Source organism: Limosilactobacillus reuteri subsp. simiae, from assembly GCF_020784875.1.
Taxonomy (GTDB): Bacteria; Bacillota; Bacilli; order Lactobacillales; family Lactobacillaceae; genus Limosilactobacillus; species Limosilactobacillus reuteri_H.
This window is the reverse complement of sequence record NZ_JAJGUI010000102.1, coordinates 1-57671: the sequence shown is the minus strand read 5'-3', so window position 1 is coordinate 57671 and position 57671 is coordinate 1. Positions and strand designations below refer to the sequence as shown.

Annotated in this window: 51 protein-coding genes and 1 other annotated feature (1 of these 52 running past the window's edge); of the genes, 42 read left to right on the top strand and 9 right to left on the bottom strand. The window is 39.2% G+C overall.

Features of this window, described 5'->3' with window-relative positions; genetic code table 11:
* The 6 genes from LMC10_RS05660 to tsaD form a co-directional block, all read left to right on the top strand.
* A protein-coding gene (locus tag LMC10_RS05660) for an RNA degradosome polyphosphate kinase (protein ID WP_216577686.1) crosses the window boundary here: on the top strand, positions 1 to 1557 show its 3' portion. The gene continues 687 nt to the left of window position 1, outside the view; 1557 of the gene's 2244 nt are visible here — the last part of the coding sequence; the start codon falls outside the window, past its left edge; its stop codon occupies positions 1555 to 1557.
* A gap of 3 nt (positions 1558 to 1560) precedes the next feature.
* Positions 1561 to 2532 carry a Ppx/GppA family phosphatase gene (locus tag LMC10_RS05655; RefSeq protein ID WP_229269161.1) on the top strand — a complete coding sequence of 324 codons (972 nt, stop codon included), beginning with the start codon at positions 1561 to 1563 and terminating at the stop codon, positions 2530 to 2532.
* Positions 2533 to 2642: 110 nt separating this feature from the next.
* Entirely contained in the window at positions 2643 to 3638 is a 996-nt protein-coding gene (gene galE, locus LMC10_RS05650; RefSeq protein WP_003670504.1) for a UDP-glucose 4-epimerase GalE, read from the top strand.
* A 145-nt stretch (positions 3639 to 3783) separates the two neighbouring features.
* A complete protein-coding gene (tsaB, locus tag LMC10_RS05645) occupies positions 3784 to 4509 on the top strand; it encodes a tRNA (adenosine(37)-N6)-threonylcarbamoyltransferase complex dimerization subunit type 1 TsaB (RefSeq protein ID WP_229269160.1) in 726 nt (241 codons plus the stop codon).
* A complete protein-coding gene (rimI, locus tag LMC10_RS05640) occupies positions 4493 to 5047 on the top strand; it encodes a ribosomal protein S18-alanine N-acetyltransferase (RefSeq protein WP_169472717.1) in 555 nt (184 codons plus the stop codon). The genes tsaB and rimI overlap by 17 nt, the downstream gene beginning before the upstream one ends.
* 18 nt (positions 5048 to 5065) lie before the next feature.
* Positions 5066 to 6097, top strand: a complete 1032-nt coding sequence (gene tsaD / locus LMC10_RS05635) for a tRNA (adenosine(37)-N6)-threonylcarbamoyltransferase complex transferase subunit TsaD (RefSeq protein ID WP_229269159.1) — start codon at positions 5066 to 5068, stop codon at positions 6095 to 6097.
* Positions 6098 to 6212: 115 nt separating this feature from the next.
* Here tsaD and proC read toward each other — a convergent pair whose 3' ends face one another.
* Genes proC through proB form a run of 3 tightly spaced genes read right to left on the bottom strand, consistent with a single transcriptional unit; the run spans position 6213 to position 9048 of the window.
* The gene (gene proC / locus LMC10_RS05630) at positions 6213 to 6986 is read right to left on the bottom strand and encodes a pyrroline-5-carboxylate reductase (protein ID WP_229269158.1); all 774 of its coding nucleotides are present in this window, start codon (positions 6984 to 6986) and stop codon (positions 6213 to 6215) included.
* A gap of 17 nt (positions 6987 to 7003) precedes the next feature.
* Entirely contained in the window at positions 7004 to 8248 is a 1245-nt protein-coding gene (locus LMC10_RS05625; RefSeq protein ID WP_229269157.1) for a glutamate-5-semialdehyde dehydrogenase, read from the bottom strand.
* An 11-nt stretch (positions 8249 to 8259) separates the two neighbouring features.
* Positions 8260 to 9048, bottom strand: coding sequence for a glutamate 5-kinase (gene proB / locus LMC10_RS05620; RefSeq protein ID WP_229269156.1), 789 nt, complete (start codon positions 9046 to 9048; stop codon positions 8260 to 8262).
* 309 nt (positions 9049 to 9357) lie between these two features.
* Positions 9358 to 9600: a binding site (T-box leader), on the top strand.
* A gap of 38 nt (positions 9601 to 9638) precedes the next feature.
* Here proB and LMC10_RS05615 point away from each other — a divergent pair.
* Genes LMC10_RS05615 through LMC10_RS05605 form a run of 3 tightly spaced genes read left to right on the top strand, consistent with a single transcriptional unit; the run spans position 9639 to position 12595 of the window.
* On the top strand, positions 9639 to 10424 hold the full coding sequence (locus tag LMC10_RS05615; RefSeq protein WP_229269155.1) for a carbon-nitrogen family hydrolase: 786 nt from the start codon (positions 9639 to 9641) through the stop codon (positions 10422 to 10424).
* 13 nt (positions 10425 to 10437) lie between these two features.
* Positions 10438 to 11616: a pyridoxal phosphate-dependent aminotransferase gene (locus LMC10_RS05610; protein ID WP_229269154.1), complete on the top strand. Its 1179-nt coding sequence runs from the start codon at positions 10438 to 10440 to the stop codon at positions 11614 to 11616.
* A 13-nt stretch (positions 11617 to 11629) separates the two neighbouring features.
* The gene (locus LMC10_RS05605) at positions 11630 to 12595 is read left to right on the top strand and encodes a ketopantoate reductase family protein (RefSeq protein ID WP_229269153.1); all 966 of its coding nucleotides are present in this window, start codon (positions 11630 to 11632) and stop codon (positions 12593 to 12595) included.
* Positions 12596 to 12748: 153 nt separating this feature from the next.
* Here LMC10_RS05605 and LMC10_RS05600 read toward each other — a convergent pair whose 3' ends face one another.
* Complete coding sequence (locus LMC10_RS05600) at positions 12749 to 14686, bottom strand: ABC-F family ATP-binding cassette domain-containing protein (protein ID WP_229269152.1); 1938 nt, start codon at positions 14684 to 14686, stop codon at positions 12749 to 12751.
* Between the two features lie 240 nt (positions 14687 to 14926).
* On the opposite strand from LMC10_RS05600, the gene LMC10_RS05595 reads away from it, so the two are divergent.
* The 9 genes from LMC10_RS05595 (at position 14927) to LMC10_RS05555 (ending at position 24331) form a co-directional block, all read left to right on the top strand.
* Positions 14927 to 15571 carry a redox-sensing transcriptional repressor Rex gene (locus tag LMC10_RS05595; protein WP_003666366.1) on the top strand — a complete coding sequence of 215 codons (645 nt, stop codon included), beginning with the start codon at positions 14927 to 14929 and terminating at the stop codon, positions 15569 to 15571.
* Positions 15572 to 15805: 234 nt separating this feature from the next.
* Complete coding sequence (groES, locus tag LMC10_RS05590; protein WP_003666368.1) at positions 15806 to 16090, top strand: co-chaperone GroES; 285 nt, start codon at positions 15806 to 15808, stop codon at positions 16088 to 16090.
* A 91-nt stretch (positions 16091 to 16181) separates the two neighbouring features.
* Complete coding sequence (gene groL / locus LMC10_RS05585; RefSeq protein WP_003667426.1) at positions 16182 to 17810, top strand: chaperonin GroEL; 1629 nt, start codon at positions 16182 to 16184, stop codon at positions 17808 to 17810.
* Between the two features lie 93 nt (positions 17811 to 17903).
* On the top strand, positions 17904 to 18392 hold the full coding sequence (locus LMC10_RS05580) for a prolyl-tRNA synthetase associated domain-containing protein (protein ID WP_229269151.1): 489 nt from the start codon (positions 17904 to 17906) through the stop codon (positions 18390 to 18392).
* 81 nt (positions 18393 to 18473) lie between these two features.
* Complete coding sequence (locus LMC10_RS05575; RefSeq protein WP_102815988.1) at positions 18474 to 20084, top strand: APC family permease; 1611 nt, start codon at positions 18474 to 18476, stop codon at positions 20082 to 20084.
* Between the two features lie 84 nt (positions 20085 to 20168).
* On the top strand, positions 20169 to 22007 hold the full coding sequence (locus LMC10_RS05570) for a potassium transporter KimA (RefSeq protein WP_072575130.1): 1839 nt from the start codon (positions 20169 to 20171) through the stop codon (positions 22005 to 22007).
* Between the two features lie 26 nt (positions 22008 to 22033).
* The gene (locus LMC10_RS05565) at positions 22034 to 22294 is read left to right on the top strand and encodes a hypothetical protein (protein ID WP_153703589.1); all 261 of its coding nucleotides are present in this window, start codon (positions 22034 to 22036) and stop codon (positions 22292 to 22294) included.
* Positions 22295 to 22535: 241 nt separating this feature from the next.
* Positions 22536 to 22946 (top strand): MarR family winged helix-turn-helix transcriptional regulator, encoded by a 411-nt coding sequence (locus LMC10_RS05560; protein WP_016497065.1) that lies wholly within the window; start codon positions 22536 to 22538, stop codon positions 22944 to 22946.
* The gene (locus LMC10_RS05555; protein WP_229269150.1) at positions 22946 to 24331 is read left to right on the top strand and encodes an MFS transporter; all 1386 of its coding nucleotides are present in this window, start codon (positions 22946 to 22948) and stop codon (positions 24329 to 24331) included. Before LMC10_RS05560 ends, LMC10_RS05555 begins: the two co-directional genes overlap by 1 nt.
* A gap of 167 nt (positions 24332 to 24498) precedes the next feature.
* On the opposite strand, the gene LMC10_RS05550 is transcribed toward LMC10_RS05555, so the two are convergent.
* Positions 24499 to 25131, bottom strand: a complete 633-nt coding sequence (locus LMC10_RS05550) for a YigZ family protein (protein WP_229269149.1) — start codon at positions 25129 to 25131, stop codon at positions 24499 to 24501.
* 61 nt (positions 25132 to 25192) lie between these two features.
* On the opposite strand from LMC10_RS05550, the gene LMC10_RS05545 reads away from it, so the two are divergent.
* From LMC10_RS05545 to galU, 11 genes are all read left to right on the top strand, one after another.
* Positions 25193 to 26524 carry an ATP-dependent helicase ComFA gene (locus LMC10_RS05545; protein ID WP_229269148.1) on the top strand — a complete coding sequence of 444 codons (1332 nt, stop codon included), beginning with the start codon at positions 25193 to 25195 and terminating at the stop codon, positions 26522 to 26524.
* A gap of 250 nt (positions 26525 to 26774) precedes the next feature.
* Entirely contained in the window at positions 26775 to 27185 is a 411-nt protein-coding gene (locus LMC10_RS05540; protein WP_229269147.1) for a ComF family protein, read from the top strand.
* A 131-nt stretch (positions 27186 to 27316) separates the two neighbouring features.
* Positions 27317 to 27865, top strand: a complete 549-nt coding sequence (hpf, locus tag LMC10_RS05535) for a ribosome hibernation-promoting factor, HPF/YfiA family (RefSeq protein ID WP_003667436.1) — start codon at positions 27317 to 27319, stop codon at positions 27863 to 27865.
* A 210-nt stretch (positions 27866 to 28075) separates the two neighbouring features.
* Positions 28076 to 30439, top strand: coding sequence for a preprotein translocase subunit SecA (gene secA / locus LMC10_RS05530; protein ID WP_003666386.1), 2364 nt, complete (start codon positions 28076 to 28078; stop codon positions 30437 to 30439).
* A gap of 81 nt (positions 30440 to 30520) precedes the next feature.
* Positions 30521 to 31637, top strand: a protein-coding gene (prfB, locus tag LMC10_RS05525) for a peptide chain release factor 2 (protein ID WP_411377811.1) whose coding sequence is annotated in 2 segments (ribosomal slippage) — positions 30521 to 30592 and positions 30594 to 31637 — 1116 coding nt in all. Because the reading frame shifts where the segments join, the coding sequence is not laid out codon by codon here.
* Between the two features lie 29 nt (positions 31638 to 31666).
* Positions 31667 to 32002 (top strand): PspC domain-containing protein, encoded by a 336-nt coding sequence (locus tag LMC10_RS05520; protein ID WP_003673186.1) that lies wholly within the window; start codon positions 31667 to 31669, stop codon positions 32000 to 32002.
* Complete coding sequence (locus LMC10_RS05515; protein ID WP_003670462.1) at positions 32002 to 32358, top strand: phage holin family protein; 357 nt, start codon at positions 32002 to 32004, stop codon at positions 32356 to 32358. Before LMC10_RS05520 ends, LMC10_RS05515 begins: the two co-directional genes overlap by 1 nt.
* A 13-nt stretch (positions 32359 to 32371) precedes the next feature.
* Positions 32372 to 33334, top strand: a complete 963-nt coding sequence (gene hprK, locus LMC10_RS05510; protein ID WP_003666394.1) for an HPr(Ser) kinase/phosphatase — start codon at positions 32372 to 32374, stop codon at positions 33332 to 33334.
* Positions 33335 to 34162 carry a prolipoprotein diacylglyceryl transferase gene (lgt, locus tag LMC10_RS05505; RefSeq protein ID WP_229269145.1) on the top strand — a complete coding sequence of 276 codons (828 nt, stop codon included), beginning with the start codon at positions 33335 to 33337 and terminating at the stop codon, positions 34160 to 34162.
* Between the two features lie 25 nt (positions 34163 to 34187).
* Positions 34188 to 35204, top strand: coding sequence for an NAD(P)H-dependent glycerol-3-phosphate dehydrogenase (locus tag LMC10_RS05500; protein WP_122480761.1), 1017 nt, complete (start codon positions 34188 to 34190; stop codon positions 35202 to 35204).
* A 64-nt stretch (positions 35205 to 35268) separates the two neighbouring features.
* Positions 35269 to 36183, top strand: coding sequence for a UTP--glucose-1-phosphate uridylyltransferase GalU (gene galU, locus LMC10_RS05495; protein ID WP_003666398.1), 915 nt, complete (start codon positions 35269 to 35271; stop codon positions 36181 to 36183).
* A 66-nt stretch (positions 36184 to 36249) separates the two neighbouring features.
* Here galU and LMC10_RS05490 read toward each other — a convergent pair whose 3' ends face one another.
* Genes LMC10_RS05490 through LMC10_RS05480 form a run of 3 tightly spaced genes read right to left on the bottom strand, consistent with a single transcriptional unit; the run spans position 36250 to position 39268 of the window.
* Positions 36250 to 36984, bottom strand: coding sequence for a LutC/YkgG family protein (locus LMC10_RS05490; protein WP_229269144.1), 735 nt, complete (start codon positions 36982 to 36984; stop codon positions 36250 to 36252).
* Positions 36977 to 38464 (bottom strand): LutB/LldF family L-lactate oxidation iron-sulfur protein, encoded by a 1488-nt coding sequence (locus LMC10_RS05485; protein WP_229269143.1) that lies wholly within the window; start codon positions 38462 to 38464, stop codon positions 36977 to 36979. Before LMC10_RS05485 ends, LMC10_RS05490 begins: the two co-directional genes overlap by 8 nt.
* Positions 38465 to 39268, bottom strand: coding sequence for a (Fe-S)-binding protein (locus LMC10_RS05480; protein ID WP_172468032.1), 804 nt, complete (start codon positions 39266 to 39268; stop codon positions 38465 to 38467).
* 260 nt (positions 39269 to 39528) lie between these two features.
* Between LMC10_RS05480 and trxB the strand changes: the two genes are divergently transcribed.
* The 13 genes from trxB to whiA all read left to right on the top strand — a co-directional run bounded on the left by trxB (position 39529) and on the right by whiA (position 56189).
* A complete protein-coding gene (trxB, locus tag LMC10_RS05475) occupies positions 39529 to 40461 on the top strand; it encodes a thioredoxin-disulfide reductase (RefSeq protein ID WP_134988613.1) in 933 nt (310 codons plus the stop codon).
* A 93-nt stretch (positions 40462 to 40554) separates the two neighbouring features.
* Entirely contained in the window at positions 40555 to 41724 is a 1170-nt protein-coding gene (locus tag LMC10_RS05470; RefSeq protein ID WP_229269142.1) for an ArgE/DapE family deacylase, read from the top strand.
* 258 nt (positions 41725 to 41982) lie between these two features.
* The gene (locus LMC10_RS05465; RefSeq protein WP_229269141.1) at positions 41983 to 42867 is read left to right on the top strand and encodes an amino acid ABC transporter substrate-binding protein; all 885 of its coding nucleotides are present in this window, start codon (positions 41983 to 41985) and stop codon (positions 42865 to 42867) included.
* Positions 42868 to 42912: 45 nt separating this feature from the next.
* Complete coding sequence (locus LMC10_RS05460) at positions 42913 to 43419, top strand: acyl-CoA thioesterase (RefSeq protein ID WP_003670450.1); 507 nt, start codon at positions 42913 to 42915, stop codon at positions 43417 to 43419.
* An 89-nt stretch (positions 43420 to 43508) separates the two neighbouring features.
* Positions 43509 to 45233 (top strand): phospho-sugar mutase, encoded by a 1725-nt coding sequence (locus LMC10_RS05455; protein ID WP_229269140.1) that lies wholly within the window; start codon positions 43509 to 43511, stop codon positions 45231 to 45233.
* 280 nt (positions 45234 to 45513) lie between these two features.
* Entirely contained in the window at positions 45514 to 46152 is a 639-nt protein-coding gene (locus tag LMC10_RS05450; RefSeq protein ID WP_065532660.1) for a YfbR-like 5'-deoxynucleotidase, read from the top strand.
* 105 nt (positions 46153 to 46257) lie between these two features.
* Complete coding sequence (locus LMC10_RS05445; protein ID WP_003670446.1) at positions 46258 to 46530, top strand: hypothetical protein; 273 nt, start codon at positions 46258 to 46260, stop codon at positions 46528 to 46530.
* Between the two features lie 221 nt (positions 46531 to 46751).
* The gene (uvrB, locus tag LMC10_RS05440; protein WP_324294080.1) at positions 46752 to 48767 is read left to right on the top strand and encodes an excinuclease ABC subunit UvrB; all 2016 of its coding nucleotides are present in this window, start codon (positions 46752 to 46754) and stop codon (positions 48765 to 48767) included.
* A 15-nt stretch (positions 48768 to 48782) separates the two neighbouring features.
* Positions 48783 to 51647, top strand: a complete 2865-nt coding sequence (uvrA, locus tag LMC10_RS05435; protein WP_229269138.1) for an excinuclease ABC subunit UvrA — start codon at positions 48783 to 48785, stop codon at positions 51645 to 51647.
* 267 nt (positions 51648 to 51914) lie between these two features.
* Entirely contained in the window at positions 51915 to 53246 is a 1332-nt protein-coding gene (locus LMC10_RS05430; protein ID WP_229269137.1) for an APC family permease, read from the top strand.
* A gap of 108 nt (positions 53247 to 53354) precedes the next feature.
* Positions 53355 to 54227 (top strand): RNase adapter RapZ, encoded by an 873-nt coding sequence (gene rapZ, locus LMC10_RS05425; protein WP_324294054.1) that lies wholly within the window; start codon positions 53355 to 53357, stop codon positions 54225 to 54227.
* A gap of 15 nt (positions 54228 to 54242) precedes the next feature.
* Entirely contained in the window at positions 54243 to 55229 is a 987-nt protein-coding gene (locus LMC10_RS05420) for a gluconeogenesis morphogenetic factor MgfK (RefSeq protein ID WP_229269135.1), read from the top strand.
* An 18-nt stretch (positions 55230 to 55247) separates the two neighbouring features.
* Positions 55248 to 56189 (top strand): DNA-binding protein WhiA, encoded by a 942-nt coding sequence (gene whiA / locus LMC10_RS05415; RefSeq protein WP_065867871.1) that lies wholly within the window; start codon positions 55248 to 55250, stop codon positions 56187 to 56189.
* Between the two features lie 69 nt (positions 56190 to 56258).
* Here whiA and LMC10_RS05410 read toward each other — a convergent pair whose 3' ends face one another.
* Positions 56259 to 57590 carry an ISL3 family transposase gene (locus LMC10_RS05410; RefSeq protein WP_229268889.1) on the bottom strand — a complete coding sequence of 444 codons (1332 nt, stop codon included), beginning with the start codon at positions 57588 to 57590 and terminating at the stop codon, positions 56259 to 56261.
* Between the last annotated feature and the right edge of the window lie 81 nt (positions 57591 to 57671).

Sequence of the window (57671 nt, the reverse complement as noted above, 5' to 3'; positions counted from 1 at the left end):
TTGATTGATGAAATCATTACTGAATTTCTGAGCGCGCTTTTTCCAGGATACGAGATCTTAGCTACAGCGTCATATCGAGTTATGCGGGATATGGACTTAGATGTGGCTGAAGAAGATACGTCTGATTTGCTCCGGGCAGTCAAACGGCAATTGCGGGAACGAGAGCATGGACAGGTGATGCGCCTAGAAGTGCCTGCTTCAATCGATGAATGGTTAAAGGATCAGTTAATTGATAATCTGCATGTAAGTGAACGGTCACTGTATGAAGTAGATGGTCCCGTCGATTTAACTTTCTTGAAAAAATTATCGGGGATGGTTGATGGTCATGATGACTTGCGCTATCCGCCATATAAGCCATACCTCAATCCAGCGTTAGATATGGACCATAATATTTTTTCTTCAATTCGCCAAAAGGACTACTTAATGCAGCATCCTTATGATAATTTTCAAGCCGTGGTTAACTTTATCCATCAAGCAGCCATTGATCCAGATGTTTTAGCAATCAAGATGACTCTTTATCGGGTCTCTGGTAATTCACCGATTATTAAGTATCTCGGAATGGCCGCGCAACAGGGTAAGCAAGTAACGGTTTTAGTTGAAGTTAAAGCGCGGTTTGATGAACAAAATAATGTTCGATGGGCACAACGGCTTGAACAAATGGGATGTCACGTTATTTACGGTTTAGTTGGCCTTAAAACGCACTGTAAAGTTGCCTTGGTTATCCGTCGTGATGAAGATGGGTTGCGGCGTTATATGCACCTAGGAACTGGTAATTATAATGACGTAACAGCTCATTTTTACACCGATATGGGATTGTTTACTTGTGACCATGAGCTGGGAATTGATATGACGAACCTGTTTAATATGCTGTCAGGTTTTGCACGACCAGCTTATTTCAATGAATTACGGGTATCTCCTGATGGAATCCGGACATTTATTAATGCAAAAATTGATGAGCAAATTGAAAATGCCAAAAATGGTAATCCTGCGTTAATTCGGATGAAGATGAATTCCTTGTCGGACAAGCAAATCATTGCTCGCCTATACGCAGCCGCTGCTAGTGGAGTTAAGGTTGAGTTATTAATTCGAGGCATTACCTGTTTAAGGAACGATCTGCCAGAACTGCATGGGAATATTGAGGTTCATTCGATTATTGGGCGGTTCCTTGAACACTCCCGGATCTACTACTTTAAGAGTAATGGTCATGAGGAAGTCTACCTCGCAAGTGCCGATATGATGACGAGAAATCTTAATCGGCGAGTTGAAGAATTGTACCCCGTTACCCAGCCAGACACAAAAGCTCATGCAATTCATATTTTTGACGTTATGTGGAAAGATAATGTCAAGGCTCGACGGTTAGTAGGAGATCATTACGAACGGATTGATCGTGGTGATGCCGCACCATTCAGTTCACAAGAATACTTTGTTAAACAAGCAATGAAATTGAATGCGCGTGAGAAAAAGGAGAAGAAAGCAAAAAAACATTTTTCTTCTGTTTTTGAAACTTTAACTCGCCATGTTCCCAATCTTCATTTAGATGAGCGAAAGGATGAGTAATTTATGAGCAATGAGCAGTACCTTGCAATTCTTGATTTAGGTTCAAATTCAGTTCGGCTTAAAATAACAAAAATTCAAGATAACGGGAGCTTTGAAACGGTTCAATATGAAAAAAGATATGTTCGCCTCGCTTCTAATATGGGGCCAGAAAAAATGTTGAAGTCAGCTCCTGTAAAGCGGACTATTGATGCCCTAAAAGAATTTCGAACAATTTGTGATCGATACCGTAATAAGAAATTGACAATTATTGCGGTGGCGACTGCTGCGGTTCGTCAAGCACAAAATCAACTGCAATTTCTTGAGAAGGTCAAGCAAGAAACAGGCTTTGAAATTCATGTAATTAGTGGAGAACGAGAAGCATATCTTGACTATGTTGGTGTTAATCAGACTCTTCCGATTGATAAGGGAATAATTGTTGATACTGGAGGAGCAAGTATGGAATTAATCTCGGTAAATAATGGGGAAGCAGAAGAAGCGATTAGTATTCCGATCGGTTCAGTTAGCATTTCGCAAACCTACCACCTTGAAGATCAAATTAATCCAGCTGATTTATTTGATGCCATGATTAAAATTGATGAAGTTCTTTCTCAACAATTATGGCTAAATCGGATGCGGGAAACAAAAATTGTGGCACTCGGGGGATGTAACCGTGCATTAGCAAAGGTATATCGGTGGCAACAAGCTCTTAATCCTGATGAAGTCAGACCAGTTCATGGGCTAACAATGCGTTCAGAAGAAGCCTTTTTGATTATGCGGCAGCTATTAGAAGCGGATCGCCAGACGCGGGCAGGAATCCGTGGAATTACGAAAGTGCGAGCAGATGTAATTGTTGGAGGACTTCTCCCCCTTATCTCTCTTGTCCGACAGTTATCAATTAATGAGATTTGCTTTAGCAATAGTGGATTAAGAGAAGGTTTATTATTTAAGTACCTTGAGCAGCAAATTAATTTTGATCAATTAAAATCCTCACTATAAAATTATCCGCTAAAAATTTTACTTATTTTTACTAAATTTTACTAATTGGAAACAGTAAAATTGTGCTACAATCACTATGAAAGCTTTAGTTGGAGCAAGGAGGAAACAAGATGTCAATTTTAGTTGCTGGTGGTGCCGGATATATCGGTTCCCATATGGTAAAAGATCTTATTGAAAATGGTGAAGATGTAGTAGTTGCTGATAACTTATCGACAGGTCACCGGGATGCGATTAATCCCAAGGCTAAGTTTTATGAGGGTGACATTCGTGATCGTCAATTCTTAGATAAGATTTTTGACAATGAAGATATTACTGCAGTTGTTCACTTTGCTGCTTTCTCAATTGTACCTGAATCAATGAGTAAGCCATTGAAGTACTTTGATAACAATACTGGCGGAATGATTACTTTGCTTGAAGCAATGCATGATCATGATATTAAGTATATTGTCTTCAGTTCAACCGCTGCTACTTATGGGGTTCCAGAACACATGCCAATTAAGGAAACGGACCCACAAAATCCAATTAACCCATATGGCTTGAGTAAGTTAATGATGGAAGAAATGATGGCTTGGGCTGATAAAGCTTACGGTATTAAGTTTGTTGCCCTTCGTTACTTCAATGTTGCCGGGGCAGCCCCAGATGGTACGATCGGTGAAGATCACGGTCCAGAAACGCACTTAGTTCCAATTATTCTTCAAGTTGCGCAAGGCAAGCGTGATGAATTGAGTATCTTTGGGGATGACTACAACACACCAGATGGTACCAATGTTCGTGACTATGTCCATGTTATGGATTTAGCAGATGCTCATATTCTTGCTATTAAGTACCTTAAGGAAGGTAACAAGAGTAATGCCTTTAACCTTGGTTCATCCACTGGCTTCTCTAACAAGCAAATGCTAGAAGCAGCTCGAGAAGTTACTGGTAAACCTATTCCAGCTAAAATGGCACCACGCCGTCCAGGAGATCCAGATTCATTAGTTGCTGCTAGTGATAAGGCTCGGAATGTTCTTGGATGGAGTCCTAAGTATGATGATGTTCACGACATTATTGCAACTGCTTGGAAGTGGCATTCAACCCATCCAAAGGGTTATGATGATCGCGACTAATAATCGGCTTTAAAATAACAAACAGGCTCTCAGTAAAAATTTTGCTGGGGCCTGTTTTGTCGTAAATAAACAAAAGAAATTAAAAGAGAAGTCAAAGCGGATCCAGTGTGATAAGATGTAAGATGATTGAAAGGATTGATAAAAGATGAAGATTCTAGCCATCGATACATCCAACCACCCAATGAGCGTAGCGTTGGTTGAAGATGAGCAATTGTTGGCAACGACGACCCTTAATATGGTTCGCAATCATAGTATTTATTTAATGCCGGCAATTAGTAAGTTATTTGAGTTAGTTCAGTGGCAGCCAACAGATATTGATCGGGTAGTGGTTGCACAGGGACCAGGATCTTATACGGGAGTACGAATTGCAGTTACAACAGCTAAAGTATTGGCTGATACAGAAAAAATTGACTTAGTTGGCGTATCAAGCCTAGCAGTATTAGCACGTAATGTAGTTCCAACATCATCAGCAATTATTGTTCCTTTCTTTGATGCACGACGAGGAAATGTATTTACTGGTGCTTACCAGTGGGAAAATGGCGAGTTAGTAAATAAAATAGAAGATCAACATCTAGGGATTGATGTTTTGCTTAATCAACTTGCAAAATTAGATCAACAAGTTGTTTTGGTAGGTCATATGACCGATAAAATTCAAGCCAAATATGATCAATTACCAGCTAATGTGACCCTTTTGCCACGATCTTATAGTATTCCGTCAACTTATCAATTAGCTCTTGCAGGTAAAATGAAGGAACCGGTTAAAGAGATTAACCCCTTTGTTCCGCATTATTTACGAATTACTGAAGCAGAGGCTAATTGGCAAAAACTTCATCCTGGAGAAAAAAGAAAAAATTATGTTCGAGAAGTTTAAAGAATGGTTTATCAATACGACCAATCCTACTAAACGACCGATCCTTGACTTTACACGACGAATAGTAATGATATCTGGTCATCAATACATGGTCCGGATGGCAAAGGAACAAGATATTCAAACCTTGGTAGAAATTGAAGAAAGAATCTATGGAAAAGCACCATGGAGTTATGCTGCTTTCCGCATTGAACTCCAACGGCCGTGTGATCGACTATATTTAGTTGTTGAGGATGACCAGCAGATTGTTGGCTTTATGGGAACGGCAATTGATTGGTATCATTATGATTTGCATATTACGAATATTGGCATTACACCAAGTTACCAAAATAAAGGAATTGGAACGTATCTTATTTCAACTGCCAAAAACTATGCCCGGCACTTAAAATTACATTCGCTGAGTTTAGAAGTACGAGTGCATAACGTATCAGCTCGTCGCTTATATGAAAGTTTAGGCTTTCGCAATCAGCATATTAAACCACGTTATTACTTAGATAATCACGAAGATGCCGTGGATATGCAAGCAAACTTACTTAGGTAGAGGTGAAAGTATTTTATTATGACAGAACGCACATTAACCTTAGCGTTTGAATCAAGCTGTGATGAAACAAGTGTTGCCGTAATTGAAAATGGAACTAAAATCCTTTCCAATATTGTTGCAACGCAAATCGATAGCCATCAACGTTTTGGTGGAGTAGTACCAGAAGTAGCTAGTCGACATCATATTGAACAAATTACCAAGTGTACAAATGAAGCTTTAGAGCAAGCGGATGTAGGCTATGATGACCTAGATGCTGTTGCAGTAACATACGGTCCAGGATTAGTCGGGTCATTATTAATTGGTGTGACAGCAGCAAAGACCATCGCATGGGCTCATAACCTGCCGTTAGTTCCGGTTAACCACATGGCAGGTCATATTTATGCCGCACGCTATGTTGGGGAATTCAAATATCCACAAATGGCATTGTTAGTTTCCGGTGGACATACGGAATTAGTTTATATGCCATCTGAACATGAATACCAAATTATTGGTGAAACACGGGATGATGCTGCCGGTGAAGCTTATGATAAAATTGGTCGCGTGTTGGGAGTCAATTACCCGGCAGGAAAAACGATTGATGAATGGGCAGCTAAGGGTAACGATACTTTTGATTTCCCACGAGCAATGGAAAAAGAAGATAATTATGACTTTAGCTTTAGTGGGCTGAAGAGCGCCTTCATCAATACAGTTCATAATGCAGACCAACGTGGGGAAAAATTAGATAAATATGATCTTGCAGCCAGTTTCCAACAAAGTGTCATTGATGTGCTTGCCGAAAAAACAATGCGGGCGTTAGATGATTACCCAGTAAAGCAACTGATTTTAGCTGGTGGGGTCGCTGCAAATCATGGTCTCCGTGCTCGTTTAGATCATGACATGAAGAAATTTCATCCTGATGTACCGATGTTGCAAGCACCATTGAAATTATGTGGTGACAATGCTGCAATGATTGGGGCCGCTGGTTATGTTAACTACAAGCATGGCGACCGTGCAGGATTAGATTTAAATGCAGTACCGGGATTGATGTTTGATCGAATTCAGAATAAATAATAACCATAACTAAACAGTCATGGCCTCCAGTGTTCGGTAAAACCGGACGCTGGAGGCCATTATTATACTGCGCTCTTCATCTCTTATGAACGTAACTGCAGCTCTCTTTTACGGTTTATGCTTCACCATTTGCTTTATCAACGGCATCCATCATGGCGTAACGGAAACCATTTTTCTCCAATGCTTCCACGCCTTTGATTGTTGTACCTGCTGGTGATGTTACTTGATCACGTAATAATGCTGGAGCAAGCTTGCTATCATAGGCTAGTGTTCCCGTACCTTTTACCATACTAGCAATAACTTCATATGCAGTTTGACGATCGAGGCCATGCTTGACGGCGGCATCGCTCATTGCGTCCATCATCACATCAACAAATGCAGGACCACAGCCACCGATAACACCAATTATATCTAGTTGTCGTTCTGGAACTTCGATGACATCGCCAAGACTATCTAAAACATTCATTACTTTTGAAATTGCTTCAGCAGAAATTCCGGTTGGTAAGGCAAGACCAATTGTGCCAGCATTAACTTCAACTGGTGTGTTGGGAATAATATTAACAATTTCTTTATTTGGAAGCACTTTTGCTAAGTCTTCGTGAGTAATTCCAGCAGCGGCAGAGATAAAAATAGTGTGATCGTTAAGGACGGCTAATTCTTTAGCGACTACGGTTGTAATAGGGGCCGGGGTGGTCAAAATTACGATATCGGGCGTAAGGTTAACTACTTCACTATTTGTATTAACGAGTTTAAACTCGAGCTTCTCGGCAAGGCTTGTAACACGCGGATTAACAGGGTTCATCGCACTGAGGGTAAAATTTTGCGTACGGCTTAATCCCTTCATAATTGCGCTTCCCATATTTCCGACACCAATAATTGTAATTTTCATCTAAAAAACCTCCTAAATTATTTCCGAATTTGCCCATTACCGGTAATTTCATATTTGATTGTTGTTAATTGTTGTAATCCCATTGGTCCCCGAGCATGAAGCTTTTGGGTACTAATACCAATTTCAGCACCAAAGCCAAATTCTCCTCCATCAGTAAATCGCGTGGAGGCATTAACGTAAACACAGGCAGAATTAATAGCTTGTTGGAAATAGCGTCCCCGGGTAATGTTGTTTGTAATGATTGATTCTGAATGATGAGTACTGTAGTGGTTAATATGGCTAATTGCATCATCGAGGGAATCAACAATTTTTACGGCCATGATTAGATCGTTATATTCTGTATCCCAATCTTCATCGGTAACGGGGCGGATAGTTGATACTAGTTGGCAAGCCGTTTCGTCACCGCGTAATTGGACGCCATGTTCCATTAAAGCTTTGGCGATAACAGGAAGAAATTCAGCGGCAATATCGTGGTGGATAAGTAATTTTTCAGCGGCATTGCATACAGAAGGCCGTTGTACTTTTGCGTTTACAGTAATATTGGTCGCCATTGTTAGGTCGGCATCCTTATCAATGTAAATGTGGCAATTGCCAGCACCGGTTTCGATAACTGGGACCGTAGCTGTTGTTACAACCCGCTGAATAAGGGCCCGGCCGCCCCGTGGAATCAAGACATCAATGTAGTCAGTGAGATTCATCATTTCATCAGCAATCGCATGACTAGTGTCGGTAATAAGCTGAACCGCATCGACTGGTAAATGTTGACTTTGCAATGATTCGCGAAGAATTTTTACTAAGGCAGTATTAGTCTGGATAGCTTCCTTTCCGCCCCGTAGAATAACTGCATTGCCACTCTTAAACGTGAGGCCGGTCGCGTCTACAGTTACGTTTGGTCGTGCTTCAAAGATAATGCCAATTACCCCTAATGGTACGCGCCGTTGCAGAATTTGCAACCCATCCTTGGTAATCCACCCCTTATCGATTTGGGAAGTGGGATCGTTCAAGTCGGCGATTGTCCGGAGACCATTAGCCATGTCCGCGATACGTTGGGAATTGACCATCAAACGATCCGTAAATTTAGTTGGCATCTGGGTAGCAGCGGCCAAATCTTGTTGGTTGGCAGCGATAATTTGTTTTTTATTTTTGATCAAATCATCTGCTAATTGAAGCAATGCCTTATTTTTGGTAGCAGTGTTCATTAAAGCTAGTTTATTTGCAGCATTTTGAGCTCTTTTTCCAATTGCGATTAAGTCTTGGTTCATTATCATCACTCCTATTTTCCAAAATGAGTACCAATAGTATGACCATCAAAAATATCAAAAAGAATTTTAGGGTCACGACCATTGCATAAAATCATTTGTTTGCCTGCTTGCATCATTGTGGCAGCTGCCCGTAATTTAGTTACCATTCCGCCTGTTCCAAACCTAGTGCTGCTACCGCTTGCGACGTTTTCTATTTCCGGCGTTAGGAATGGAACTTCTTTAATGATTTGTGCGTCAGGAAATTTATGCGGATCTTTGTCATAAAGGGCATCGATATCCGAAAGAATGATTAGTTCGTCAGCGTCAATGGCAATAGCTACCTGGGAAGAGAGTTCATCATTGTCACTGAAAGTAGTGTAATGATCAAGCTCATCAACTGACACGGGGTCATTTTCGTTAACGATTGGAATCACATTTTGCTGAAGTAAAGTATTAATTGTATTAAGCGTATGCTGGCGACTGACAGGATAAGTGAGCACATCACGGGTAAGGAGAAGTTGGGCGACGTGCGTTTGATAGTCTAAAAATCGTTGCGAATAGATCCGCATTAAAGCAGCCTGACCGATAGATGCTAAGGCTTGCTGTTGTGCTATTTCGGCGGGACGATCTGTTAATCCCAAACTTGCAAGACCAACGCCGATTGCTCCCGAGGAAACAAGAATAAGTTGGTATCCTTGATTGTTTAATGTAGCGAGAACAAATGAGAGTTGGTCGATTGTTCGTAAATTGATTTTTCCATTAGGGAGAACAAGGCTACTCGTGCCAATCTTAACAACTACTTTTTGTATTTTATGAGTCATAGAAAATCCTTTCAGAAAACAAAAAGCGCCCTTAACCGAGACACCAATTATGGCGGTACCATTCTCGTTTAAAGACGCACTTTACACTTTTAAATTATTTTATTATTAGAATATATTAAAGTTGTAGCAGGGCTTCGGTACTGGCGATAGCTTGCAGTCGATGGCTATCGTTCCTGGACTGACCTACTTTTATCTACAATTAAAATTTTAATTGGAAGACTAAGCTTTTGTCAAGACTAATTATTTTTGAATATTGATTAGAAAAAGATTGACAAATAATTAAAAATAAATTAGAATACGGGCAACAATTAAATATTAGTCGTTTAAGAAGAGTAAAAGCAATGTAGTATTAAGAGAGTTTTCGGGTGGTGGAAGAAAATTACAAATTGCTTTGAAGATGGTCTTAAAAAATACAATAAGTGTGAGGAAAAACTAAGCGCTTGTCGGCTGATATCCGTTATCAAGTATCGAAGTTTATTATGAACTTCCTGAGGCTATTCATGTGAGTGGATAGTAAATTAAGGTGGCACCACGAAAATACTCGTCCTTATTTAAGTTAAGGACGGGTATTTTTTATGGAGGTGAAAGTGATGAGACGCAAAGTTGCATTAGCTCAACTTGATATTCAATTAGGAAATCCTGCCGAAAATTATCAAAAAGCTAAACAAGCAATTGAAGAAGCCGCTAGTCACCATGCAGATATCGTTGTCTTACCGGAGATGTGGAATACTGGCTATGCCTTAGATAAATTAGCAGACTTGGCAGATGAAAACGGTCAAAAGACACAAAAATTTCTTAGTGAGTTAGCGTTAGAAAATCAAATTAACATTGTCGGTGGTTCAGTAGCGGTGAGATGTGGACAATCTTTTTTTAATACAACCTATGTTTATGATCAAAAGGGAAATCTAATTAGCAGTTACGATAAGGTGCATTTATTTGGACTAATGAATGAAGACCGATATCTAAAAGCCGGGCAAAAAGAAAATCACTTTAAATTAGCTGGGGTTCCGAGTGCAAGTTTTATTTGTTATGATCTGCGATTCCCTGAATGGATTAGAACAGTCGCTCGTTATGGAACTGATATCTTATATTTTCCGGCAGAATGGCCAAGCAAACGGATTAAACAATGGAAAATAATGCTTCAGTCACGGGCAATTGAAAATCAAGCCTTTGTAGTCGCGGTCAATCGTGTTGGGACGGATTTAGCGAATAGCTTTAATGGTCATTCGTTAGTAATTGATCCGCTTGGGCAGGTCATTCATGATGCAGGAGAAGTTGAACAAGTAAGTTATGCAGAAATTGACTTAGCACAGTTAGCACAGGTTCGGGGGCCGATTCCGGTGTTTAAGGATCGCCGACCAAGTCTTTATCATTAAGGGGATGGAAAAGATGAATTTTGAACAATCTAAGTTATTAGACACTTTACCGAAACAATTTTTTGCCAATTTAGTTGCCAAGGTTAATAAAAAAATAGGAGAAGGAGTTGATGTTATTAATCTTGGCCAAGGAAATCCTGATAAGCCAACGCCAGCTTATATTGTTAAGAGCGCGCAAAAATGGGTAGCAGATCCGCAAACTCATAAGTATTCACTATTTCGAGGGTTGCCAGCGTTTAAGGAAGCGGCAGCAAATTTTTACCAAGAAAAGTATGGAGCTGATTTTGATCCAGAAAAAGAAGTAGCAATTTTGGGTGGTTCCAAGATTGGGCTTGTAGAATTGCCATGGGCATTGATGAATCCCGGTGACACTTTCCTGCTTCCTGATCCTGGCTATCCAGATTACTTATCAGGAGCAGCGTTAGGAGAAGTTAATTTTGAAACAGTGCCATTATTAGCAGAAAATAACTTCTTGCCAGACTTAGAGGCAATTCCTGAAGAGGTGGCGCAACGTGCTAAATTCTTCTATCTTAACTATCCTAATAATCCTACCGGCGCTGTAGCTACTCCTGAGTTTTATCGAAAATTAGTGGCGTGGGCCAAGAAGTACCATGTGGGAATTATTAGTGACTTTGCCTATGGCGCAATTGGCTTTGATGGTCAAGCTCCAGTTAGCTTTATGGAAACACCAGGCGCTAAAGATGTGGGGATTGAATTTTATACCTTTTCTAAGACGTTCAACATGGCAGGATGGCGAATCGCATTTGCAGTTGGTAATGCAGATATTATTGAAGCCTTAAACTTAATTCAAGACCATTTATTTGTTAGCCTTTTTCCCGCCTTACAGGAAGCTGCTATTGATGCCTTGACGCTACCGCAGCGTGATGAGGCAATTACAGAAATTGTTGGTCGTTATGAAGAAAGACGGAATGCCTTTATTAATGCGGCGGAAAAAATTGGCTGGCATGCATTTACTCCCCAGGGTACTTTCTATGCTTGGATGCCGGTTCCAAAGGGTTATACCAGTGAAAGTTTTGCAGACTTATTATTAGACAAAGCCGGCGTGGCAGTAGCACCCGGCAATGGCTTTGGTAAACATGGTGAAGGTTATGTGCGGATTGGCCTTTTGATTGAGCCAGCACGATTAACGGAAGCCGTTGAGCGGATTGCTAAATTGAATTTATTTAATTAAGGAGGAAAAGATTATGGCTTTGAAATATACGGTTTTAGGTGCAGGGGCAATGGGTCTGCGATTTGGCGTATTGCTTCAAGAACTGGCTGGCGCTAAGGTTGATTTTGTTGATAACTGGGCTCCCCAAGTTGAAACCATTAAACAACAGGGTGGGGTTTATGTTTCTCGGGACCATGAAAATCGTCACCTTGTCCCGATTAATATTTACTCACCAGAAGAATATGATGGTGATCCAGATGTGTTTATCATTTTTGCCAAACAGATGACGCTTAGTGATTTGTTACAACGCAGTGCCCATTTCTTCCGTCCTGACCATCAATATGTCTTTTCCGGGATGAATGGCATGGGACATATTGAAAAAATTAACCAATATTTTCCTAAAGAACATGTCGTGGCCGGAACTTGTTTAATTGGCACGGTCCTTAATAAGGCGGGGGATGTGGACTTTATTGGTAAACCTGGTGCTGGTTCGATCAACTTAGCTCCTCAAGTCGGCGAACCTGACGAGCGGGTAAAACAAATTGTTGAGGACTTTACCACGGCGAATATTAATCCTCATCTTAATGATAATTTTTATGGTACTCTCCTAACAAAAGTAGTTTTTAATTCTGTTATTAATACGATCTGCACGCTTTTTGAGATTCAAATGGGGCAATTTATCGATTATGATGGTGCAGAAAAGCTTGGTAAACAGTTAATTAATGAAGCATTCGATGTTGCCGAACGGGCTGGTATTCAGCTCTTAAGCACCCGTGGAGAGGAGTGGCAAACGATTAAATATGTTAGTGAAGTTACCAACCCGCTTCATTATCCATCGATGTACCAAGATATGAGTAAAAATCGACCAACAGAAGTAGATTACATTAATGGATATATTTATGATTTAGGTAAAAAGTATAACTATGAGGCATCTACTCATGACTTCTTACGTAATTTAGTTCACCTTGCAGAAAATACTCGTAAATTCCGACAAAACTAAAGGGACTGTGACATAAGTTAAGTTACTTTCATAAAAAGCGAATACGCAGTACAACAATGGCCTTCAACGTCCGGCAAAACCGAACGCTGAAGGCCTATTGTTGCTTGCGGGGGCTCGAAAACGAAGTCACAAGTGACTTCTGTCTCGCTCCCTTTAGTTTTCTTGATCAAATTCTTCCAGTTTTTCTGCTGCTTCTGTCCATGCAAGTTCAACTTCTTCAGATTTAGCTGATAATTCATCAAGCTCTTTTTGAAGATCGGTTAATTTTCCAATATCCGTAGCGATCTCTGGTTGACTCATTTGTTCTTGAATTGCGGTTTGCTTTTCTTCTAATTCCCCCATCTGTTGTTCTAGCTCATCGACTTGTCGCTGAATTTTTCGGCGAGCACGCTGCTGTTCTTTGCTTTGCTGATAGGATTGTTTACCAGCTGGTGCTTTAGTAATGGTGGTGGAATTATGTGAAGTAGCTTCAGATGAACTTTCTTTTTCCTTAGCAATTAGGTAGTCATCATAATTGCCTTCGTAATGTTTAATTCCGTCGTGTTCCATTGCTAAGATATCGGTTGCAACCTGATTAATAAAGTAACGGTCGTGAGAAATAAAGAGAACGGTTCCGCTAAATTCGTTAATTGCGTTTTCGAGCACTTCTCGACTATCGATATCTAAGTGGTTAGTCGGTTCATCAAGGATAAGAAAATTAATTGGTTTAAATGAGAGTTTAGTTAACTCCAATCGTGCCTTTTCACCACCAGATAGGTCATGAACGACTTTATAAACATCATCACCAACGAATAAGAAACTACCTAATAATGAGCGAATATCTTTTTCAGGTACTTCTGGATGGTCATCCCATACTTCTTCTAAAACGGTTTTATTTGGGTGCAATTGTTGTTGTTCCTGGTCATAGTAACCGATATCGAGGTTAGCACCGAGTTTAATTGTTCCACTAATTAACGGAATTTTATGGAGAATAGATTTAAGTAAAGTTGATTTTCCGATTCCATTTGGTCCGATAATCCCAACGCGCTGCGGCTTGCGGACATTAAACGAAAGCGGCCCAGCAAGGATCTGTTCATCGTAGCCAACTTTTGCCTGCTCCACATCAAGAACTTCATTTCCGCTATCTTTTTCAGAATGGAATTGGAAATGGATTGATTTATCATCAGTTTCTGGACGCTCAAGCCGCTCCATTTTTTCTAATTGCTTTCGCCGCGCCTGAGCACGTTTAGTTGTTGAGGCACGAACAATATTTCGATTAACAAAGTCTTCTAGCTTAGCAATCTTTTTTTGTTGTTGGTCATAGTGTTTCCACTCTGCTTGTAATCGTTCTTGCTTGTGTTTAACAAATTGCGTGTAGTTACCAGTATAGTGGGTGAGTGTTTTATTATCGAGATCATAAACATCGCTGACAACACGATCTAAGAAGTAACGGTCGTGAGAGACGATAAGCAATGCGCCTTGATAACTTTTAAGATAATCTTCCAACCATGAAAGAACGTTCATGTCGAGGTGGTTAGTCGGTTCATCTAGAATCAAAAGCCCCGGTGCTTGCAGAAGAATCTTTGCTAAGGCGAGTTTAGTTTTTTGCCCTCCTGAAAGGGAATTAATTGGCGTATCATAACTATCTTCGCCAAAACCAAATCCATGTAGAATTCCTCGCATACGTGATTCGTATTCGAAACCACCCTGTTTCTTAAAGGCAGTTTGTAAATTATCGTATGTTGAAAGAATTTGTTGATAATTGCTATCGGAACTATCAAGGTCAGCAAGTTGTTGTTCAAGATCATGGATTTGCGTTTCCATTTTGTGGAGAGGGGTAAAAACAGTATCTAGTTCAGTCCAAATGCTATTTTGACTATCGAGTCCTTGATCCTGGGCCAAGTACCCAATTGTCAAATCTTTAACCTTCGTAATTGTTCCTTCATCTGGTTCGGTGATTCCAGCAATCATTTTTAACAAGGTCGTTTTACCAGCACCATTACGCCCAACAAGCGCAGTACGGCCATGCTCTTGGATTTGCATGTTCATATTGTGAAATAAAACGTCCGCGCCAAATCGACGCACAACGTCATTTGTCTGTAAAAGTAACATATTGAAACCTCATTTAATTCGTTGATTTAATATGGTTTTATTTTAGCAGATTTTTAATTTTAAATAAAAAGTTGAAAATATTTTTGTATTTTAGTTCACAAAAAAGGGTTTAATTGCTAGAATATACACAGACTCAAATTTCACAAAGTAAAAATTATTAATATTATCCTTGTCAAAAACTTAGTAATTTGTTGGCAAACTAGGTTGAGAAGGGCTTATTTTAGGAGGAACAAAAGTAGAATGGCTAATAAAAAGATTCCACGCGCGACTGCGAAACGGTTGCCAATATATTTCCGTTATTTAAATGTATTGAAAGACGCAAACAAGCAACGGGTGTCATCAACTGAGCTTTCGGAGGCTGTGCAAGTTGATTCGGCAACGATTCGTCGTGACTTTTCATATTTTGGTGAATTAGGTAAGCGGGGATACGGTTATGACGTTGAAAGTTTATTAAAGTTTTTTAAAGGAATCTTGCATCAAGACTCATTAGTTAGTGTTGCCTTAGTCGGGGTTGGTAGTTTGGGAAGTGCCTTGTTAAACTTTAATTTTCACCAGGATACCAATTTACGGATCAGTGCGGCATTTGATACTAAGCCAGAATATGCCAATACAGTCAAAAGTGGTATTCCAATTTACCCATCCGAGGATATGGTAAAGCAGTTAAAAGAGCAACAAATTGATGTTGTTATTCTAACCGTTCCAGGAATCAAGGCCCAACACGTTGCGGACCAATTAGTTGAAGCTGGTGTAAAGGGAATTCTTAACTTTACTCCTGTTCGTTTATCTGTGCCCAAAAATGTTCAAGTTCAAAATATTGACTTAACAAACGAACTTCAAACATTAATTTACTTCATTAAAAATTATACTGAAGATTCAATTGAATAAATTAGGAGAGCATTGGTTTAATGAAAGCGTTCAACCAATGCTTTTTGTTTACTAAATTATTAATAAAAGTCATTGGTTGTAGGTATGATCTCTTAAGCTTTGAAAAATGGTCAAAAAAAGTCAAAGTGTTTTTGTTGCATTTTAAAGAGAACATGTTATATTTAAACATGTGGTTAGCACTTGAAGAGTTTGAGTGCTAAAAATAAAATTTATTAACAAGATGGAGGGATTAACGTGTTAAAACCATTAGGAGATCGCGTTGTTCTAAAAGCTGAAACTGAAGAAGAAAAGACAGTTGGTGGAATTGTCCTTGCTTCCAATGTGAAGGAAAAGCCAACTACTGGAAAGGTTATTGCCGTTGGAGAAGGTCGTACTTTAGAAAACGGACAAAAGCTTGCTCCAGCTGTTAAGGAAGGCGATCGCGTATTATTTGATAAGTACGCAGGCAACGAAGTAGAATACAACGGTGAAAAGTTCTTAGTTGTTCATGCTAAAGACTTAGTAGCAATCGTTGAATAGTTAAATAAGCGAATTAAGAGCAGGAGACAGAAAGAATAAAATTCCTTCACCGTCTCTTTTAAATAATGAATTTAATTTTGAGGTGACATAAATGGCAAAAGAAATTAAGTTTTCTGAAGATGCACGGAGCGCTATGCTCAGTGGTGTTGATAAATTAGCTGATACTGTTAAGACAACAATGGGTCCAAAGGGACGGAATGTTGTTTTGGAACAAAGCTATGGCACACCAACTATTACTAATGATGGTGTAACTATTGCTAAGAGCATTGAACTTGAAAACCAATTTGAAAATATGGGTGCAAAGTTAGTAGCCGAAGTTGCTTCAAAGACTAACGATATTGCCGGTGATGGTACTACAACTGCTACTGTTTTAACCCAAGCAATTGTTAATGCTGGTATGAAGAACGTTACCTCTGGTGCAAACCCAGTTGGTATTCGTCGTGGTATTGACAAGGCTACCGAAGTTGCTGTTGAAGCTTTGAAGAAGATGTCACACGATGTGAAGACAAAGGATGATATCGAACAAATTGCTTCTATTTCAGCTGCTAATCCAGAAGTTGGTAAGTTAATTGCTGATGCAATGGAAAAGGTTGGCCATGATGGTGTAATTACTATCGAAGATTCTCGTGGTGTTGACACTAGTGTTGATGTTGTTGAAGGAATGAGCTTTGATCGTGGTTACATGTCACAATACATGGTAACTGATAACGACAAGATGGAAGCAGACCTTGACAACCCATATATTTTGATTACTGACAAGAAGATTAGTAATATCCAAGACATTTTGCCATTGCTTCAATCAGTTGTTCAAGAAGGCCGTGCTCTCTTGATCATTGCCGATGACATTACTGGTGAAGCATTACCAACTCTTGTATTGAACAAGATTCGTGGTACCTTTAATGTTGTTTCTGTTAAGGCTCCTGGCTTTGGTGACCGTCGTAAGGCTCAACTTCAAGATATTGCTGTTTTGACTGGTGGTACAGTTATTTCTGACGACCTTGGGATGAGTCTAAAGGACGCTACTGTTGATCAATTAGGTCAAGCAAACAAGGTTACAGTTACAAAGGATACTACTACTATCGTTGATGGTGCTGGTTCAAAGGAAGCTATCCAAGAACGTGTTGACCAAATTAAGCAAGAAATTGCTAAGTCAACTTCCGACTTCGACAAGGAAAAGCTTCAAGAACGTCTTGCAAAGCTTTCAGGTGGGGTTGCCGTTGTTAAGGTTGGTGCCGCAACTGAAACTGAATTGAAGGAAAAGAAGTACCGGATTGAAGATGCCTTGAACGCTACTCGTGCTGCTGTTCAAGAAGGATTTGTTCCTGGTGGTGGAACTGCTTTAATTAACGTAATTCCTGCTCTTGACAAGATTGAAGCCGATGGTGATGAATTAACTGGTATCAATATTGTTAAGGCTGCCCTTGAAGCACCAGTTCGTCAAATTGCTGAAAACGCTGGTGTTGAAGGCTCTGTTATTGTTAATGAATTAAAGAATGAAAAAGAAGGCATTGGTTACAACGCTGCAGATGGCAAGTTTGAAGATATGATCAAGGCTGGTATTGTTGACCCAACAATGGTTACCCGTTCTGCTCTTCAAAACGCTGCTTCCGTATCAGCATTGCTTCTTACTACTGAAGCGGTTGTTGCTGATAAGCCAGATCCAAATGCTAATAACCAAGCTCCTGCTGCTCCACAAGGCGGCATGGGCGGTATGATGTAATACCATTTGACTAAAATTTAATTTTGTGGGCAGAAAAGATTCTAATGTTTGTTTTTTCAAATGTTGGGATCTTTTTTTGTTGGAGGAAAATCAATGACGAAAAATGCGACCAGTGTCTATAAATATTTAGACAACGAAAAAATAAACTATCAAATTGTTACTCATCCCCCAGTCTATACAGCGGAACAAGCAGACAAGTATGTTCAAGAATATCAATTTGCTCGCACGAAAAACCTTTTTCTAAAAAATAAAGCTGGCTATTATTTAGTTACACTCTTAGAAAATAAGCGTCTCAATATGAAAAAATTGAAAGAGAATCTATCGACTAGTCGGTTTTCATTTGCCGGTCCAGAAGAATTAGCTATGAAGTTAGGAATAACAAGTGGGGCTGTTTCACCTTTTAACTTGTTTAATGATAAACAACATCAGGTTACCTTTATTATTGATGCTGATATCTTTAAGAACGAGGATTTAATAGGTTGTCACCCAAACATTAATACGGCCACTGTGATTTTAGGAATAAAAGATTTGCTTCAAATAATAAAGCAGAATGGTAATCCGGTTAAGGCGGTTCAACTATAAAGTTAATCTAAAAATCTTAAATTGTGGTAAAGTAAATTAGTATTAATTTTTAACCAAACTATAACTGAAAGGAACTAAGAAATGGAAAAAATGAAGTTCCAGAAGATAACGTTATTTTCTGGTGTAATGCTTGCCTTAAATTCCTTAATTGGTTCAGGGTGGTTGTTTGGTGCCGGAACTGCTGCAAAGGTTGCGGGACCAGCTGCTATTTTGTCGTGGATCTTAGGGGCAATAATCATTATTAGCATTGCCCTTACTTATGTTGAATTAGGGGCAATGTTTCCAGAAAGTGGAGGGATGAGTCGTTATGCTCAGTATAGCCACGGTCCGTTTTTAGGCTTTATTGCTGCATGGGCAAATTGGATTTCATTAATCACGTTAGTCCCAATGGAAGCGGTGGCCTCGGTTCAATATATGAGCTCGTGGCCGTGGGCATGGGCAAATTGGACCCACCACTTTATGAAGAACGGTAATATTACGACTCCTGGATTGTTAGTTGTATTTGGCTTTATGCTGGTTTTTACTTTGATCAATTTCTGGTCGGTAAAATTGATGACTCGCTTTACTAATCTAATATCAATTTTTAAGATTTTATTACCAACATTAACAATTGTGATGCTTATTGCAGCGGGTTTTCATCCTAGCAATTTTGGTCATAGCGTAACTACTTTTATGCCATATGGTAGCCGGTCAATCTTTGAAGCAGCTGCTATTTCTGGAATTATTATGTCTTATGATGCCTTTCAAACGGTAATCAACATGGGAGGAGAAATGATTAATCCTCATAAAAATATCGTGCGAGGCGTATTGATTTCAATGATTATTACCGCTGTGATCTATGTCATGTTACAAGTTGCTTTTATTGGAGCGATTGATCCGAACTTATTAGCGCAAAAAGGATGGCATGGGATTAACTATACGTCTCCATTTGCTGATATTGCGATCCTGCTGGGGATGAATTGGCTTGCAATTTTACTATATATGGATGCTTTTGTTTCACCATTTGGAACAGGGGTTGCGTTCGTGGCGACTGCCTCACGAGCATTAGCAGCAATGACTCATACCGGACATTTGCCCCAATGGTTGGGACGGCTAGAACGGCGCTACATGATTCCGCGGTTTGCAATGGTTGTGGATCTGATTTTAGCAGTGGTAATGGTTAGTCTCTTTAGAAATTGGAGTTTGTTAGCCACTGTAATTACTGGTTCAACTTTAATTGCTTATCTTACTGGGCCGGTTACTGTAATGTCGCTTCGTAAAATGGATGCTAATTTAAAGCGGCCGTTTCATCCACATTTTATGTCCTGGTTAGCGCCATTTGCATTTGTCTTGACGAGTCTTTCAATTTATTGGACAATGTGGCCAACAACTGTCCAGGTAATTGGGGTTATCTTATTAGGCTTACCAATTTATCTTTATTATGAAGTTAAGTATCGTCACGCATCAGGGCTACGTGACTTACGCAATAGTTATTGGATGTTGGCTTATCTTGTTTTTATCTCAATAGTTTCTTACATTGGGAGTGAAGGATTTGGCGGCAAGGACTGGTTGAAGTACCCATGGGATTTTGTTGTTATTATCATCTGCTCGCTAGGATTTTACCGGTGGGCTGTGGCTAGCCGGATGAAAAAAATCGATCCTGCGGCAGAAAAGGTTAATGCCAAGGTAAAGATGCCAGAAAAAGATCAATAGATATATTTGTAGGTTGCAAAATTAAAAAATAAATTGTAGTATTGTCACCTACTTAAAAAGTGTAAAAATCAAAGGAGAAATAGTATGTGGCGCTATTTGAAACGTGTTTTAATCGGGAAACCGTTAAAAACCCTTGATGAAGGGCAAACACACTTAACTAAATTTAAAGCATTAGCCATGCTTTCTTCTGACGCAATATCGTCAGTAGCATATGGACCAGAGCAAATTACAACTGTTCTGGTAACTTTATCTGCAGCAGCAATCTGGTATTCAATCCCGATTGCGGCAGTTGTGTTGGTCCTTTTGTTAGCTATCACGTTATCATACCAACAAATCATTCATGCCTATCCTAGTGGTGGTGGTGCTTATGTCGTTGCCACACGGAATTGGGGGAGTAATGGGGGATTATTTGCTGGAGGATCATTACTAGTTGACTATATGTTAACGGTGGCCGTTTCAACGACATCTGGAGTTGAAGCGATTACTTCGGCAGTTCCTGCTTTATATAAATTTTCAATTCCAATCGGGATCGTTATCGTTCTTTTAATCATGTTTATGAATTTACGGGGAATGAGTGAAAGTGCAAACTTCCTCACAATTCCGGTATATTTCTTTGTTATTATGATGATTGTGATGGTAGTGTGGGGTGGCTATAATATTGCCACTGGTCATATTCATTACCGGGCAATTGTCGATTATGGAACACCGGTATCGGGAATGTCATTTGTTTTGCTTATTCGGGCATTCTCGGCTGGTTCGTCATCCTTAACTGGGGTGGAAGCCGTAAGTAATGCTGTTCCTAACTTTAATAAGCCTAAAGAAAAGAATGCATCAACTACCCTGGCAATTATGAGTGCTATTTTAGCGTTCTTCTTTATTGCCGTTATCTTCTTTAGCTTTTACCTGGGAGTAGTTCCTAATTCACGGACAACAATCCTCTCCCAAATGGCAGCGCAAATCTTTGGTGGGCATGGGTTAGGTTTTTACCTCTTGCAACTTTCAACTGCAATGATTTTAGCAGTCGCCGCCAATACTGGTTTCTCTGCCTTTCCAATTCTTGCTTTTAATATGGCCAAAGATAAATATATGCCGCACGCCTTCATGGATCGTGGTGATCGGTTAGGTTACTCCAACGGAATTATTTCCTTGGCAATTGGAGCAATTATTTTGATCTTAATCTTCCATGGTCAGACTAATATGTTAATTCCACTTTATGCAGTGGGTGTATTTGTTCCATTTACTTTATCGCAATCTGGGATGATTATTCACTGGTTTAGAGAACGGGAAGGCTTCTGGCTAGGAAAAGCCTTTATTAACTTAGTAGGGGCTTTGATCTCATTTATCCTTGTTATTTGCTTGTTCTGGCAACACTTTGCAAATGTTTGGCCATACTTGATTATCATGCCGCTGCTTTTATGGATGTTCCATTCGATTCACCGGCACTATGTAAAAGTTGCTGCTCAATTGCGGGTTGCTGAAAAGACGAAAGTCCAATTACATGATTACGATGGCGCAACGGTGATTGTTTTAGTTGGTAATGTAACACGGGTAACTCGTGGTGCAATTAACTATGCTCGGTCGATTGGTGATTATGTTATTGCCATGCATGTTTCATTTGATGAAAATCCAGGCAAAGAGCATAAAACAGCAAATGAATTTAAAGCTGAATATCCAGATGTCCGTTTTGTTGATATTCATTCTTCGTACCGTTCAATCGCTAAACCAACGTTACGTTTCGTTGATGTGATTGCAAAACGAGCAGAAGCAAGAAATTATTCGACGACTGTTCTTGTTCCGCAATTTATTCCTAAACATCCATGGCAATTGGCCTTACATAATCAGACCAGTGTTCGTTTACGGGCGTTATTGAATTCCCGAGAAAATATTATTGTTGCTAGTTATAACTACCACCTTCAAGAATAGTTTATTAGAGAGAAAGTATTGATTTAATGAATAAAAAGCAACTATTATGGGGACTTTTGTTTGCAATTGGCCTATTTATGGCAGCGAGTTATACCATTGATAATCGTGGCTTTCATTCTGGAATATACGGTATCATTGGCTGTGCTTTGATCTTAGTTGCGTATGCAGGAATGAATTGGGAAAAACTGCAATCAAAAGATCAACATACGAGAAAAATTTTAGTGCTTTTAAGCAGTATTTTAGGGATTATCATTGTCCTTGATATTGCTGAAATGATTTTAGGATAATTAAATAAAACTTATTGAGGGAGCGAGACAGAAGTCACTTGTGACTTCGTTTTCGAGCCCCCGCAAGCAACAGTAGGCCTCCAATGTTCGGCTTTGTCGGACGTTGGAGGCCATTGTTGTACTGCGTATTTGCTTTTTATGAAAGTAACTTAACTTATGTCACAGTCCTTTTTATATTGACTAATAAGCTAAATCATATTATTCTTTTTGTTAGTCGACTAACAAAAAGGAGAGATGAAAATTGCTAATAGGTCGTTTAGTAAAACAAGCTAACAATGCGATGAATCAAGAAATGAATGCATTTGCGCAGCAGTATGGATTGACAGGGACGCAAATGTCGATTATTGATTTTTTAACGCATTTCCCGGGAAATAGTTGTGATCAACACCAGATTGAAAATGAATTTGGAATAAAGAGATCAACTACTACTGTATTGCTTCAACGAATGGCAAAGAAAAATTTAATTGAACGTTATCCGTCACCTGAAGATCGCCGTCAAAAAATCGTTACGCTTACTGCAGAAGGCCAAAAATTATCTTCAGATGTAAGTGCGTACATTACACAATACGAAGAGAAATTAAAAGCAGATTTTAGTGAACAGGACATTTCGAAAATAAAACGATTCTTATCAACGATGATCGAGGAGAAATAATGAGTACGAATACTGAAAAAATTCCGGCAAAAGTTGTTGCAGCGATTGTGGCAACCGGATTGATGTCATTTTGTGGGGTAATTGTAGAGACAGCGATGAATGTGACTTTTCCGATCCTGATGCGTGAATTTTCGATTACTACTAATCAGGTTCAATGGATGACTTCCATTTATTTGCTCTTGGTTGCAATCGTTGTTCCCTTATCGGCAATTTTGAAAAGCTCTTACCGAACAAAGATGCTTTTTACAGTTGCAAACTTGCTTTTTATCGGTGGAATAATTATTGATGCACTGGCGCCATCATTTGGGGTACTTTTAGTTGGTCGTGCAATTCAGGGAATAGGAACTGGGATTGCATTACCATTGATGTTTAATATTATTATGGAGCAAGTTCCAACAAGCAGAATTGGCTTTATGATGGGGATTGGAAATCTTATTACTGGAGTTGCCCCAGCGATTGGTCCTACTTTTGGTGGAATCGTTGCCAGCAAGCTTAATTGGCGGTGGGTATTTTATTCATTAATTCCGCTTTTAATTATTTCGTTTGTGCTTGGTGAATGGGGAATTACCCAAAAATCACCGATTAAAAAGCAACAAATTGATCTTTTTAGCATGTTAATGATTGTATTCATGTTCTGTGGTTTTGTAACAGGATTTAGTAACCTGGGAAGCCAAGCCTTCATGACCTTTTCAGTTGGTGGTGCATTGTTAATCGGAATCTTAGGAATGGGACTTTTTGCTTGGCGCTCATTAACCCTAAAAGAACCAATTTTACAATTACGATTATTTAGAAACAAAAAATTTTCTGGGCATGTTCTTGGCTTCTTTTTAACCCAACTTATTTCATTAGGTTTTGCATTTCTTTTACCAAACTATATTCAATTGGTAAATGGTAATAGTGCAATGACAGCTGGCTTGATTGTCCTTCCAGCTGGTTTTGTGGGTGCGATATTTGCCCCATTGGGAGGACGGATTTTAGATAAATTTGGCGCTCGCAAGCCTATTCTGATTGGGACTTCATTGTGCTTAATTGCGCTTATTGCTTTTACAGTTTCTGGACGGCATTTAACAAATATATTTATTGCGCTTGTTTATATTCTCTATATGGGTGGAATGGGAATGTGCATGGGTTGCGTAATGACAAGTGCATTAACTGTTGTTGGTAAAGCAAAGCAATCACAAGGAAATGCAATCCTTAATACTTTGCAGCAATTTGCCGGGGCAATTGGGACATCATTAGTAGCGATGATTGTAGCTGCTAATCAATCGCACTTAAATGTTGTTCGTCGGGTCTCAACGGCAATTGGTACTCAAGAAGCCTTTGGTATGTTAACGGTTTTTTGTATTATAATTTGGATAAGTTACTATCGAAGTGTGAAAAAATAAAATATTAAAAAGGAGTTGTGACATAAGTTAGGTCACTTCCATAAAATACGAACAGCGCAGTACAACAATGGCCATCAGCGTCCGGCAAAGTCGAACACTGATGGCCTATTGTTGCTTGCGGGGGCTCGAAAACGAAGTCACTCGTGACTTCGTTTTCGAGCCCCCTTTTAATATGGAATTTCGTTAAATCGCTGATCGCCTTCAGTTATTTGAAGCTGATCGTTAAAACGATTAATGAGCTTTTCTTTGACATCTTTTAAGTCCGTTTCGTTTACATAAATACTTGTTTCAACGTTAACCCCATACTCTTCACCGGCCACCTCAAGATTGTTTTCCTTGAAATAGTAAAGAAGGGGATCGTGAAGAGCATAGGTAACAGTGATTTTTAGAATTGCTTGCTTGATCCGTTGAACGAGACCAGCTTGGTGGATTGCTTCAGTAGTTGTATTGCTATATGCCCGGATGAGACCACCTGCGCCTAGCTTAATCCCACCGAAATAACGGGTAACCACTGCTACGACATTGTGGATCTTTGAAAGTTTAAGCGATTCAAGGATCGGAATTCCCGCAGTTCCACTTGGCTCGCCATTATCACTTTCTCGCTGGATCTGGTCGTTGTCACCAATCATGTATGCAAAACAATTGTGAGTAGCTTTTTTATTAGCTGCTTGAATGCTGGCAATAAACTGTTGAGCTTCTTCTTCTGAGGAGACACGGGCAATGGAACAAATAAATCGTGATTTTTTAATCGTTTGCTCATAAGTAGTGTTTTTGGCAATTGTTAAATATGGTTCTGTCATTTTTAAACTTCCTTCGTGCTATTTTAATTAGTTTACGTATATATAAAGTAGGAGGTGAATAATGGATCTAGAAAATTATTATGGGAGACGAGTCTTGGTTTCGCGTCACGAGGTGATACAATCAGGAATTCAAGAACTCCCAACAATCAGAATTGACGCTGGTAATATCAGATGCTATCGCTGCAATCATGTCACGGCAAAATCGCTGGGTGCTTTGCCACAAGGCGAGTTCTATTGTCCGCATTGCATTAATCTTGGACGTGTTTCAACGTTAACTAAATTTTATCATGTTCCAGAGCCAAATCAATTTACGGTTACTGAACCGGTATTAACCTGGAAAGGGAAATTGTCGCCTCTTCAGCAACAAGCTTCAGAAAAAATTTCCCAGGGAATGGTTGCTCATGTTCAGCAATTATTATGGGCAGTTACGGGTGCCGGAAAGACTGAGATGATGTTTGCAGGTATTGCGGCAGCAATTAAACGCGGTGAAAGAATTGGAATAGCTTCTCCACGAGTAGATGTTTGTTTAGAATTATTTCCTCGTTTAGAAGCTGCCTTTGCTAATTGTGATATTGCTCTTTTGCATGGTCGGCAAGAATTACCTTATCATTATGCCCAACTGACTATTTGCACAACCCATCAATTGCTTCGTTTCTATCATGCTTTTGATAATTTAATTATTGATGAAGTAGATGCCTTTCCGTATGCTGCGAATGCTTCGTTATTATATGCAACAAGGCAAGCAATAAAAAAGAACGGAGGGTGTCTTTATTTAACCGCGACTCCAGGAGATACTTTGCTCCGAGAAATTAAAAGTAAACGATTAGTTGTTAATTATTTACCTCTTCGCTATCATGGACATTTACTTCCACAAATAAAAGTTAGACTAGCTTTTGGATGGCGGCGACGATTAGAACGCAAGCAATTACCCCCACAAATTATTCAACAGCTACAAGAAACGCTAAAGGAAGGTCATCGTTTTTTGCTATTTGTTCCTCATATTGCAGATTTAGTATTGGTTGAAGCTGCATTGCGACATTCTTTTACAACTTTCCGCTTTGCTACTGTTCATGCAAGTGATCCAGAACGATTAGAAAAAGTCCAAAAAATGCGTGATGGTGATTACGACTTTTTAGTCACAACTTCTATTCTTGAACGGGGAGTTACTTTTCCAGAAATTGATGTTTATGTTTTAGGTGCTGATGATCCAGTCTTTTCTTCATCAGCATTAGTGCAAATTGCTGGTCGAGCTGGACGCGCACAAAGTCGGCCAACTGGACGGGTTGTTTTTTGGATTAATTGTAATTGTCGACAAGTTAATCAAGCTATTTCCCAGGTGAAGTACTTGAATCGGAAAGGTCAAAGGTTGATAGATGGAGTGCCTTTTGTGTAATAAAAGAATATCTTTCCAGCTAAGTTTGAGAGATATTTTTAGCTTTCGCGAAATTATCACGCCTGTACTCTGTACTAAATGTAAGGAAAGTTTTGTACGCTGGAACGATCGCGGATGTGCAGGATGCGGTAAAGAAAATATTAATAAAAATGGTTTCTTATGTGCAGACTGTCAGACATGGGAAAAGCTTTATGGTTGGCACTTGCATCATCGAGGATTATATCGATATAACGAAGCAATGAAAGAGTATATGCAACGTTATAAATTTAATGGCGATTATCGTTTACGAGTGATATTTCAGCGTGAACTTAGCAAAGTAGTTAATGAACAGAAAGCAGATTTAATTGTCCCAATTCCAGTAACGTCGACAACGATGCAAACGCGTGGCTTTAATCAAGTTATTGGTCTATTACGAGAAGTACCTTACCAATCAATCTTAGGAACTAGGGCGAGTTCAAAAGTAGCGCAATCAAGCAAGACAAAAGAAGAACGACTTACAACTAAGCAACCATTTATACTTAAATCTCCAGAAGAAGTAATTAATAAACGGATCCTTTTAGTTGATGATGTCTATACTACAGGTAGGACGTTGTACCATGCAGCAGTACTTTTTAAACAAGCTGGCTGTAAAGAGATTGGTAGCGTTTCACTAGCACGTTAAATTCTTCTTAAGATGCATTAATAAAGTTTGTTAATTAATACAAACTAATCTATAATAAAAATAGGATATGAGAAGAGTGGTCCTTCTGATATCAGATCAAGCAATTGCTTGGCTGAAAGGAGAGAAGTACAATGTTAAAGTTCAATATTCGTGGTGAAAATGTCGAAGTTACTGAGTCAATTCGTGATTACGTTGTAAAGCGAATCAGCAAGCTTCAAAAGTTCTTTGAAGATAGTGTTGAGGCTACCGCCCACGTGAACTTAAAAGTTTATCCAAACCGGACGTATAAGGTTGAAGTAACAATTCCACTTCCATACCTAACGTTGCGGGCAGAAGAGACTTCTAATGATATGTATGGAAGTATTGACCTAGTTACTGATAAGCTTGAACGGCAAATCCGGAAGTACAAGACGAAGGTTAACCGTAAGTCACGTGAAAAGGGCTTAAAGAACCTTGAATTCATCCCATCTGATAATGATGGAACAGATGGACAAGATGATGAATTAAAGATTGTACGGACGAAGCAAGTTTCATTAAAGCCAATGGATCCTGAAGAAGCTGTCCTTCAAATGGATATGCTTGGACACAATTTCTTTATCTTCCAAGATGCTGAAACTAATGGTACAAGCATTGTTTACCGTCGTAATGATGGTCGTTATGGCTTGATTGAAGCTGAATAGTCAATGCCAATATGAAGAGCGCGGATGAGAAATCATTGGCGCTTTTTGTATCTTATAACTTATAGCCACCTTGTAATATCCATACTAATAATTTTTATTTATACCATGAACGTGGTAAAATATTATGGTTAGAGTAAAAAATATAATTGGCTTGAGTAGTACTTTTTTATTGATTTTGGACTTAAGCCAGAAAGTAGGAAGGACGCTTTTATGGCCAATATTCTAAAAAAATGGATTGAAAGCGATCGTCGTGAATTACGGCGAATTAACAAAATAGCAAATAAAGTCGAGAGTTATGCTAAACAAATGTCTGAACTAACTGATGAACAGCTTCAGGCAAAAACTGATGAATTTCGGGAACGTTATAAAAAAGGTGAATCCTTGGATCATATGTTGCCAGAAGCATTCGCAGTTTCTCGTGAAGGTGCTAAGCGGGTCTTAGGACTATATCCATTCCATGTCCAGATCATGGGGGGGATTGTTCTCCACGAAGGTAATATTGCAGAAATGCGGACTGGTGAAGGTAAGACATTAACTGCTACAATGCCGGTTTATCTTAATGCGATTTCCGGAAAAGGTGTTCATGTTATTACAGTTAATGAATACTTGTCAAAGCGTGATGCTACCGAAATGGGACAGCTTTATAATTGGCTTGGATGTTCCGTTGGTATTAACAACTCAGAAATGAGTCCTGACCAAAAACGAGAAGCATACAAAGCTGATATCATGTATTCTACTAATAGTGAAATTGGGTTTGATTACCTTCGTGATAACATGGCTGTTTACAAAGAAGACCAAGTCCAACGTGGTTTAAACTATGCTTTAGTTGATGAAGTGGATTCAATTTTAATTGATGAAGCGCGGACACCATTAATCATTTCAGGTCCAGGAACGGGCACTTCTAAGTTGTACAAGCAAACTGACCGGTTTGTTAAGCAGTTAAAGAAGGATGTTGATTACAAGATTGATCTTGAATCAAAGACGGTTTCATTAACTGATGAAGGAATTAAAAAGGCTGAAAAATACTTCAACTTAAAGAATCTATATGATCCGGAAAATACTGCGCTGACCCACCACTTGGATCAGGCGTTGCGTGCTAACTACATCATGCTTTTAGATAAGGATTATGTGGTTCAAGATGGTGAAGTATTAATTGTTGATTCCTTTACTGGACGTGTGATGGAAGGTCGCCGTTTCTCTGATGGTCTTCACCAAGCTATTGAAGCCAAAGAAGGCGTAGAGATTCAAGAAGAAAACAAGACAATGGCTAACATTACGTACCAGAACTTATTCCGGATGTATAACAAACTGGCGGGGATGACTGGTACTGCTAAAACTGAACAAGAAGAATTCCGTGAAATTTACAACATGGAAACTATTACTATTCCAACTAACCGTCCCGTTCAGCGGAAAGACGAGCCCGATTTGCTTTATCCAACATTACAAAGTAAGTTTGCAGCTGTTGTCGATCGGATTAAAAAACTTCATGCTAAAGGGCAACCAATCCTAGTTGGGACAGTCGCCGTTGAAACCTCTGAATACTTATCCCAACTGCTTGATAAAGAGAATATTCCGCATGTTGTCTTAAACGCTAAGAATCACGCTAAGGAAGCGGAAATTGTTAAAAATGCCGGTCAAAAAGGTGCAGTAACTATCGCTACCAACATGGCGGGACGGGGAACAGATATTAAGTTAGGCCCTGGCGTTCGTGAAATTGGCGGACTGGCAGTTATTGGTACTGAACGACATGAATCACGGCGGATTGATAATCAGCTTCGTGGACGTTCTGGACGACAGGGTGATCCGGGATTATCACAATTCTACCTATCGCTTGAAGATGATTTAATGAAGCGATTTGGTGGAGACCGGATCAAAGCCTTCTTAGAACGGATGAAAGTTAATGATGAAGATGCTGTCATTAAAAGTCGTTTCTTGACTCACCAGGTTGAATCAGCTCAAAAGCGAGTTGAAGGTAACAACTACGATTCACGGAAGAATGTTCTTCAATATGATGATGTTATGCGTGAACAGCGTGAAATCATCTATAAAGAGCGGCAACAAATTATCACTGAAGATAAGTCGCTGAAGTGGGTCCTTATGCCAATGTTTAGACGGACAATCCAGCGTGAAGTTGATCAACATACACTTGGTGACAAGAAGGATTGGGATTTACAAGGAATTGTTGACTTTGCAGAAGAAGTTTTAATCAAACCTGATACGATCACAGTTAAGGATCTGGAAGGTAAATCACCTCAAGAAATGGTAGATTACTTGATGACATTTGCCCAGGGAGTTTATAAGGAAAAACAAAAGCAACTTTATGATCCAGCACAGATGCTTGAATTTGAAAAGGTTGTTATTTTGCGGGTGGTTGACTCACACTGGACTGATCATATTGATATTATGGACCAATTCCGGCAGTCAGTTGGATTACGTGGATATGGACAGTTAAATCCATTGGTTGAATACCAAACTGCTGGTTACCATATGTTTGAACAAATGATTGCTGATATTGAGTATGAAACTACTCGACTCTTCATGAAGTCAGAAATTCGGCAAAATGTAACACGTTAATTGTTAATTACTACTAGGTACGGCAGTAAGGTAACCCATGGCGGTACCGCTGCCGTATTGTTGTATAACGGAGGTTTGAGTGTGGAATTAAATGAAGCAAAAAAACAAGTAGAAGCAATGCAAAAAGAAGTTACGCACTTCGGGAGGTCTCTTTGACTTAGATGCACTAGATGAGCGCATTGCAGAAATTGAACAAGAGATGGCTCAGCCAGACTTTTGGAATAATAATGAGCAGGCACAAAAGGTCATTGCGGAAAATAATATTTTAAAAGAAAAACGGGATACCTTTGTGAATTTACGTGATCAAATTAGCGATCTTGAAACTTCGCTTGAATTGCTCGCGGTTGAACCGGACGATGATTTACAAAAAGATTTCGAAGCATCCTTTACAAAAACACAAAAGGCTTTAGAACAGTATCGATTAACGCAACTTCTTGATGGGGAATACGACGCTAAAAATGCTATCTTAGAAATTCATCCGGGAGCAGGTGGTACTGAAGCCCAAGATTGGGGTGAAATGCTTCTGCGGATGTATGTTCGTTGGGGTGAACAGCATGGTTTCTCTGTTGAAACAGCAAGCTATGAAGCCGGTGATGAAGCTGGTATCAAGAGTGTTACGCTGCTAATTAAGGGGCATAATGCGTTCGGTTATCTTCGTAGTGAAAAAGGGGTCCATCGCCTTGTCCGAATTTCCCCATTTGATGCGGCTGGTCGGCGTCATACATCATTTGCTTCGGTTGATGTAATGCCAGAGTTAGATGATAGTGTTGAAGTTGATATTGATCCATCAGATTTACGAGTTGATACATTCCGGTCTAGTGGTGCTGGTGGTCAGCATATTAACAAAACAGAATCTGCTGTTCGGATTACGCATATTCCAACCGGGATTGTAACCTCTTCTCAAGCTGAAAGATCCCAACTTCAAAACCGAGTTACTGCAATGAATATGTTAAAATCAAAGTTGTATGAACTGGAAGAAGAAAAGAAAGCTAAAAAGCGGGCGGAAATTGAGGGTGAACAACTTGATATCGGTTGGGGTTCTCAAATTCGTTCATATGTTTTTCACCCATACACCTTAGTCAAGGATAATCGAACAGGTTATGAAACCCATAATGGACAAGCTGTAATGGACGGGGACCTTGATCCATTTATTGATGCTTTCCTACAGTGGAAACTTAGTCAAAAGAATCCTCAATAAGTTATTTAGTTTGGAAGGAAGTGAGTAAAGTGCGCGAAAGTCAACATAAAAGATTAACTCGCTCAGGATCAGATCGAATGATAGCTGGTGTATTTGGCGGAATTGGCCAGTACTTTAAGATTCAGCCAAATATTTTACGTATTTTATATGTTTTACTGACTATTTTTACCGGTTTTGTTCCAGGCATTATTATCTATATTATTTTGATAATAATAATGCCTGCTGATCCGCAAAATCCCGATTTACTAGGATTCCTAAAGTCCTTCAGTGAATCACAAAAAACATCTCAACAGCCTCACCAACGTTCTCGGCGGACTTTAACGAATGTCGAGGAAAAAGACATTAAAAGAAATGGAAGATCATGATGGAATTTTGGAAACGAGTATTGATTGATACAATCCTTTTTATTGCCCTTGCTGGTTTATTTGCCGGAACAGGGATGTTTTATATCACAAGTGCTTGGATTGCACCATTGGCAAGCTTTGTTTTAGCAATTTTGAACGTTGCTATTAAGCCAATTTTAGTAATTTTATCGTTGCCGATTAATATTTTGACCCTAGGCCTTTTTAGTGTTGTAATTAATGGAATAATGTTACAACTAACGTCGATGCTTGTCGGGTCGGCAAACTTTCATTTTTCGTCATTTGGCTCTGCAATGTTGATTGCGATTATTATGGCAATTTTCAATGCAGTTATTACAAGTCACGAGGATAGATTGTAAAGGAGTGGAGAAAATGCCAAACAATGTAACGGTGCAAGAATTAGTTGATAAGGTCCGGTTGAAAGTCTTACAAGGAGAAGATTACCTCCAACGTAAGATAACAACCAGTGATATTTCACGGCCAGCACTTGAATTTGCGGGATATTTCAAGCATTACCCCGCAGCACGGATTCAGCTGTTAGGAATCACCGAAACCTCATTTGCTAAAGACTTAACTCATGAGCAACGTGAGGAGTACATGACAAAGATGTGTATGCCACAAACACCATGTTTTGTTATCTCAACTAATCTGCCAATTCCTAAGGAGCTAAAGAAGGCGGCGGAAGATGCGAAAATTCCAATCTTAGGAACGCATTTAACCTCTTCCCAAATATTAAGTAACATGACTTCTTACTTGCTTGAACGTTTGGCACCACGAAAATCTCTCCACGGTGTATTAGTTGATATAAGTGGGGTTGGAGTGCTTATTACCGGTGATTCGGGAGTAGGTAAGAGTGAAACCGCGTTGGAACTTGTTCGTCGTGGGCACCGACTGATTGCTGATGACCGGGTAGAAGTTTACGCTCGTGACGAGCAGACTTTGGTAGGGACTGCTCCGCAAATTTTAAAACACTTAATGGAAATTCGTGGGATTGGGATTATTGATGTCTCTACGCTTTATGGAACAGGAGCAATTATGCCTTCTGATCAAATCAGTTTAATTGTACATCTTGAAACGTGGACTCCAGATGTACAGTTTGATCGTCTTGGTGACCGTGGAGATACTCAAACAATTCAAGGCGTTATTGTGCCTAAAGTTTCTGTCCCGGTTAAAACTGGTCGTAATTTAGCGATTATTATTGAATCAGCCGCAATGAATTATCGGGCCGAGACAATGGGCTATGATGCTACCGAAACATTTGATCGAAACCTTAACCAGTTGATTAAGCAGAATTCAGAACGTGATAGTAAAAATAACAAGGGGTCGGCAAACTAGATGATTAATCCAGGAATAAAAGCCGCTTTAAACCCAATTGCTTTCCAAGGTGGTCCGTTTACTATCCACTGGTATGGCGTAATTATTGCTAGCGGGGTAGTTTTGGCTCTTTTGTTAGCCGTTCGCGAAGGAAAGCGAGAGGGAATTCCTGAAGATGATTTTTATGATTATCTTTTATGGGCGCTCCCGATTGCGATAATTTGCGCGCGAATTTACTATGTAGTATTTCAGTGGAGCTACTACTCCCAGCATCCAAGTGAGATTATTGCTATCTGGGATGGTGGAATTGCGATATATGGAGCGATTTTAGGAGGCTTTATTGTTTTACTTGTCTTTTGCCATTACCGTCATTTATCTAGTTGGCTGATGATGGATATCATTGCCCCAACCCTTATTATGGCTCAAGGAATTGGCCGTTGGGGTAACTTTATGAATCAAGAGGCATTTGGTGATATTACGACACGGGCGCATTTAATGGCTCAGCATATTCCGAATTGGATAATAAACCAAATGTATATTGGTGGTCACTATCGAATTCCAACATTCTTATATGAGTCATTATGGGATTTAACTGGCTTTGCATTATTAATGTTACTTCGCCATCGCAAACATCTATTTCGTCGCGGTGAAATTTTCTTAACTTATGTAATGTGGTATGCGTTTGGACGCTTCTTTATTGAAGGAATGCGGACCGATAGTTTAATGCTCGGAAATATCCGCATTTCGCAATTACTTTCGATAGTGTTTTTTGTCAGTGCATTAGTAATACTAATAATTCGACGTCATAAAAATATTCCGTGGTATGATAACGGAATAAACAAAAATTAATTGAATTAGAGAAGGAGAAAAAATTATGGCAGAAAAAATTGCTGTTTTAGGTGCTGGTTCGTGGGGCAGTGTTTTAGCAAACATGCTTACAGAAAATGGCCACGATGTAACATTATGGTCTCGTAATGAGGAACAAGTTAAGCAATTAAATACTGAACATACAAATCCTCGCTATATGAAAGATTTTGTTTATTCTACTAACTTAACAGCAACAACGGACATGAAAGAAGCTGTTAAGGGTGCCAGTGTGATACTGATTGTAATTCCAACAAAGGGTCTTCGTGAAGTTGCTAAGCAATTAAATGCAATTTTGACAGAATTACATCAAAAACCGTTAATTATTCACGCAACAAAAGGCCTAGAACAAAATACATATAAGCGGCCATCAGAAATGCTTAGCGAAGATATTTCTCCTGAAAACCGTCAGGCAATTGTTGTTTTATCAGGTCCGAGTCATGCTGAAGATGTGGCAATTAAAGATATGACAGCTGTAACCGCTGCTTGTGAGGACCTGGCCAGTGCTGAAAAGGCACAGAAGCTATTTAGTAATTCTTATTTCCGTGTTTACACTAATGACGATGTGATTGGTGCGGAATTTGGAGCAGCCTTAAAGAATATTATTGCAATTGGTGCTGGAGCTATCCAAGGCCTTGGCTACCATGATAATGCACGAGCAGCTTTGATTACTCGTGGGCTTGCAGAAATTCGTCGGCTGGGGGTTGCTTTTGGTGCTAACCCAATGACTTTTATTGGTCTTTCTGGTGTTGGTGACCTTGTTGTTACTGCTACCAGTAAAAATTCTCGAAATTGGCGTGCTGGCTATCAATTGGGGCAAGGAAAAAAACTTCAAGATGTAATTGATAATATGGGAATGGTTATCGAGGGGGTCTATACCACCAAGGCCGCTTATGAATTAAGTCGTAAACGGCAAGTACAGATGCCAATTACTGAAGCTCTTTACCGTGTTTTGTATGAAGGTGAAGATATCAAAACTGCAATTTCTCAGTTAATGGACCGAGATCTTACTTCAGAAAACGAATAAATATGGTAAAATGCTAGAGGATGGATATTGAGAGAAATTGAAACATGGAAAGGGTTTTACAAGTATGAAACGTGTTAGAAAAGCCATTATTCCTGCTGCTGGTTTAGGAACTCGTTTTCTTCCTGCAACAAAGGCATTGGCAAAGGAAATGTTACCAATTGTTGATAAGCCAACAATTCAATTTATCGTTGAAGAAGCGCGCAAATCAGGAATTGAAGATATTGTTGTTGTTGACGGAAAGAATAAGCGGTCTATTGAAGACCACTTTGACTCTAATCCAGAGTTGGAAGATAATCTTCGTTCAAAGCACAAGGACGAGATGTTAAAGATGGTTGAAGAAACAACTGATGTTAATATTTACTTCATTCGTCAATCTCACCCACGTGGTTTAGGGGACGCTGTTTTAACTGCTCGTGATTTTATCGGGGATGAACCGTTTGTTGTTATGCTTGGTGATGACCTTAATAACATTAACAACAAGAATGAAGCTTTAACGAAGCAATTAATTGAAAGTTATAACCAAACTGGCGCATCTACTCTTGCGGTTATGCGGGTTCCGCATGAAGATACTGCAAAGTATGGTGTAATTAACCCTAGCAAGGAAGTTACGCCAGGGCTTTATAACGTAACTAGCTTTGTTGAAAAGCCAGCTCCTAAAGACGCACCAAGTGATTTAGCAATTATTGGTCGGTATGTCTTTACTCCAGAAATCTTTGATGTATTAGCAAAGACTAAGCCAGGTAAGGGCGGCGAAATTCAATTAACTGATGCAATTGATACTTTGAACCAAACTCAACGGGTATTCGCTCGTGAATACAAAGGTGACCGTTACGATGTTGGTAATAAGTTTGGCTGGGTTAAGACAAACATTGAATATGGTTTGGAACACCCACAAGTTAAAGAAGAATTGCGTGAATATATTAAGGAATTAGGCGCAAAGCTTGCTGCTGAAGATAAGCAAAATAATTCTAAGAAGTAAGACTAGCATCAGCCTAAAAAAATAAACCTTCAAGATTCGTTATAGGAATCTTGAAGGTTTATTTTTTTACATATCTTCAACAACTACATATTCCATATCAAGTGGGCCGTGAACACCAACGATTAACACCATTTCAATATCACCAGAATTGGATGGACCAGTAATAAAGTTGATGTTTGATGTTTGTAAACTACCATTCTGAATTGCTTTTTGATAATAATCCATTGCTTGCCGTGAACGTGGTAAAATTTTGCTTTTTGGCACAATAGCTAAGTAATGAGTTGGAAGAAAATGAAACATCCGTCCTTGTTGTGGGGAGGTCGCAACTGTTACGGTCCCTGACTCAGCTAATAGAAAGTCCGCAAAGCCAATTGCTCCATCACTGTTATTTGCATTTATAATGTTTTGCCGCCCAAATTCAGGTTCCCAATAGTAAATAGGATCTACTCGTAAATTATCTTGCCATCTCCCCAATGAATAATCTTGCCATTTCTCTTCATCAAAGGAGGGAAGCATTAAACTTTTAATCTCCTTTTCTTGGATAAAATCATTAAGAGTGTGGCCAAGATCGGCTGATTTAACAACATGGAAATCAACATGAACTTCTTCGCTATTTTTGCGCGCAAGTTCAAGAAGTTCATCTTGACTTTTTCCAGCAAGGGTAGTTTCTGGAAGATCATTAACGGGGACAAATGGATCTTCACCAAGCGTATGGCGAGGACGATTGGCAGCCTTTGCAATTCGATTTAAGAAGTCTTCTTGATTCTTAGTAGTGTTTGCTTCTTGTAAGTAATCAGTCATTTTTCTGCTCCTCCTCTTCTTCGTAATGACGATACCAATGCCGGAAGTTTTGGTGGTACTTCGGCGGAACAGCAAGATCACGAACATCTACCCAGCCATGAGCTAGTTTAGGAGCAATTGCGGGAAGGTGGTTAATTTTACCATCTGGATAAAGGTTCTTAATGTCTTCAGGAGTTATCTTCTTGCCAAATGGCTCAAGGGCAACATGGGCAAAACGCATCGCATCATTAAAAAGCGTAGGGGAGCTGGTACCTTTACCAACTGCCTTCAAAAGAGCATTCGAAGGACTGTGATCTAAATGAAGCTCATCCATTTCCACATAACGGTGATGACGGATTAACTCATGAAGGGGAATTTTAACAGGACAAGTTTCTGTACAAGCAGCACATAGACTACATGCATATGGTAATTCTTTAAATTCTTGATAACCACCTAAAATTGGTGAAAGTACTTCACCCATTGGTCCAGGATAAATCGATCCATAGCCCTTTCCACCGACTTGCCGGTAGACGGGGCAAACGTTTAAGCAAGAACCACAACGAATACATTGCAGCATTGGTTCAAAGTCAGTGTTAAGCATCTTAGAACGACCATTATCGACTATTACAACATAGAAGTCATCCGGTCCATCTGCCTCGTCCGCTTCTTTACCTTTTGAGAAAGTACAGTAACTAGTTAGTTTTTGACCAACTGCACTTCGACATAAAACATTGTCGAGGACTTCTGCTTCTTTCAAACTTGGTACAATTCGTTCCATCCCCATGACTACAACCTGGGTTTTAGGAATGGCCATACTAATATCGGCATTTCCTTCGTTGGTAACAAGGTTAATCATTCCATTATCAGCGATAGCAAAGTTACAGCCAGTAATGCCAAAGTCTGCTTGCATAAAGTAATTACGGAGATAGTGACGTACAAACCTAGCCATATGTTCAGGATCATTGTCACCGTCATAGCCAAGTTTTTCAAATACTTTTTGAATTTGATTGCGGTTTTTATGCAGAGTGGGGAAAACAATATGTGTTGGTTCATCCCAATTATCTTCTTGCAAAATAAATTCAGCTAAATCTGTTTCCATTAATGAAAGTCCGGGAATTGTGAGTAATTCTTTATCCAATCCAATTTCAGTAGTCACCATTGACTTAGATTTAACAACATGGTGAACGTTTTTCTTTATTGCCAATTGTTTGATAAAGGCACTTGCTTCGTCACCATCCTTGGCAAAGAAAACATGACCACCATTTTTTTGAACATTATCGCTAAATTCTTCAAGATAATCAGGGAGATGCTTAATGACGTGTTGACGAATTTCAGCAGAAAGATCACGCCAGCCTTCCCAGTGTCCTAATTGACGCCGTGCTTCAGTTCGTTTTTGAAATTGAGCGTCTTGTGCTTTAGCAACCGATGCTCGCATAAATTTATCGGCTTCTGCGTCTTTAATTCGTTCCGTAAAAGGCTTATCGCTTGTTGCTATTCCCATCTAAAACACCCCGTTTCCGTTTGCTGGTACCATTACATGATCCGTATCTTTGACATACGTGATCCGACTAGTATCAACGTTATGATTAAGGACCTCAGCAATGTGCATAATTGTAATATGAGAGCCATCACGGCGACGGTTAATTCGTCCACCAATATTCATTAAACATGTTTGCTCACAAGCAATAAGAATATGTGCTTTCGTCTTCAAAACATTATTTGCTTTATCATCAACCATCGCTTCAGAGAGAAGGGGTTCTTTAGCAGAGAATGTTCCACCAAAGCCACAACATAATTGAATGTTATGAAGGGGAATAAGCTCAAGTCCTTTAACATGTTCAAGTAGAACGATGGGGGCTGTCCGTTCACCAAGAAGACGGGTCATGTGGCAAGAACGGTGAAAGGTTGCCGTATCATCTAGTTCTGCACCACAATCAAGAATACCGAGAACCCGGTAAATAAATTGCGTTAGTTCAAAAGATTTATCATAAAGGGCTTGTGCTTTCTTCGAATACTCTGGATCATCTTTGAAAATGTTCTTGTATTCATGAAGCATGGCAACACATGATCCAGAAGGCCCAACAATATAATCGGCGTCAATACTTAAAAGGGCATCGAGTTGATTTTTAAATGTAGCAATTGTTTCACGATCATAACCGCTATTATAAGTTGGTTGTCCGCAGCAAATTTGTTTATCGGGGAAAAATGTTTCGCAGCCAAAACGTTGGAGAAGTTCAACCGTTGCCTTTCCGACATCTGGATAAAGCAGATCAACAATACAGGTAGAAAAAATACAGACTTTCATACATGCGTGCATTAATTGGATGCACTTCGCCTCCTTAAAAATCGAAAAAATATAATCGCTTATCATAATAAGTATAACGCAAATGTGATAATATTAGGATTGAAAACGATTTAATTGTTTCAAAATAATATATAAAATAATAATATTAGTTATAGTTCGACAAGGAATACCACTGATAAAAAGTAAGCAAAATGATAGACAAAAAGATTCAAAGTCGGTATGATATGGATAGTAAAAATTGTTCGAGGAGGAAGAGAGAAATGGCTGAAAGTAAGCAATATGATGTTGTAATTATTGGTGCTGGGCCAGGTGGAATGACCGCGGCAATGTATGCCTCACGTGCAAACCTATCTGTCTTGATGCTTGATCGTGGAATTTACGGCGGAAACTTGAATAATACTGCTGAAATTGAAAATTACACAGGATTCAAGAGTGTTAAGGGCCCTGAACTTGCCCAACAAATGTATGAAGGTGCAACTCAGTTTGGCGCAGAATATGCTTATGGAACAGTAACTAAAGTAGAACTTGATGGTGACTTAAAGAAGATCACTACTGACATGGATGAAACATATACTGCAAAGGCGGTTGTTATCGCTACTGGATCTGATCAGCGCCACCTCAATGTTCCAGGAGAAGAAGAATTTGGTGGCCGTGGTGTTTCATACTGTGCAGTTTGTGATGGAGCCTTCTTTAAAGGAAAGCATTTAATCGTTGTTGGCGGTGGTGATGCGGCTGTTGAAGAGGGAGTTTACTTAACGCAATTAGCTTCCAAAGTAACAGTGCTTGTTCGTCGTGATGAGCTCCGGGCTGAACCAATTATTCAAGCAGAAGCGATGAATAATGACAAGATTGAGTTTGTTTATAACACTAGTGTGACTGAAATTGTTGGGGATGATATTAAAGTAACAGGTGTTAAAACTCATAATAATAAGACTGGTGAAGATGGTGAAATGGCTGCAGATGGTGTCTTCATTTATGTTGGTAATTTCCCAATGACAGCTGCTTTTAAGAATTTAGATATTCTTGATGATCAAGGCTGGGTAAAGACTGATGAGCGAATGCGGACAGCAGTACCAGGTATTTTTGCCATTGGGGACGTTCGTGAAACACCATTACGACAGGTTGCAACAGCTGTTGGTGATGGAGCGATTGCTGGCCAGCAAGTTTACCAATACATTAAATCGATGGATTAATAAAAAAGGTGTTAGAGAAAAGCTCTAGCATCTTTTTTTATTTAGTGGTATAGTTTTGATTAAAATTTAGTTAGAAAAGGAGGGCGATTACCATTGGAAAATGATGAAAAAATAAAATTATTACAGAAGTTAATTCAGATTGATACAGTAAATGGTAACGAAAAGGACGAAGCAAGTTATATTAAAAGGGTCTTAGAAGATCATCATATTTCCTGTGAATTAGTTCCTTTCGCACCCAACCGCACCAATCTAATTGCGGAAGTTGGTGATGAAAAGGGGCCGGTACTCGCTCTTTCTGGACACTTAGATACGGTAGCTGCAGGTGATTTCCAAAAATGGACATATCCGCCATTTGCTGGCCAATTAGTAGACGGTAAAATCTATGGTCGGGGAGCAGTTGATATGAAGTCGGGATTGGCAGCTATGGTGGGTGCTTTAATTGAGCTTAAAGAAGCAGGTTTGCCAAAACATGGAAAGGTTCGCTTGATTGCCACTGTTGATGAAGAAGTTGGTGGTCAAGGTTCTCTGGAAATGACTGATAAAGGGTACGTTCATGATGTTGACGCAATGGTAATTGGGGAAGCAACTACTGGTCAAATTGAATATGCTCACTGTGGCTCCTTTGATTATATTGTTGAATCTCATGGGAAATTGGCTCATAGTTCGCAGCCGGAATTAGGGGTAAATGCTGTTACAAATCTAGTGAAATTTATCAATAAAGAATCAAAGGCGTTTGACGATGCAGCAGTAAGTCCCACCCTAGGAAAATTAATTCATAGTGTGACTGTCTTTCATGGTGGTGACCAGTTAAACTCAATTCCTGATTACGCATATTTGAAGGGAAATGTTCGCACGATTCCAGAATGTGATAATCGGGAAACAGAAAAAAGACTACAATCAATTATTGATGAATTAAGCAAGGAGACAGGGGTTGAATTAAAACTGAAGATAGTTGCTAGTTTTATGCCAGTTGTTACGAATAAGCAAGACCGCTTTATTAAACTTGCTCAAACGGCAATTAAAAAAATTAGCGGAAAGCAACCCCAAGTAGTTGTTTCTCATGGTGCGACTGATGCGTCTCGGTATGTTTTAGATAATCATCAATTTCCGATAATCGAATATGGACCTGGAAATGAAAAGTTATCACACCAAATTGATGAACGTATTGCGCTTGATGATTATTTAACTGCTCAGCAAGCTTACGTTGAAATTGCTAAACAATATTTGAATAATACTAAAGACGATGAACAGGCTAGTAGTTAAGCATGACCGTAAAGAGACTCCGGCTGGTGGAAAAGGAGCTTTTATGCTAATGAATCACACCTGGGAGTAAAGATTTTTTGACTGAAAGAAGAATCCGGGAGTCACCCGTTATCACAAAGAGTTTCGTCGCAAATGACTGAACTTAATGAGGCAGTTGCTGTGAGGTAGCTGTGAAAAAAGGTGGCACCACGCATACTAAATACGTCCTTTGAAGATTTATTCTTCAAGGGGCGTTTTTTGATAAAGGAGAAGATACGTATGAAGAAAAAGATAATTAATTTCGGATTAGTTTTAATATTGCTTTTACCTTTAATTGTTTTTGCAAGTGGCTTTAAGATTCAAAATGAGAATTACCGGGCGAACCACACAGATACGTGGGAAAGAATAAAGAAGCGAGGAACATTACTTATCGGGGTTGATGATACCTTTGTTCCGATGGATTTTCGAAAAAAGAACGGTCAATTGGTTGGTTATGATGTTGATTTATCTCGCGCAGTTGCGAAAGTTTTAGGATTAAAAGCTGATTTTCAGTCAATTGATTGGTCAATGAAGGAAACCGAATTAAAAAATGGCACAATTGATTGTATTTGGAACGGTTATACAGCTACTCCATCCCGACAAAAACGAATTGCATTTAGCAGAGTTTATGAGCTATCTGGCCAATCATTAGTGGTACGAAAAGATAGTAAAATTAAAAATTTCGCGGATATGAAAGGAAAAACGTTGGGGATTCAAGAAAGCTCAACCGCCCAAACAGATTTTGACAAATATCCCCAAGTATTGAAGAAACTAGTTAAAGGACAAAAGCCAATTCTTTATCAAGATAACTCGAGTGCTTTCATGGATCTGCAAGCAGGCCGTACACAAGGAGTACTTGCCGGCACTGTCTATGCAGGCTATTACGCTACCCACATTGCTAATAGCAATAATTATAAATTGATTCCAGCAACGAAATATCCTGCAGACCGGGTTGCGATTGGAATGAGGAAGGGGGACCGGACGCTTATTAAGAAAATTAACTACGCTCTTGGGGTTCTTCAAAAGGATGGTACCTTACGACGGATTAATAAAAAATGGCTAGGAATTAATAGTAATTATTTGGGACCGGTTGCTGAATTTCAAAAATCCAACAATAATCGTTAATGATTTGCTAAAATTTAATACAACAAGAACTAAGGAGGTTTTTTAATGGGTGCAATCAAATGTAATGATACATTAGCGGTGTCAATTCATCGGATTCGTAATTCAGATTTAAACGAACACGGGACAGTATACGGGGGACGAATCTTGGAATTGATTGATGGGCAAGCCTCAGTAGCAGCAATGCGAGTAGCTCGGACAACAGTTGCAACAGTGTCAATGGATGAGATCCAATTTCTGCGACCATTTGACCTTCAAGATTCAATGTGTATGGAGGCATACGTTACCGGCTTTGGGAAGCGATCCATTGAAGTGTTTACAAAAGTAATTGGCGAGCACTTGATGACCGGTGAACGTTTCCTCGGCTTTTATTGTTTTATGACTTTTGTAATTCTTGATCCTGAAAAACAAACGGCATTTAATAAATTAATTCCAGAAACTGAAGAGCAAAAGACGTTAATGGCAACATATTCTCAACGTGTTAAGCAACGTCAAATTCAACGGCAAAAACAGCAAGAATTTCTGCCTCATATTTCAATTTCCAAGCCATGGTAAAACTTTAGTAAATTTTTAAGTAAAAAGCGACAGATAGCATTTTATGCGGTATACTAAAAAGCAGAGTATGACATAAAGGAGACATTATTGTGAGCTGGAAAGATACTTATAAGGTTTGGCAAGAACGAACAGATCTTGAACCAGACTTAAAGCAAGAATTAGCTGCAATGAGCGACGATAAAGAAATTGAAGATGCCTTTTACGGTCCACTATCATTCGGAACTGCAGGAATGCGGGGACTAATGGGACCAGGAATTAACCGGATGAATGTTTACACTGTCCGTCAAGCAACTGAAGGTTTGGCAACTTTAATGGATTCATTGGGTGATGATATTAAAAAACGAGGAGTCGCTATTGGTTACGATTCTCGGCACAACTCCCGTAAATTTGCTCATGATGCTGCTCGTGTATTAGGTGCTCATGGGATTAAGGTTTACATCTATGACAATTTACGCCCAACACCTGAATTGTCATTTGCAGTTCGTCACATGGGAACTTATGCAGGGATCATGATTACCGCTAGTCATAACCCTAAGGAATACAATGGTTACAAGATTTACGGTGAAGATGGCGGACAGATGCCACCTAAAGAATCTGACATGATGACAGGTTACATCCGTAAGATTGATGATATTTTTGACATTGCTTTAGCTGATGAACAAGAAATGCTAGACAATGGTTTGGAAACAATTATGGGTGAAGATGTTGATGCTGCATATCTTGCTAATGCTAAAGGCGTAACTGTTAACCCTGAATTAGCTAAGGAATACGGTAAAGATATGAAGTTTGTTTTTACCCCATTATGCGGAACTGGTCGAATGCTTGGTGAACGAGCATTGCGTCAAGCTGGTTTTACAAATTATGAAATGGAACCAACTGAAGCACAACCGAATGGTGACTTCCCTGGGTTGGAACATCCTAATCCAGAATTCCCAGAAGCATTTGTTCGTTCCATTGCCCTTGGTAAAAAGGTTGGTGCAGATGTGTTGATCGCTACGGACCCTGATGCTGACCGGCTTGGATGTGCAGTTCGTCAACCAGATGGTGAATATCAATTGCTAACTGGTAATCAAATTGCTTCTATCATGCTTGCCTACATTCTCGAAGCGCATAAACAAGCGGGAACCTTACCAAAGAATGCTGCTGCGGTAAAATCAATTGTTTCTACTAACTTCGCTGCTAAGATTGCAGAAAGCTACGGCGTTGAGATGATCAATGTTTTAACTGGTTTCAAGTGGATTGCTGACCAAATTCATCAATATGAAACTGGCAAAGCTGATCATACCTTTATGTTCGGTTTTGAAGAAAGCTATGGTTACCTTATTAAGCCATTTGTTCGTGACAAGGATGCCATCCAATCCTTAACGTTACTTGCTGAGGTTGCTGCTTATTACCGTAGTCGTAACATGACCCTTTATGATGGCTTACAAGAATTGTTTAAGAAATACGGTTACTTCCGTGAAAAGACAATTGCTAATACTTATGCTGGTATTGATGGTCCAGCTAAGATTAAGGCTTTAATGAAGAAGTTCAGAGAAGAAGCCCCAACTCATTTTGCAGGTCATCAAGTAGTAGTTACTGAAGATTTCGCTAATGGGACTAAAACTACAGCTGATGGCAAAGTAAGTGAATTAGGTATCCCAGAATCAAATGTATTACGTTACATTCTTGATGATGATACTTGGATTGCTATTCGTCCATCGGGAACTGAACCAAAGCTTAAGTTCTACATTGGTACAAGTGCTGATACCTTAGATAAAGCAAATGAAAAATTAGCTGATTTTGAAAAAGCTTTACAAGAGTTTGCTGAATAATAACTGAGAGGGACTGTGACATAAGTTAAGTTACTTTCATAAAAAAGCAAATACGCAGTACAACAATGGCCTCTAACGTCCGGCAAAACCGAACGTTAGAGGCCTATTGTTGCTTGCAGGGGCTCGAAAACGAAGTCACAAGTGACTTCTGTCTCGCTCTCTGTTTTTATATACGATATCGGGGATGTCAATAAGACTAAATTTCCCCTCACCTTTCTTGAAATTTCGCCAAAAAATTGTATGATTGTACAAATTAATTATTTTTTGGGAGGAATTCATCATGGGAATGCATGAATATCTGAAAAGTTTAAGTGACCTCGAAATGATTAACCGTGCTCCAGGATATTTTAAATTTGAAGAACACAATGTGGCTGCCCATTCATTTAAAGTAACGCAAGCAGCCCAAATGCTTGGTGATATTGAAGAACAAGCCGGAAATGAAATTGATTGGCGTTCTTTATATGAAAAAGCTCTTAATCATGACTATACAGAGCGCTTTATTGGTGACATCAAAACGCCGGTAAAGTATGCTACTCCTGAATTGCGCTCAATGCTGGCGCGGGTTGATAAATCATTAACAGAAAACTTTATTCAATCTGAAATTCCGGCTGAGTTCCGGGCAGCTTATGAACGCCGATTTGCGGAAGGGAAAGATGATACTTTAGAAGGTAAAATCCTTGCAGTTGCTGATAAGATTGATCTCATGTATGAATCATTTGGCGAAATTCAAAAGGGTAATCCTGAACCAGTTTATATGGATATTTATAAGTCGAGCCTGACAGCAATTATGGATTTTCGTGATATGGCCAGTGTCCAGTATTTCCTTAAGAAGATTTTGCCAGAATTATTAAAAGATAATGCAGATAGTAATGCGAAAAACCAATTAGCGATTATTACTACGCAAATTATTCAACAATAATTTATGCTTTTAGACTTCCTTTTATCAAATAGTTGATTTTTGCAAACGCTTTCTTATAATAGAAGTAGAAGGTAAAAACTAACAAGGTAAAAGGAGGCGGCAAGGATGACACCAAGTTTATTTGCAGGAACATTTGCAATTTTAGTATTATGGTTAATCGTTGATATTATCTGGGAATTGAGTCGCCCAAGAGACATTGTGATGCGGCGTCTTTGTGCTTGGCTTAATCTTATTGCGATTATTGGTGGTTTTTCCGTATTTTATGGAGTAACCCATTTTGATAATGCTAATCTTGTTCCGTGGTTTATTTGTTTGAATTGGATTAATGTTGTTGCCGCGGGCTTACAATTTTACTTTGGTTACTTTCGGCACAATTAAACGATAAATAAAATATTTTAAGAAGTGAGTGAAAATGGTCTTGTTTGGAGAGATTGGTTTCTACTCACTTTTTTACTGTAAATTTATAGACGAATACATGTTTGGGTGATAAACTAATAACAGTAAATAATAAATAGTTAGTGATAAGTGGGATGCGGTAATTTATGAAGTTGCGATTCCACTTTATTTTATTTAACTGCGACGTAAGGGAGGAATTTCTTTTGATTTACCGGCAACCAGATAAAAAATTTGAACTAGTATCAGAGTACAAACCAACCGGCGATCAGCCCCAAGCAATTAATCAATTGACAAAGGGGATTGAAGATGGTGAAAAAGCTCAAATCTTATTAGGAGCAACAGGAACAGGAAAAACATTTACAATCTCAAATGTGATTGCCAATGTTAATAAGCCAACTTTGATTCTTTCCCATAATAAAACTTTAGCTGGACAGCTCTATGGTGAAATGAAAAAATTCTTCCCTCACAATGCGGTTGAATATTTTGTTTCCTACTATGATTACTATCAACCGGAAGCATATGTTCCATCAAGCGATACTTATATTGAAAAAGATGCGTCAATTAATGATGAAATTGATAAGCTGCGGCACTCTGCAACCACTTCCTTATTGGAACGAAATGATGTAATTGTCGTTGCCTCTGTTTCTAGTATTTTTGGATTAGGGGATCCTCGAGAATACCAAAATAGTGTCCTTTCTTTGCGTGTTGGTCAAGAAATTGAACGTGATCGATTGTTGACCGAACTTGTAAATATTCAATTTGATCGCAATGATATTGATTTTCAACGGGGACGTTTCCGCGTTCGTGGTGATGTAGTTGAAATCTTTCCGGCATCGCGTGATGAACGGGCATTGCGGATTGAATTCTTTGGAGATGAGATTGATCGGATTCGTGAAGTTGATGCGTTGACAGGCGAAGTGATTGGTGACCGGGACCATGTTTCTATCTTCCCAGCTACTCACTTTATGACTAATGAAGAAGTCATGGATCGAGCATTGCCGCAAATTGAAGCTGATATGAAGAAACAAGTAAAGAAGTTTACTGATGAGGGAAAGCTTCTTGAAGCAGAGCGGATTCAGCAACGGACAACTTATGATATTGAAATGATGCGTGAGATGGGCTATACCAATGGAATTGAGAATTATTCGCGTTACATGGATGGTCGAAAGCCCGGCGAACCTCCCTATACCTTATTAGATTTCTTCCCTAAAGATTTCTTATTAGTTGTTGATGAATCCCACCAAACTATGCCGCAAGTACGGGGAATGTATAACGGGGACCGAGCGCGGAAACAAATGTTGATTGATTATGGGTTCCGCTTACCGAGTGCTCTTGACAATCGACCATTAAAACTACCAGAATTTGAACAACATGTTAATCAAGTTGTATATATGTCTGCAACCCCAGGCCCATATGAAATGGAACAGACAGACCACGTTGCTCAGCAAATTATTCGACCGACTGGGTTACTTGACCCAACAGTCGAGGTTCGCCCGGTAATGGGACAGATTGACGACCTAGTTGGTGAAATTAACAAACGTATTGAGAAGAATGAACGTGTTTTTGTTACGACCCTGACGAAAAAGATGTCCGAAGACCTTACTGATTATCTAAAGGATATGGGGTTAAAGGTCAAATACCTTCATAGTGATATTAAGACTCTTGAGCGGACGCAAATCATTCGTGATCTCCGTCTTGGTAAATTTGATGTTCTTGTTGGAATTAACCTCTTGCGGGAAGGGCTGGACGTTCCAGAAGTATCCTTGGTCGCCATTCTTGATGCCGATAAGGAAGGCTTTTTACGTAATGAACGTTCACTTATTCAGACGATTGGTCGCGCGGCCCGGAATGAGAATGGGGCAGTAATTATGTATGCTGATACCGTGACTGACTCGATGCAAAAGGCAATGGATGAAACAAAGCGGCGACGGACGATTCAGATGAAATACAATGAAGAACATCACATTACGCCGCATACAATCATCAAGCCAATTCAAGAAGCAATTACTGTTACTAAGAAAGCAACGGATGAAGCTGAAGTAGATAACAGTGCTGAATTTACTGACAAAGATTTTGCAAAGCTAGATAAAGAGGCCCAAGCAAAGATGCTTGATGAATTAACAGAGCAAATGCGCTCTGCTGCTAAACGCCTTGACTTTGAACAAGCTGCTACGCTTCGTGATACGATAATGGAATTAAAGACAAAAGCAAAAAAATAGAGGAGGGATTATTTCGTGGCAAATGATAAGATCATAATTCATGGGGCACGGGCTCATAACCTAAAAAATATTGATATTACTATTCCGAAAAACAAGTTAGTCGTTGTAACAGGCCTATCGGGTTCTGGAAAGAGTTCTTTAGCTTTTGATACATTATATGCAGAAGGACAACGACGCTACGTGGAAAGTTTATCGGCTTATGCGCGGCAATTTTTAGGCCAGATGGATAAGCCAGATGTAGATTCGATTGACGGGCTATCTCCAGCAATTTCAATTGACCAAAAAACAACATCCCATAATCCGCGTTCAACGGTCGGAACCGTGACTGAAATTAACGATTTTCTCCGCTTACTATGGGCACGGGTTGGTACACCAATTTGTCCGAACGATAATATTCCAATTACTAGTCAGTCACCAGAACAAATGGTGGATCGGGTACTAGAGTTGCCTGAACGGACACGCCTGCAGATTCTTTCACCAGTTGTTCGCGATAAAAAGGGCACACAAAAGAAAGTCTTTGAGGCAATTAAGCGTGAAGGATTTGTCCGGGTTCAAGTAGATGGCGAAACTTATGACCTTGATTCAGTCCCTGAATTAGATAAAAATAAAAAACATACGGTTAATGTCGTGATTGATCGAATCATTATCAAAGAGGGAATTAGGTCGCGGTTATTTGACTCCTTTGAATCGGCACTCCGCTTAAGCGATGGTTATGCAATTGCTGATGTGATTGGTGGAGATCCAATTCCATTTTCTGAACAATATGCCTGTCCCATTTGTGGATTTACAGTTGGTGAATTAGAGCCACGGTTATTCTCCTTTAATGCTCCTACTGGTGCTTGTCCAGAATGTGAAGGGTTAGGATTGAAACTTGAAGTAGATATTGATTTAGTAGTTCCTGACCGAACAAAGACTTTAAAAGAAGGGGCGATTGTTCCCTGGAATCCAATCTCATCGCAATACTATCCCCAAATGTTAGAACAATTCTGCAAGTCGGTTGGCATTGATATGGATACTCCTTTCAATAAGTTGCCTAAAAAGCAACAACAACAGATTTTGTACGGTAATGGTGAAACACCATTCCACTTCCATTATGAGAATGACTTTGGTGGCATTCGGGATGTCGATGTGCCATTTGAAGGTGTTATCAACAATATTAGTCGACGATACCGGGAGACTAACTCAGATTTTACAAGGGAACAAATGAGAAAGTATATGACTGAGCTTCCATGTCCGGTTTGTCATGGTTATCGGCTAAACCAGCGGGCCTTAGCAGTAAAGATTGATGGGCAAAATATCGGTGAAGTTTCCGCTTTATCAATTAGTGATTCCCTTGAATTCTTTAAGGGCATCAAACTTTCTGCACAAAAAAATGAAATTGCTAAGCCGATTTTAAAAGAAATCATTGATCGATTAACCTTTATGAAAAATGTTGGTGTTGAATATCTAACTTTAAGTCGCTCAGCACGAACTCTTTCGGGGGGAGAAGCTCAGCGAATTCGATTAGCAACCCAAATTGGTTCTAATTTATCAGGAGTAATGTATGTCCTTGATGAGCCGTCAATTGGACTTCATCAACGAGATAATGACCGTTTGATTGAGTCGTTAAAGGCTATGCGTGATCTTGGTAACACCCTTGTTGTTGTAGAACATGATGAAGATACAATGCGCGCGGCCGATTACATTGTTGATATTGGCCCTGGAGCTGGTGAAAATGGAGGCCAAGTGATGGCAGCCGGAACTCCTAAGCAAATTATGCGATCACGGAAATCATTAACTGGCCAATACTTATCAGGGAAAAAATTTATTCCAGTACCTCAAGAGCGTCGAGAAGGTAACGGTAAGAAAATTACTATTACAGGAGCGGCGGAAAATAACTTAAAGGATATTACAGTTGATTTTCCACTTGGTGAGTTTATTTGCGTAACGGGGGTTTCTGGTTCAGGGAAGTCAACCCTTGTTAATATGATTCTCAAAAGGGTCTTGGCACAAAAATTGAATAATAATTCAGCAAAACCTGGTAAGTACAAGTCAATTAGTGGAGTTGAAAATATTGAGAAAGTTATCAATATTGATCAATCGCCAATTGGTCGTACTCCACGAAGTAATCCTGCAACTTATACGGGAGTCTTTGATGACATCCGTGAATTATTCGCTCAAACCAACCAAGCTAAAATGCGCGGTTATACAAAGGGGCGTTTTAGCTTTAATGTTAAGGGCGGACGCTGTGAAGCATGCCGTGGGGACGGAATTATTAAAATTGAGATGAATTTCTTGCCAGATGTTTATGTGCCATGTGAAGTTTGCCATGGAACACGTTATAATTCTGAAACACTTGAAGTTGAATACAAGGGCAAGAATATTGCTGAGGTCCTTAATATGACTGTTTCGGAAGCTCTTGAATTCTTTAGTGCGATTCCAAAAATTAAGCGCAAACTGCAAACTATTGAAGACGTTGGGCTGGGTTATGTTCACCTTGGTCAACCAGCAACTACTCTTTCAGGTGGAGAAGCTCAACGAATGAAATTAGCAGCTGAACTTCACCGGCAGTCTCACGGTAAGAGCTTCTATATTTTAGATGAGCCAACTACTGGATTGCACATGGATGATATCAAGCGCTTATTAGCTGTCCTGCAGCGGTTAGTCGATGCGGGAAATACTGTTTTAGTGATTGAACATGATTTAGATGTTGTAAAATCAGCGGACTGGTTAATTGACCTTGGCCCTGAAGGAGGAGCTGGTGGAGGTAATGTTGTCGCTACCGGAACACCAGAGCAAGTAGCAGAAGCAAAGGGAAGCTACACTGGTAAATATTTAAAAGAGATGCTCGAACGTGATCAAAAATGGGCAGAAGAACGAGAAGCCAAGCAAAAAAAGTAGTTGCAATCTAATTCTTCTAATGGTATTCTAATAAAAATTAAAGTACACGAAACGAGGGAAAAGAAATGTTATTTTTTAATAATCAGAATCAACAATTTTCTTCCTCCTCAGCCTCTAACTCTATTAAGGCTGAGTGATTTTGGTGTACCCAATCAATAGGTTTATACAGACTCGGGTTCTCTATTAATCATTTGGCGTGACCAAATTGCATTAATAGATGGTACCCGGGTTTTTATTTTGCCTAATATTAAGAATGGAGGAATGATGATGAATCAACAACCAACAGATGAACTAAAAAGGTCGCTTGGATTTTGGTCCGCTATTTCGATTGTTGTTGGGACAATTATTGGATCGGGGATATTCTTTAAACAAGGATCTGTTCTTGATAGTGCTGGTACATCTACGCTTGCAATTGCAGCCTGGGTATTTGGAGGAATTATTACTTTAACTGGTGGATTAACAGTGGCGGAAATTGGTGCCCAAATGCCATATACGGGGGGATTATATGTCTATATTGAAAACTTGTATGGCCGTCTTTTAGGATTTTTAGCTGGCTGGATGCAAGTAATTGTTTATGGACCAGCAATTATTGCTTCAGTTGCCGGATTTATGAGTATTTTAATGGCAAACTTCTTTGGTTTAGGCTCCCAGTGGCGGATACCTTTAGCAGTAATTACGGTGATTGCAATTGGCGTAATGAACCTTTTTGAAAATAAAGTTGGGGCAATTTTTTCGATTATTACGACTGCCGGAAAAATGATTCCAATTGCGGCAATTATTATCTTTGGTTTGTTCTGGGGACATCAAGATGCTTTTGGTCAAACAGTTACCGAAATTCACCAATCAACTGGTGGTTTTGGGGTAGCAGTTTTAGCAACCTTATTTGGTTATGATGGGTGGATTTTGATTGCAAACCTTGGGGGAGAAATGAAAAATCCCCAAAAATTATTGCCACGAGCTATTATTTTAGGGATTACTGCCGTTCTTATTATTTATACTTTAATTACTGTTGGGATTCTTAAGTTCCTACCTGTTAATACTATTCATCGGCTAGGTGAAAATGCAACTGCATACTTAGCAGTGAAAGCCTTTGGCGCAATTGGAGGAAAATTGCTGTCAGCCGGAATTATTATTTCGATGATGGGGACTTTAAACGGGAAAATGATTACTTTTCCCCGGATTGTATACGCAATGGCGCGTCGTCATGATTTGCCATTCTCACGCTATCTCGCATATATCACGCCAAAGGGGAAGTCACCAGTAGTCGCAACGATGTTTATTATCATTCTTGCAACGATTATGATGTTCTTCTTTGACCCTGATCACTTATCAGATTTGTGTGTATTTACTGTTTATTGTTTCTATCTTTTAGCATTCTTTGGGATCTTCATTTTAAGACATAGAAATAAGGGACCTCGCCCATTCAGCACGCCACTTTATCCCTTAGTGCCAATTATTGCGATTGCTGGTGGAATCTTTGTCCTAGTAAGTGAAGTTATGAATGATCCAGCTGGTGTAATTCTTTTTATCGGAATCGTCATCGTAGGATTACCAATCTTATATATTGTTAAACGGATGGATCAACGACGGATGCATTAATTTTTTTAGGCTAAGCGTGACTTGGCCTTTTTTATTGCTTAAATAAGACACACCCGGCTTGATGTGATAGAATAGTTGGGTAGCTGTATGCGAAAAGAGGAGCTAGTGATGGTAGATAAAAAATTAAAAGTAGTAATTATTACAGGGATGAGTGGTGCGGGAAAAACCGTTGCCGTTCATAGCTTAGAAGATTTAGGATATTTCGTAATTGATAACATGCTTCCTGGATTGGCAGAACGTTTTGTTGATGTGATAGAAGATTCGGGAGAGTTTGATAAAATTGCCATGGTAATGGATATGCGTTCACGTGGATTTTACGATGAGGTTTTACCAAACTTTGAAAAACTGAAAAAGCGGACTGATTTAGATGTGAAACTACTCTTCTTAGATGCTAATGACGTCACATTAATTTCACGTTATAAGGAAACAAGACGTTCTCATCCTTTATCTCCGCAAGGTCGGATACTTGATGGAGTAGAATTAGAACGGAAGCTTTCAACAGATCTTAAGAGTCAAGCAGATATAGTAATTGATACCACTAATGTGACACCACGAAATCTAAAGTTAAGGCTTAATAAATTATTCGGACAAGGTGAAGGCAATGACTTTTATGTTGAAGTAATGTCATTTGGGTTTAAATACGGGTTGCCACTTGATGCGGATATCGTAATGGATGTTCGTTTCCTCCCTAATCCATTCTATATTCCAGAATTAAAGCACTTAACGGGAAATGATCCAGCTGTTCAAAATTATGTTATGCAGAGTCCGCTGGCTAAAGAATTTTACCAGCATTTACGGTCGCTCTTGGAGATTGCTCTTCCGGGTTACATTAAGGAAGGAAAGAGCAGTCTAACAATTGCAATTGGATGTACAGGTGGTCAACATCGGTCAGTAACTATTGCTAATAAATTATCTGCTGATTTAAAAGAAAAGGGATATAAAGTAAATACTTACCATCGCGATATTGAGAAGGCAAAGTAAAGAGGAGTTTTAATTATGTTGCATAAACCAAAGATTGTAGTGATTGGTGGAGGGACTGGTCTACCGGTTGTCCTTCGCGGGTTGCGAGATCAAAACGTTGATGTTACGGCAGTTGTAACAGTAGCTGATGATGGTGGTTCTTCAGGAATTTTACGAAACTATATTAATGTGGTTCCACCTGGTGATATTAGAAATGTTTTAGTGGCATTATCAGAATTACCAGATCTCGAACTTGATATTTTTCAATATCGTTTTAAGAGTAGTGACCAGTTCTTTGCCGGGCATGCGATTGGTAATTTAATTATTTCTGCTTTGTCTGAAATGAAGGGTGGTATTTTTACCGCTGTTCAAGAGTTATCAGAAATGATGAAGATTAATGGACATATTTATCCTGTTGCTAATGAGCCGTTGACTTTAAATGCTGAATTTACAGACGGTACAAAGTTAAGTGGCGAATCGGAAATTACGGCCGCCCATAAGCAAATTAAACGGGTCTGGGTAACACCTTCTAAAGATAATGATGGGCATCCTGCTCGTCCTGTGTCAGAGGTTATAACAGCAATAAAGAACGCAGATCAAATTGTCCTTGGCCCTGGAAGCTTATTTACTAGCATCCTGCCAAACTTGATGATTTCTGAAGTAGGGCAAGCTGTTTGCGAAAGTAAGGCTGAAGTTGTCTATATTTGCAATATTATGACGCAAAAAGGTGAAACGGATAACTTTACAGATGCTGATCATGTTCGGGTATTAAACCATCACCTTGGGAAGAATTTTATTAATACGGTCTTAGTCAATATTCAACCTGTTCCAGAAAATTATCTTGATTTTCAGGAATGGAATGAAATTTCTCAACCAGTTAAGCATGATTTCCAAGGGCTACGAGCACAGCATTGTCGTGTAATTAGTTCAAATTTTCTACGGCTAAAAGACAATGGTGCCTTCCATGATCGCGATAAAGTTGTAGCAGAATTAATGAATCGACTTCACCAAGTTCACGAGTAGTTAGGAGACTGATGCTAGATGTCATATGCAAGCGAAGTAAAGAAGGAATTAACGGGAATTACTGTTCATCGGGATAATGCAAAGGCGGAATTGATGGCCCTTATTCGGATGAACGGGTCGATTGGCATTGCTGACCACCAATTAGTTTTGAATGTTCAGACTGAAAACCCGGCAATTGCGCGACGAATCTATTCACTTTTAAAACAATTTTACGGGGTAGAAAGTGAAATCGTGGTTCGTCGTAAAATGAAATTAAAAAAGAATAACCAATATATAGTTCGCTTACGCTATCATGCACAACATGTCTTAGATGATCTTGGTATTTTACAAAATTATCAAATTAAAGAACAAGTACCCGTAGAATTGCTTAAGGATGAATGGATGGTCCGTTCATATCTAAGGGGTGCGTTTTTAGCGGGGGGATCAGTGAATAATCCTGAAACTTCTCGCTACCACTTGGAGATATACTCCCTTTATGAGGAACATAATGAGATCATTGCTCAGATGATGAACAAGTTTGGTTTGAATGCTCAAACAACCGCTCGCCGTAGTGGTTTTATCGTTTACTTGAAAGAAGCGGAAAAAATTGCTGATTTTATGTCATTAATTGGTGCAACTAATTCAATGCTTCAATTTGAGAATGTTCGAATTGTACGAGATATGCGGAATTCAGTTAATCGATTAGTAAATTGTGAAAATGCTAACCTGAATAAGATTGCGAATGCGTCAACGCGCCAAATCGAAAACATTGAATTTATTGATTCACGAGTAGGTCTTAGCAGCTTACCTGATAAGTTGCGGGAAATTGCAGAAACGCGATTAGCCCATCAAGAAGTTAGTCTAAAAGAATTAGGGGAATTGGTTCCTGGTGGTCCGATTTCCAAGTCGGGTGTTAACCATCGTTTACGTAAATTGAATGCTTATGCTGATGAGTTGCGTGCATCGCAGGTTAAACAATAAAAAACCTTTGAGGATAAGAAAAAATGGCTCTTTGTCAAGAAGTACTGATGAGAAAATAAAATAATTTTACTAAGCAGCTTGTGCCTGGACTTTGGCATGAGCTGTTTGTTTATTTCGCCAATTTATTGCGATATAGGTATTTGGTAATGCAAGAAGAATTCTAATCCGGAAATTAAAGAAATTACGAAAGCCATAAGCAGTTCGTTTAATAACTTTAATTTTATTATTGGTTCCTTCAACAGGACCGTTTGTATAGGTGTCATATTTGAAACTATTATAGATTTCTTGTTTATGACTACGAAGGGTACGCTGAACTTTCTGTAGTGCTTGCGGAAGGTGTGTCCATTTAATTACGAGTAAGTTTTTTAATTCTTCCTTCCTACGATGAGCAATCGCCATAATTAAGTCTTGATAGTATTCATAAGCTTTTTTTAACTCATTATCAAAACTTAGGAGACGGTGAATAACTTCAACATCGGTTAATTGAGCGTAACTAAAGTTACGTCTTGACCAATAATTATTATATTTAAGCTCATTAGCAGGTGTTAAGAGTAATTTCCAAAAATGCTTAAGTGCACGCCACTCATGAGTGGCAGCACCAGCACGATTCATTACTTGAATCCTGATTTTATTTAATGCACGATACGCTTGAGCAACGATGTGAAAATGATCAGCGATAATTATAGCGTGAGGGAAGAGTTCATGAATTAAGTGACGATATGGAGTGTATAAGTCAACTGTTACTGTTTGAACTGCTAGGCGTGCTGAACGGTCATATCGAAGAAAGTAGTTCCGCAAATAACTATTTTTTCGTGACAGGATAATGTCAAGTGTCCGTTTATTTTCAATGTTCATTAGAATCATACTCATTCCACTGGGCGCAAAGCGACCAGATTTAAAATCATCAAAAGCAATATGGCGAGGCAACCAATGATAGTTAGGTTTGAAGAATTGATCAAGGTTTGTAATGACTCGTCTAATTGTCCAGTTCGAGACATTTAGTTCTTTGGCTAAATCACTTTGTGATTCATTTTTCGTCAGAAGCATCATGGCTCGTTGTTTTATCGCCAAAGAGATATGATCATGATAATTAATATCTCTAACAGCCGCTAATTTAGTAATTACTTCAGGACAAGAAGAGGAAGCTTTACAGATATATTTTTGCTTTTTAATCGACCAGATTGTTGGTTTAAAGTGAAGTTCTGGTCCCAAGCAATTAACTGTTTTATAGCCATTCTTACACATTAAATGTCCACATCGTGGGCAATGCATAGGATAAGTTTGGATAAGATGGACAATGATTTGATTAGGTTGATCTTCAATTGGATTATCAAAGTTCTTTTCATCTAGTTTGAGATAGGGATCTTTAATTCCTAAGATAGTTCTGATAGAATTGTTCATGAAAGATGGTCCTTTCTTAACGAAGACGGGGTCCAACCATCTTTCGCTTTTTTATTTTAAATTTTAAACAAATAAAGCACT

What these genes read in the sequence shown, in the direction of transcription:
- LMC10_RS05480 (WP_172468032.1), bottom strand. Translation starts at nt 39,268, where the DNA reads ATGAAAGTCTGTATTTTTTCTACCTGTATTGTTGATCTGCTTTATCCA.
- rimI (WP_169472717.1), top strand. Translation starts at nt 4,493, where the DNA reads ATGTTCGAGAAGTTTAAAGAATGGTTTATCAATACGACCAATCCTACT.
- LMC10_RS05490 (WP_229269144.1), bottom strand. Translation starts at nt 36,984, where the DNA reads ATGACTGATTACTTACAAGAAGCAAACACTACTAAGAATCAAGAAGAC.
- rapZ (WP_324294054.1), top strand. Translation starts at nt 53,355, where the DNA reads ATGGTAGATAAAAAATTAAAAGTAGTAATTATTACAGGGATGAGTGGT.
- galU (WP_003666398.1), top strand. Translation starts at nt 35,269, where the DNA reads ATGAAACGTGTTAGAAAAGCCATTATTCCTGCTGCTGGTTTAGGAACT.
- hprK (WP_003666394.1), top strand. Translation starts at nt 32,372, where the DNA reads ATGCCAAACAATGTAACGGTGCAAGAATTAGTTGATAAGGTCCGGTTG.
- LMC10_RS05555 (WP_229269150.1), top strand. Translation starts at nt 22,946, where the DNA reads ATGAGTACGAATACTGAAAAAATTCCGGCAAAAGTTGTTGCAGCGATT.
- LMC10_RS05420 (WP_229269135.1), top strand. Translation starts at nt 54,243, where the DNA reads ATGTTGCATAAACCAAAGATTGTAGTGATTGGTGGAGGGACTGGTCTA.
- LMC10_RS05625 (WP_229269157.1), bottom strand. Translation starts at nt 8,248, where the DNA reads ATGAACCAAGACTTAATCGCAATTGGAAAAAGAGCTCAAAATGCTGCA.
- lgt (WP_229269145.1), top strand. Translation starts at nt 33,335, where the DNA reads ATGATTAATCCAGGAATAAAAGCCGCTTTAAACCCAATTGCTTTCCAA.
- tsaD (WP_229269159.1), top strand. Translation starts at nt 5,066, where the DNA reads ATGACAGAACGCACATTAACCTTAGCGTTTGAATCAAGCTGTGATGAA.
- LMC10_RS05595 (WP_003666366.1), top strand. Translation starts at nt 14,927, where the DNA reads ATGGCTAATAAAAAGATTCCACGCGCGACTGCGAAACGGTTGCCAATA.
- tsaB (WP_229269160.1), top strand. Translation starts at nt 3,784, where the DNA reads ATGAAGATTCTAGCCATCGATACATCCAACCACCCAATGAGCGTAGCG.
- LMC10_RS05410 (WP_229268889.1), bottom strand. Translation starts at nt 57,590, where the DNA reads ATGAACAATTCTATCAGAACTATCTTAGGAATTAAAGATCCCTATCTC.
- LMC10_RS05545 (WP_229269148.1), top strand. Translation starts at nt 25,193, where the DNA reads ATGGATCTAGAAAATTATTATGGGAGACGAGTCTTGGTTTCGCGTCAC.
- LMC10_RS05655 (WP_229269161.1), top strand. Translation starts at nt 1,561, where the DNA reads ATGAGCAATGAGCAGTACCTTGCAATTCTTGATTTAGGTTCAAATTCA.
- LMC10_RS05550 (WP_229269149.1), bottom strand. Translation starts at nt 25,131, where the DNA reads ATGACAGAACCATATTTAACAATTGCCAAAAACACTACTTATGAGCAA.
- hpf (WP_003667436.1), top strand. Translation starts at nt 27,317, where the DNA reads ATGTTAAAGTTCAATATTCGTGGTGAAAATGTCGAAGTTACTGAGTCA.
- LMC10_RS05580 (WP_229269151.1), top strand. Translation starts at nt 17,904, where the DNA reads ATGACGAAAAATGCGACCAGTGTCTATAAATATTTAGACAACGAAAAA.
- LMC10_RS05430 (WP_229269137.1), top strand. Translation starts at nt 51,915, where the DNA reads ATGAATCAACAACCAACAGATGAACTAAAAAGGTCGCTTGGATTTTGG.
- LMC10_RS05485 (WP_229269143.1), bottom strand. Translation starts at nt 38,464, where the DNA reads ATGGGAATAGCAACAAGCGATAAGCCTTTTACGGAACGAATTAAAGAC.
- trxB (WP_134988613.1), top strand. Translation starts at nt 39,529, where the DNA reads ATGGCTGAAAGTAAGCAATATGATGTTGTAATTATTGGTGCTGGGCCA.
- LMC10_RS05600 (WP_229269152.1), bottom strand. Translation starts at nt 14,686, where the DNA reads ATGTTACTTTTACAGACAAATGACGTTGTGCGTCGATTTGGCGCGGAC.
- galE (WP_003670504.1), top strand. Translation starts at nt 2,643, where the DNA reads ATGTCAATTTTAGTTGCTGGTGGTGCCGGATATATCGGTTCCCATATG.
- whiA (WP_065867871.1), top strand. Translation starts at nt 55,248, where the DNA reads ATGTCATATGCAAGCGAAGTAAAGAAGGAATTAACGGGAATTACTGTT.
- LMC10_RS05445 (WP_003670446.1), top strand. Translation starts at nt 46,258, where the DNA reads ATGACACCAAGTTTATTTGCAGGAACATTTGCAATTTTAGTATTATGG.
- LMC10_RS05450 (WP_065532660.1), top strand. Translation starts at nt 45,514, where the DNA reads ATGGGAATGCATGAATATCTGAAAAGTTTAAGTGACCTCGAAATGATT.
- LMC10_RS05575 (WP_102815988.1), top strand. Translation starts at nt 18,474, where the DNA reads ATGGAAAAAATGAAGTTCCAGAAGATAACGTTATTTTCTGGTGTAATG.
- LMC10_RS05615 (WP_229269155.1), top strand. Translation starts at nt 9,639, where the DNA reads ATGAGACGCAAAGTTGCATTAGCTCAACTTGATATTCAATTAGGAAAT.
- LMC10_RS05540 (WP_229269147.1), top strand. Translation starts at nt 26,775, where the DNA reads ATGCAACGTTATAAATTTAATGGCGATTATCGTTTACGAGTGATATTT.
- LMC10_RS05465 (WP_229269141.1), top strand. Translation starts at nt 41,983, where the DNA reads ATGAAGAAAAAGATAATTAATTTCGGATTAGTTTTAATATTGCTTTTA.
- LMC10_RS05565 (WP_153703589.1), top strand. Translation starts at nt 22,034, where the DNA reads ATGAATAAAAAGCAACTATTATGGGGACTTTTGTTTGCAATTGGCCTA.
- LMC10_RS05460 (WP_003670450.1), top strand. Translation starts at nt 42,913, where the DNA reads ATGGGTGCAATCAAATGTAATGATACATTAGCGGTGTCAATTCATCGG.
- LMC10_RS05500 (WP_122480761.1), top strand. Translation starts at nt 34,188, where the DNA reads ATGGCAGAAAAAATTGCTGTTTTAGGTGCTGGTTCGTGGGGCAGTGTT.
- proC (WP_229269158.1), bottom strand. Translation starts at nt 6,986, where the DNA reads ATGAAAATTACAATTATTGGTGTCGGAAATATGGGAAGCGCAATTATG.
- proB (WP_229269156.1), bottom strand. Translation starts at nt 9,048, where the DNA reads ATGACTCATAAAATACAAAAAGTAGTTGTTAAGATTGGCACGAGTAGC.
- LMC10_RS05515 (WP_003670462.1), top strand. Translation starts at nt 32,002, where the DNA reads ATGGAATTTTGGAAACGAGTATTGATTGATACAATCCTTTTTATTGCC.
- groL (WP_003667426.1), top strand. Translation starts at nt 16,182, where the DNA reads ATGGCAAAAGAAATTAAGTTTTCTGAAGATGCACGGAGCGCTATGCTC.
- LMC10_RS05570 (WP_072575130.1), top strand. Translation starts at nt 20,169, where the DNA reads ATGTGGCGCTATTTGAAACGTGTTTTAATCGGGAAACCGTTAAAAACC.
- LMC10_RS05605 (WP_229269153.1), top strand. Translation starts at nt 11,630, where the DNA reads ATGGCTTTGAAATATACGGTTTTAGGTGCAGGGGCAATGGGTCTGCGA.
- secA (WP_003666386.1), top strand. Translation starts at nt 28,076, where the DNA reads ATGGCCAATATTCTAAAAAAATGGATTGAAAGCGATCGTCGTGAATTA.
- LMC10_RS05610 (WP_229269154.1), top strand. Translation starts at nt 10,438, where the DNA reads ATGAATTTTGAACAATCTAAGTTATTAGACACTTTACCGAAACAATTT.